The sequence below is a fragment of the Streptomyces sp. NPDC046716 genome (assembly GCF_040645755.1).
Taxonomy (GTDB): Bacteria; Actinomycetota; Actinomycetes; order Streptomycetales; family Streptomycetaceae; genus Streptomyces.
In genome coordinates this window covers 57,672-112,896 of the sequence record NZ_JBEYYU010000001.1, presented here as the reverse complement: position 1 = coordinate 112,896, position 55,225 = coordinate 57,672, and the positions used below count along the sequence as shown (strand labels likewise).

53 protein-coding genes (1 of these 53 running past the window's edge) are annotated in these 55,225 nt (G+C 72.4%); 26 read left to right on the top strand and 27 right to left on the bottom strand.

Going from position 1 to position 55,225, the window contains the following annotated elements:
* Positions 1-60: 60 nt before the first annotated feature.
* Complete coding sequence (gene wrbA / locus ABZ930_RS00475) at positions 61-663, top strand: NAD(P)H:quinone oxidoreductase (RefSeq protein WP_361539064.1); 603 nt, start codon at positions 61-63, stop codon at positions 661-663.
* Positions 664-685: 22 nt separating this feature from the next.
* Here the strand turns inward: wrbA and ABZ930_RS00470 are convergent, their stop codons facing one another.
* The 4 genes from ABZ930_RS00470 to ABZ930_RS00455 all read right to left on the bottom strand — a co-directional run bounded on the left by ABZ930_RS00470 (position 686) and on the right by ABZ930_RS00455 (position 5,869).
* Positions 686-1,096 (bottom strand): (4Fe-4S)-binding protein, encoded by a 411-nt coding sequence (locus ABZ930_RS00470; protein WP_361539061.1) that lies wholly within the window; start codon positions 1,094-1,096, stop codon positions 686-688.
* A gap of 88 nt (positions 1,097-1,184) precedes the next feature.
* A complete protein-coding gene (locus tag ABZ930_RS00465) occupies positions 1,185-2,687 on the bottom strand; it encodes an FGGY-family carbohydrate kinase (RefSeq protein WP_361539058.1) in 1,503 nt (500 codons plus the stop codon).
* 197 nt (positions 2,688-2,884) lie between these two features.
* Positions 2,885-3,946, bottom strand: coding sequence for a PP2C family protein-serine/threonine phosphatase (locus tag ABZ930_RS00460; protein ID WP_361539055.1), 1,062 nt, complete (start codon positions 3,944-3,946; stop codon positions 2,885-2,887).
* A 117-nt stretch (positions 3,947-4,063) separates the two neighbouring features.
* A complete protein-coding gene (locus ABZ930_RS00455; RefSeq protein WP_361539052.1) occupies positions 4,064-5,869 on the bottom strand; it encodes a TIM barrel protein in 1,806 nt (601 codons plus the stop codon).
* Between the two features lie 160 nt (positions 5,870-6,029).
* Between ABZ930_RS00455 and ABZ930_RS00450 the strand changes: the two genes are divergently transcribed.
* The gene (locus ABZ930_RS00450) at positions 6,030-6,683 is read left to right on the top strand and encodes a TetR/AcrR family transcriptional regulator (protein WP_361539049.1); all 654 of its coding nucleotides are present in this window, start codon (positions 6,030-6,032) and stop codon (positions 6,681-6,683) included.
* 146 nt (positions 6,684-6,829) lie between these two features.
* Positions 6,830-8,185 carry an MFS transporter gene (locus ABZ930_RS00445; protein WP_361539046.1) on the top strand — a complete coding sequence of 452 codons (1,356 nt, stop codon included), beginning with the start codon at positions 6,830-6,832 and terminating at the stop codon, positions 8,183-8,185.
* A 207-nt stretch (positions 8,186-8,392) separates the two neighbouring features.
* On the opposite strand, the gene ABZ930_RS00440 is transcribed toward ABZ930_RS00445, so the two are convergent.
* Positions 8,393-8,683 (bottom strand): YkvA family protein, encoded by a 291-nt coding sequence (locus ABZ930_RS00440; protein WP_361539043.1) that lies wholly within the window; start codon positions 8,681-8,683, stop codon positions 8,393-8,395.
* Positions 8,684-8,780: 97 nt separating this feature from the next.
* On the opposite strand from ABZ930_RS00440, the gene ABZ930_RS00435 reads away from it, so the two are divergent.
* The gene (locus ABZ930_RS00435; protein ID WP_361539040.1) at positions 8,781-8,951 is read left to right on the top strand and encodes a hypothetical protein; all 171 of its coding nucleotides are present in this window, start codon (positions 8,781-8,783) and stop codon (positions 8,949-8,951) included.
* On the opposite strand, the gene ABZ930_RS00430 is transcribed toward ABZ930_RS00435, so the two are convergent.
* Positions 8,952-9,461: a DUF5709 domain-containing protein gene (locus ABZ930_RS00430; RefSeq protein ID WP_361539037.1), complete on the bottom strand. Its 510-nt coding sequence runs from the start codon at positions 9,459-9,461 to the stop codon at positions 8,952-8,954.
* Positions 9,462-9,637: 176 nt separating this feature from the next.
* On the opposite strand from ABZ930_RS00430, the gene ABZ930_RS00425 reads away from it, so the two are divergent.
* Positions 9,638-11,029: an SLC13 family permease gene (locus ABZ930_RS00425; protein ID WP_361539034.1), complete on the top strand. Its 1,392-nt coding sequence runs from the start codon at positions 9,638-9,640 to the stop codon at positions 11,027-11,029.
* A gap of 201 nt (positions 11,030-11,230) precedes the next feature.
* The gene (locus ABZ930_RS00420; RefSeq protein WP_361539031.1) at positions 11,231-11,623 is read left to right on the top strand and encodes a Ser-Thr-rich GPI-anchored membrane family protein; all 393 of its coding nucleotides are present in this window, start codon (positions 11,231-11,233) and stop codon (positions 11,621-11,623) included.
* A 25-nt stretch (positions 11,624-11,648) separates the two neighbouring features.
* Here the strand turns inward: ABZ930_RS00420 and ABZ930_RS00415 are convergent, their stop codons facing one another.
* Both ABZ930_RS00415 and ABZ930_RS00410 read right to left on the bottom strand, forming a co-directional pair.
* Positions 11,649-14,276 carry an FUSC family protein gene (locus ABZ930_RS00415; RefSeq protein WP_361539028.1) on the bottom strand — a complete coding sequence of 876 codons (2,628 nt, stop codon included), beginning with the start codon at positions 14,274-14,276 and terminating at the stop codon, positions 11,649-11,651.
* Positions 14,273-14,806, bottom strand: coding sequence for a MarR family winged helix-turn-helix transcriptional regulator (locus ABZ930_RS00410; RefSeq protein WP_361539025.1), 534 nt, complete (start codon positions 14,804-14,806; stop codon positions 14,273-14,275). Before ABZ930_RS00410 ends, ABZ930_RS00415 begins: the two co-directional genes overlap by 4 nt.
* An 89-nt stretch (positions 14,807-14,895) precedes the next feature.
* Between ABZ930_RS00410 and ABZ930_RS00405 the strand changes: the two genes are divergently transcribed.
* On the top strand, positions 14,896-15,534 hold the full coding sequence (locus tag ABZ930_RS00405) for a DUF6629 family protein (RefSeq protein ID WP_361539022.1): 639 nt from the start codon (positions 14,896-14,898) through the stop codon (positions 15,532-15,534).
* Here ABZ930_RS00405 and ABZ930_RS00400 read toward each other — a convergent pair.
* Positions 15,527-16,465: a helix-turn-helix domain-containing protein gene (locus tag ABZ930_RS00400; RefSeq protein ID WP_361539019.1), complete on the bottom strand. Its 939-nt coding sequence runs from the start codon at positions 16,463-16,465 to the stop codon at positions 15,527-15,529. The two genes, ABZ930_RS00405 and ABZ930_RS00400, sit on opposite strands and share 8 nt — an antisense overlap.
* Positions 16,466-16,661: 196 nt before the next feature.
* Between ABZ930_RS00400 and ABZ930_RS00395 the strand changes: the two genes are divergently transcribed.
* The 5 genes from ABZ930_RS00395 to ABZ930_RS00375 all read left to right on the top strand — a co-directional run bounded on the left by ABZ930_RS00395 (position 16,662) and on the right by ABZ930_RS00375 (position 20,745).
* A complete protein-coding gene (locus tag ABZ930_RS00395) occupies positions 16,662-17,333 on the top strand; it encodes a DJ-1/PfpI family protein (RefSeq protein WP_361539017.1) in 672 nt (223 codons plus the stop codon).
* A 52-nt stretch (positions 17,334-17,385) separates the two neighbouring features.
* Positions 17,386-17,715: a hypothetical protein gene (locus ABZ930_RS00390; protein WP_361539014.1), complete on the top strand. Its 330-nt coding sequence runs from the start codon at positions 17,386-17,388 to the stop codon at positions 17,713-17,715.
* Positions 17,716-17,717: 2 nt separating this feature from the next.
* Positions 17,718-18,185 (top strand): hypothetical protein, encoded by a 468-nt coding sequence (locus ABZ930_RS00385; RefSeq protein ID WP_361539012.1) that lies wholly within the window; start codon positions 17,718-17,720, stop codon positions 18,183-18,185.
* A gap of 104 nt (positions 18,186-18,289) precedes the next feature.
* A complete protein-coding gene (locus ABZ930_RS00380) occupies positions 18,290-19,834 on the top strand; it encodes a substrate-binding domain-containing protein (RefSeq protein ID WP_361539010.1) in 1,545 nt (514 codons plus the stop codon).
* Between the two features lie 128 nt (positions 19,835-19,962).
* Positions 19,963-20,745 (top strand): hypothetical protein, encoded by a 783-nt coding sequence (locus ABZ930_RS00375; RefSeq protein ID WP_361539007.1) that lies wholly within the window; start codon positions 19,963-19,965, stop codon positions 20,743-20,745.
* A 14-nt stretch (positions 20,746-20,759) separates the two neighbouring features.
* Here the strand turns inward: ABZ930_RS00375 and ABZ930_RS00370 are convergent, their stop codons facing one another.
* On the bottom strand, positions 20,760-21,311 hold the full coding sequence (locus ABZ930_RS00370; protein WP_361539004.1) for a helix-turn-helix domain-containing protein: 552 nt from the start codon (positions 21,309-21,311) through the stop codon (positions 20,760-20,762).
* A 150-nt stretch (positions 21,312-21,461) separates the two neighbouring features.
* Here ABZ930_RS00370 and ABZ930_RS00365 point away from each other — a divergent pair, with 150 nt between their 5' ends.
* Positions 21,462-22,733 carry a benzoate/H(+) symporter BenE family transporter gene (locus ABZ930_RS00365; protein WP_361539001.1) on the top strand — a complete coding sequence of 424 codons (1,272 nt, stop codon included), beginning with the start codon at positions 21,462-21,464 and terminating at the stop codon, positions 22,731-22,733.
* Here the strand turns inward: ABZ930_RS00365 and ABZ930_RS00360 are convergent.
* A complete protein-coding gene (locus tag ABZ930_RS00360) occupies positions 22,699-23,412 on the bottom strand; it encodes a type 1 glutamine amidotransferase (protein ID WP_361538998.1) in 714 nt (237 codons plus the stop codon). The two genes, ABZ930_RS00365 and ABZ930_RS00360, sit on opposite strands and share 35 nt — an antisense overlap.
* A gap of 99 nt (positions 23,413-23,511) precedes the next feature.
* Here ABZ930_RS00360 and ABZ930_RS00355 point away from each other — a divergent pair, with 99 nt between their 5' ends.
* From ABZ930_RS00355 to ABZ930_RS00345, 3 genes are read left to right on the top strand one after another with little or no spacing between them, the layout of a single operon-like run.
* Positions 23,512-24,366 carry a fructosamine kinase family protein gene (locus ABZ930_RS00355; RefSeq protein ID WP_361538996.1) on the top strand — a complete coding sequence of 285 codons (855 nt, stop codon included), beginning with the start codon at positions 23,512-23,514 and terminating at the stop codon, positions 24,364-24,366.
* Between the two features lie 42 nt (positions 24,367-24,408).
* Positions 24,409-25,494 (top strand): dihydrodipicolinate reductase, encoded by a 1,086-nt coding sequence (locus tag ABZ930_RS00350; RefSeq protein WP_361538993.1) that lies wholly within the window; start codon positions 24,409-24,411, stop codon positions 25,492-25,494.
* On the top strand, positions 25,491-25,973 hold the full coding sequence (locus ABZ930_RS00345) for a carboxymuconolactone decarboxylase family protein (RefSeq protein ID WP_361538990.1): 483 nt from the start codon (positions 25,491-25,493) through the stop codon (positions 25,971-25,973). Before ABZ930_RS00350 ends, ABZ930_RS00345 begins: the two co-directional genes overlap by 4 nt.
* A 39-nt stretch (positions 25,974-26,012) precedes the next feature.
* Here ABZ930_RS00345 and ABZ930_RS00340 read toward each other — a convergent pair whose 3' ends face one another.
* The 7 genes from ABZ930_RS00340 to ABZ930_RS00310 form a co-directional block, all read right to left on the bottom strand.
* Positions 26,013-27,647: a GMC oxidoreductase gene (locus ABZ930_RS00340; RefSeq protein WP_361538988.1), complete on the bottom strand. Its 1,635-nt coding sequence runs from the start codon at positions 27,645-27,647 to the stop codon at positions 26,013-26,015.
* A 101-nt stretch (positions 27,648-27,748) separates the two neighbouring features.
* Complete coding sequence (locus ABZ930_RS00335) at positions 27,749-28,528, bottom strand: SAM-dependent methyltransferase (RefSeq protein WP_361538985.1); 780 nt, start codon at positions 28,526-28,528, stop codon at positions 27,749-27,751.
* Between the two features lie 93 nt (positions 28,529-28,621).
* Positions 28,622-29,653 carry a substrate-binding domain-containing protein gene (locus tag ABZ930_RS00330; RefSeq protein WP_361538982.1) on the bottom strand — a complete coding sequence of 344 codons (1,032 nt, stop codon included), beginning with the start codon at positions 29,651-29,653 and terminating at the stop codon, positions 28,622-28,624.
* Between the two features lie 61 nt (positions 29,654-29,714).
* Positions 29,715-31,397, bottom strand: coding sequence for a glycoside hydrolase family 43 protein (locus ABZ930_RS00325; protein WP_361538979.1), 1,683 nt, complete (start codon positions 31,395-31,397; stop codon positions 29,715-29,717).
* 52 nt (positions 31,398-31,449) lie between these two features.
* Entirely contained in the window at positions 31,450-32,325 is an 876-nt protein-coding gene (locus tag ABZ930_RS00320) for a carbohydrate ABC transporter permease (protein WP_361538976.1), read from the bottom strand.
* 26 nt (positions 32,326-32,351) lie between these two features.
* Positions 32,352-33,323, bottom strand: a complete 972-nt coding sequence (locus ABZ930_RS00315) for a sugar ABC transporter permease (RefSeq protein ID WP_361538973.1) — start codon at positions 33,321-33,323, stop codon at positions 32,352-32,354.
* A gap of 33 nt (positions 33,324-33,356) precedes the next feature.
* The gene (locus tag ABZ930_RS00310) at positions 33,357-34,640 is read right to left on the bottom strand and encodes an extracellular solute-binding protein (RefSeq protein ID WP_361538970.1); all 1,284 of its coding nucleotides are present in this window, start codon (positions 34,638-34,640) and stop codon (positions 33,357-33,359) included.
* A 323-nt stretch (positions 34,641-34,963) separates the two neighbouring features.
* Here ABZ930_RS00310 and ABZ930_RS00305 point away from each other — a divergent pair, with 323 nt between their 5' ends.
* The 4 genes from ABZ930_RS00305 (at position 34,964) to ABZ930_RS00290 (ending at position 41,285) form a co-directional block, all read left to right on the top strand.
* Positions 34,964-36,202 (top strand): endo-1,3-beta-xylanase, encoded by a 1,239-nt coding sequence (locus tag ABZ930_RS00305; RefSeq protein WP_361538967.1) that lies wholly within the window; start codon positions 34,964-34,966, stop codon positions 36,200-36,202.
* Between the two features lie 117 nt (positions 36,203-36,319).
* Positions 36,320-37,549 (top strand): hypothetical protein, encoded by a 1,230-nt coding sequence (locus ABZ930_RS00300; RefSeq protein WP_361538964.1) that lies wholly within the window; start codon positions 36,320-36,322, stop codon positions 37,547-37,549.
* A 176-nt stretch (positions 37,550-37,725) separates the two neighbouring features.
* Positions 37,726-38,508 carry a glycoside hydrolase gene (locus ABZ930_RS00295; protein ID WP_361538961.1) on the top strand — a complete coding sequence of 261 codons (783 nt, stop codon included), beginning with the start codon at positions 37,726-37,728 and terminating at the stop codon, positions 38,506-38,508.
* A gap of 68 nt (positions 38,509-38,576) precedes the next feature.
* Complete coding sequence (locus ABZ930_RS00290) at positions 38,577-41,285, top strand: glycoside hydrolase family 6 protein (RefSeq protein WP_361538958.1); 2,709 nt, start codon at positions 38,577-38,579, stop codon at positions 41,283-41,285.
* Between the two features lie 70 nt (positions 41,286-41,355).
* On the opposite strand, the gene ABZ930_RS00285 is transcribed toward ABZ930_RS00290, so the two are convergent.
* On the bottom strand, positions 41,356-42,318 hold the full coding sequence (locus tag ABZ930_RS00285) for a D-2-hydroxyacid dehydrogenase family protein (protein ID WP_361538955.1): 963 nt from the start codon (positions 42,316-42,318) through the stop codon (positions 41,356-41,358).
* Between the two features lie 225 nt (positions 42,319-42,543).
* On the opposite strand from ABZ930_RS00285, the gene ABZ930_RS00280 reads away from it, so the two are divergent.
* A complete protein-coding gene (locus ABZ930_RS00280) occupies positions 42,544-43,410 on the top strand; it encodes a glycoside hydrolase family 16 protein (RefSeq protein WP_361538952.1) in 867 nt (288 codons plus the stop codon).
* A gap of 46 nt (positions 43,411-43,456) precedes the next feature.
* On the opposite strand, the gene ABZ930_RS00275 is transcribed toward ABZ930_RS00280, so the two are convergent.
* Both ABZ930_RS00275 and ABZ930_RS00270 read right to left on the bottom strand, forming a co-directional pair.
* The gene (locus ABZ930_RS00275) at positions 43,457-44,149 is read right to left on the bottom strand and encodes a ribonuclease H (RefSeq protein ID WP_361538949.1); all 693 of its coding nucleotides are present in this window, start codon (positions 44,147-44,149) and stop codon (positions 43,457-43,459) included.
* A 74-nt stretch (positions 44,150-44,223) separates the two neighbouring features.
* A complete protein-coding gene (locus ABZ930_RS00270) occupies positions 44,224-44,616 on the bottom strand; it encodes a nitroreductase/quinone reductase family protein (RefSeq protein ID WP_361538946.1) in 393 nt (130 codons plus the stop codon).
* A 340-nt stretch (positions 44,617-44,956) separates the two neighbouring features.
* Between ABZ930_RS00270 and ABZ930_RS00265 the strand changes: the two genes are divergently transcribed.
* Entirely contained in the window at positions 44,957-45,805 is an 849-nt protein-coding gene (locus ABZ930_RS00265; protein WP_361538943.1) for an endo alpha-1,4 polygalactosaminidase, read from the top strand.
* A gap of 28 nt (positions 45,806-45,833) precedes the next feature.
* Here the strand turns inward: ABZ930_RS00265 and ABZ930_RS00260 are convergent, their stop codons facing one another.
* Positions 45,834-47,111, bottom strand: a complete 1,278-nt coding sequence (locus ABZ930_RS00260) for a hypothetical protein (protein ID WP_361538940.1) — start codon at positions 47,109-47,111, stop codon at positions 45,834-45,836.
* Between the two features lie 76 nt (positions 47,112-47,187).
* The gene (locus ABZ930_RS00255; RefSeq protein WP_361538937.1) at positions 47,188-48,513 is read right to left on the bottom strand and encodes an LCP family protein; all 1,326 of its coding nucleotides are present in this window, start codon (positions 48,511-48,513) and stop codon (positions 47,188-47,190) included.
* Between the two features lie 142 nt (positions 48,514-48,655).
* Between ABZ930_RS00255 and ABZ930_RS00250 the strand changes: the two genes are divergently transcribed.
* Positions 48,656-48,901: a hypothetical protein gene (locus tag ABZ930_RS00250; protein WP_361538934.1), complete on the top strand. Its 246-nt coding sequence runs from the start codon at positions 48,656-48,658 to the stop codon at positions 48,899-48,901.
* Positions 48,902-48,914: 13 nt separating this feature from the next.
* Here the strand turns inward: ABZ930_RS00250 and ABZ930_RS00245 are convergent, their stop codons facing one another.
* A complete protein-coding gene (locus tag ABZ930_RS00245; protein ID WP_361538931.1) occupies positions 48,915-49,862 on the bottom strand; it encodes an SDR family oxidoreductase in 948 nt (315 codons plus the stop codon).
* A 205-nt stretch (positions 49,863-50,067) separates the two neighbouring features.
* Here ABZ930_RS00245 and ABZ930_RS00240 point away from each other — a divergent pair, with 205 nt between their 5' ends.
* The 3 genes from ABZ930_RS00240 to ABZ930_RS00230 are packed head-to-tail and all read left to right on the top strand — an operon-like array spanning position 50,068 to position 52,553.
* The gene (locus tag ABZ930_RS00240; RefSeq protein ID WP_361538928.1) at positions 50,068-51,690 is read left to right on the top strand and encodes an FAD-dependent oxidoreductase; all 1,623 of its coding nucleotides are present in this window, start codon (positions 50,068-50,070) and stop codon (positions 51,688-51,690) included.
* 33 nt (positions 51,691-51,723) lie between these two features.
* A complete protein-coding gene (locus ABZ930_RS00235) occupies positions 51,724-52,290 on the top strand; it encodes a rhodanese-like domain-containing protein (RefSeq protein WP_361538925.1) in 567 nt (188 codons plus the stop codon).
* Positions 52,287-52,553, top strand: coding sequence for a metal-sensitive transcriptional regulator (locus ABZ930_RS00230; RefSeq protein WP_361538922.1), 267 nt, complete (start codon positions 52,287-52,289; stop codon positions 52,551-52,553). The genes ABZ930_RS00235 and ABZ930_RS00230 overlap by 4 nt, the downstream gene beginning before the upstream one ends.
* A 64-nt stretch (positions 52,554-52,617) precedes the next feature.
* Here the strand turns inward: ABZ930_RS00230 and ABZ930_RS00225 are convergent, their stop codons facing one another.
* The 3 genes in view from ABZ930_RS00225 to ABZ930_RS00215 are tightly spaced (at most 41 nt apart) and all read right to left on the bottom strand, a layout consistent with a single transcriptional unit that may run on beyond the window.
* Entirely contained in the window at positions 52,618-53,982 is a 1,365-nt protein-coding gene (locus tag ABZ930_RS00225) for a GH1 family beta-glucosidase (RefSeq protein WP_361538919.1), read from the bottom strand.
* Positions 53,983-54,023: 41 nt separating this feature from the next.
* A complete protein-coding gene (locus ABZ930_RS00220) occupies positions 54,024-54,920 on the bottom strand; it encodes a carbohydrate ABC transporter permease (RefSeq protein ID WP_361538916.1) in 897 nt (298 codons plus the stop codon).
* A protein-coding gene (locus ABZ930_RS00215; protein WP_361538913.1) for a sugar ABC transporter permease crosses the window boundary here: on the bottom strand, positions 54,913-55,225 show its 3' portion. The gene runs 701 nt beyond the window's last position; 313 of the gene's 1,014 nt are visible here — the last part of the coding sequence; its start codon lies off the right edge, out of view — the gene reads right to left on this strand; its stop codon occupies positions 54,913-54,915. The genes ABZ930_RS00220 and ABZ930_RS00215 overlap by 8 nt, the downstream gene beginning before the upstream one ends.

The window sequence follows — 55,225 nt, the reverse complement described above, 5'->3', positions numbered from 1 at the left end:
AGCCTCCGCACCGGGCGAGGATGTCCGTAACGCCTGAATTACCCGTGTGAGGAGAACCCGATGCAAGCACGCGTCGCCGTCGTCTACTACAGCGCCACCGGCAACGTCCACGCCCTCGCGGAAGCCGTCGCGGAAGGCGCCCGGAGCAGGAACGCGGAGGTGCGGCTGCGGCGGGTGCCCGAGCTGGCGCCGGATACCGCGATCGACGCCAACCCGGCCTGGCGCGCGCATGTCGACGCGACCAAGGACTCGGTGCCCGAGGCGACGCTGGAGGACCTGGAGTGGGCGACGGCGTACGCCTTCGGCACGCCCACCCGGTTCGGCACGCCGACCGCGCAGCTGAAGCAGTTCATCGACACGACCGGCGGGCTGTGGAACGCGGGCGTCTTCCACAACAAGCCGGCCACCAGCTTCACTTCGGCGATGAACCGGCACGGCGGCCAGGAGTCGACGATCCTCGCCCTCAACAACGTCTTCTACCACTGGGGCTGTGTCATCGTGCCGCCCGGCTACACCGACCCGCTGATCTTCAACGCGGGCGGCAACCCCTACGGCGTGAGCTGGCCGAGCGGCGGCGGCGAGGGCCCGGACGAGGCCGTTCTCGAGGCCGCCCGCTACCAGGGCCGCCATCTCGCGGACATCTCGCTGCGGCTGGAGTCCTGAGCGGCGGCGCCGGTCGCCGCCGTCAGCCGTCCTGTCCGCACGGCCCGGAGTGGTCGCAGTACGGCTGGTGGGCGCTGGCGCCGCACGCGCAGAACAGGGCGCGGGTCTCCCTCCGGAGGCCCGCGCCCGTCCGTGTCTCCAGGTCCCCGCGCACGGCGAGCTGGCCGGACGCGGTCCTCGCGACGGTCGTCGGCGTGTCCGGCTCCTCGGCGGTGCCGTCGGCGAGGCGGTAGGTGAGGGCTCCCGACGGGCAGCGACGGACGACCTCGGCGACGTGCGGCGCGTCCGCCGCGTCCGGCGTGATCCAGGGGCGGCGGGAGGTGTCGAAGACCTCCGGCAGACCGCCCACGCACTCGGCGGCGTGCAGACAGCGGCCCGGTTCGAAGGTGACCTCGATGTCCTCGCCGGAGTAGGTCTTCTGCTGGGCGGTCATCAGGCGGTCACCTCGTGCGGGTCGTCGGTTCGCGGAACGCCATTGTCGGCGCGGGCGCCGTCCGTCGCCCGTCGGGTGCGGTGGCGCGTCACTCCCTCGGTGGGTCCGGCCGCCCGCCGCTCCGGAGACCGGCGAGCGCGTGCACCAGGGGCGCGGACGCCGGGTACAGCTCGCGGTAGAGGCCGTACAGCGTGTCGTAGCGGGCCGTCGTCGCCGGGTCGGGGGCGGTCGTGCGGGCGACCGGGTTCCAGGCGTCGATGTCGGCGTCGGTCACCAGTCGGGCGGCCGACAGGGCGTTTCCGTAGCTCGCGCCCACCGTGGTCGTCCGTACCTCCTGTGTCCTGCCGGTGACGTCCGAGACGATCCGGGTCCACAGCCCGCCCCGGGTCCCGCCGCCGACGGCGACGACGCGCCGGATGTCGCCGCCGGCCGCCTCGATGGCCTCGATGTTGTGGCGGACGCCGAACGCGGTGCCCTCCAGGGCCGCGCGGTACAGATCGCCACGGGTTTGGGAGAGCGTCAGGCCCGCGATCACGCCCCGGGCGTCCGGATCCATGACGGGGCTGCGCTCCCCCGCGAAGTACGGCAGCATCAGCAGGCCGTTCGCGCCGGGCCCCGACGCCTCCGCGAGGCGCAGCAGCCCGGGGTGGTCGGCGTCGTCGAACAGGTCGCGGAGCCAGTCGGTGACGGCGCCCGACGTGGCCATGCCGCCGGCCAGGTTGTGGGTGCCGGGCAGCGCGCCGACGGTGGTCCACAGCGACGGGTCGCGCAGCGGGCGCGGCACGGTGTGCACCAGGAACATCGTGCTGCCGTACATGAGCATCAGGTCGCCGACGCGGTGCGCGCCGACGCTGAGCGCCTCCGCCCAGGCGTCGATGGTGCCGGTGCCGACGGGGATCCCCGCGGGCAGTCCGGTGAGCCGGGCGGCCTCGGCGGTCACGGTGCCGGCCCGCTCGCCGGACCAGGCCAGGGGCGGCAGTTCGATGCCGGGGGCGAGGGCGTCGGACCAGGGCCGGTACCAGCCGTGGGCCTCGATGTCGTACAACGGGGTGCATTGGCTCGCGGAGTGATGGTCGAGGACGTAGGCGCCGGTGAGCCGGCGGACGAGCCAGGAGGCGGGCATGTAGAGGCGGCGGGCGCGGGCGTAGCGCTCGGGTTCCTCGTCGGCGATCCAGGCCACCTTGGGGCCCGCGGCCTGGGAGGTGAGGCGGGAGCCGCAGCGGCGGACGATCGCCTCGGCGCCCAGCTCCCGCTCGATGCGGTCGATCTGGCGGACGGAGCGGGTGTCCACGCCGTACAGGATCGCGGGGCGCACCGGGATGTCGTCGGCGTCGGTGAGCAGGACGCACGGGCCCATCCCGCTGACGCCGACCGCCGTCACCACCGCGTCCGAGGCCGAGGTCAGTTCGCGGGCCAGCGCGATGAACTCGTCCCACCACACGGCGCCGTCCATCTCGACGTGGCCCGGCGCCGGGCGGTCGACGGTGTGGGCGCGCACGGCGGTGTGCAGCACGGTGCCGTCGAGGGCGACGAGGACGCCCTTGCTGCCGGAGGTGCCGATGTCCACGCCGATGACCGCTGATCGAGGCATGCGGGCACCGTAGTACGCGGCGCGGTGCGTTGCCGGGCATGGGTTTCGTCGTGGCTGGTCGCGCAGTTCCCCGCGCCCCTGAAGCGAGCTTCGCTCGCCCGGGGGAAGGCTGCGCGCAGCGCACGCCTTGGGGGCGCGGGGAACTGCGCGACCAGCCCCCACCGAAGCCGCACCCGACAACGAACCGACAAGAAGGCTCAGTCCTCGCGATGCCGCAGCAACAGCATCGCGGCGTCATCGTGCAACGGCCCCGCGGCATGCTCCACGAGATCGGTGCGCAGCCGCTCCAGCGCGGCCTGCGGATCGGTGTCCTTGAGGAAGGACACCCGGTCCTCCAGGGGATAGAAGGTGCCGTCCCCGTCGCGGGCCTCGCTCACCCCGTCCGTGTAGAGCAGCAGTTGGTCGCCGGGCGCGAAGGGGACGGCGTACGGCACGGGCTCGTCGCCGCCGTGCACGCCGAGGCCGAGGGGCAGGGCGAAGTGCGGTGGTTCGGGGAACTCGGTGGTGCCGTCGGCGCGGGCGAGCAGCGGGGCGGGGTGCCCGAAGTTGAGGAAGGTCGCCTCCCGGTCGCCCGCGGCCACCTCGACGAGGAGCGCGCTGACGAACCGCTCGCCGAGCAGTTCCCGCTCCAGGGCGCGCTCCAGTCGCTTGCCGAGCCCGGCCAGTTCGGCCTCGTCGTGCGCGGCCTCGCGGAACGCGCCGAGGACGAGGGCGGCGGTCTCCACGGCCTCGAGTCCCTTGCCCTGGACGTCGCCGATGATGACGCGGGTGCCGCCGGGGACGACCACGACCTCGTACAGGTCGCCGCCGATCCGCGCCTGCGCGACGGCCGACGTGTAGGAGACGGCGACGCGCAGCGCGCCGGCCACGCGCGGGACCGGGCGCAGCAGGACGCGCTGCGCGACCTCGGCGATGGAGCGGACGCTGGCGAGTTCGGCGTCGCGGCGCTCGCGCATCACGACCGCGCCGAGGGCGGCCGCGGTGACCCCGGCGACGCTGATGGACGCGATGTAGACGCGGCGCTTGCCGAGCGTTCCGTCGGACGCGGCGAGCAGCACGCACAGCAGCACGGCGAACGCGCCGATCCGCGCGGTGCGCCGCTTGCCGCCGCTCAGTCCGGCGAAGGCGGGGCCGAGCGCCATCAGGGACAGCAGCCCGAAGCCGGTCGGCGTCACCAGTTCGGCGAGGACCACCACGCCCATCACCGCGTACGGCAGGGCGACGAGGGCCCGGCCGGCCGGGAACTTCGCCTTCGTCATCGCACTCCCCGTCAGGACGGCCCGTCGGCGTTCGGATATGTGGCGCCTTGAGCGTATGCGGGGTTTCTTGGCAACGGATGAGATAAAGGCAAATCCGTGACCTGAGGTGACGTTCCGTCAGCGTGCGGCCGCATCGGCCGTGTCGTGCTGGGCGGCGAGCCGTACCGGAGTGTTCTGCGCGCCGTACCCGCGGTAGCCGCCGTCCCGCTGGACGAGTTCGAAGAAGACCCGGCCGACGGTGCGGGTGTAGCAGTGCCGGAAGGTGCCGTGGTCGTCCTCGTCGTAGAGGATGCCGAGTTCCCGGTAGGTCTCCAGCTCGCCGGGGGCGAACGCGTGGCGGGCGGCGAGGTCGTCGTAGTAGTTGCCGGGCAGGGCGAGCAGGTGACCGCCGGCCGCGCGGAAGCGGCGGGCGGCGGCGACCACGTCGTCGGTGGCGAGGGCGATGTGCTGGGCCCGGTCGCGGTCGTCGGCGGGGCCGGGGCCGACGCCGAGGGCGAACCGGACGGCGCCGTCGGCGGTGGAGAAGGCGCGGCTGCGCAGCAGTCCGTACGGGTCGGCGACGTCGACGCTGCCCTGCGCGTCGAGGCCGAGGACCCCGCGATGGAAGAGCGAGGCCTCGTCGAACTGGTGCCAGGGCTGGGTGAGCGCGAGGTGGTCGACACGGTGCACGGCGCCGCTCGCGGCCTCCTCGCAGGTGGGAGCGAAGTCCTTCTTCCAGTCGGGGAGTTCGGGCCGGTCGGTGGCGCAGAAGAAGAGTTCGGTGCCGTCGGGCGCGGCGACGGCGTCGAGGAGGACGTCGCCGGTGGCGCGGCGGCGCGGCAGGACGGGGGCGAGCAGCGCCTCGGCGCGCCGGGCGGCGCCCGCCGGGTCGGGGCTCTCCAGGCCGACGGCGGCGACGAAGGTGCCGTCGCGGCGGGCGGCGGGCCCGGTGTTCAGCAGGATGCGGGCCTCGCCCTGCTCCCACAGGTCGACGGGTTTGCCGCGGTGGCGGCCGGTGCGGGTGAAGCCGAGCGCGGTGAGCAGGTCCGTGGCGGGGGCGATGTCGGGGGTGACGAGTTCGGCGAAGGCGACGCCGGTGGGGACGACGGGGGCGGGCAGGTTCCCCTCCCCCACGGCCTCCCGCAGAGCGAGGAGCGAGCGCAGGGCGTCGACGGCGGCGGGCCCGGCCTCGGCCTGCCGGAACACGTCGTTGAAGACTTCCAGGGACAGCGGTCCGCGGTAGCCCGCGCGCAGCACGTGGCGCAGCAGTCCGGCGACGTCCAGGTCGCCCTGCCCGGGGAAGCAGCGGTAGTGGCGGCTCCACTGGAGCACGTCCATCGCGAGCCGTGGCGCGTCGGCCAGTTGCAGGAAGAAGATCTTGTCGCCGGGGATGTCCTCGATCCCCGCGAGGTCCTTGGGATCGGAGCCGCGGGCGAGGATGTGGAAGCTGTCGAGGCAGGTGCCGAGCGCGGGGTGGTCGGCGGCCTCGACGATGCGCCAGGCGTGGTCGTACGTGTTCACGTGGCGGCCCCAGGCGAGCGCCTCGTAGGCGATCCGGATCCCGGACTCGGCCGCCCGGTCCGCGAGCCGTCCGAGCTGCTCGGCGGCGAGGGCGTCGTCGTCCCGGGCGAGCGGGGAGACGCTGGAGCAGACGAGGAGGGTGTCGGCGCCGAGCCGGCGCATGACGCGGAACTTGTGCTCGGCGCGGCGCAGATTGCGGGCGAACACGTCGGCGGGCACCGCCTCGATGTCGCGCATCGGCTGGTACAGGTCGATGCTCAGGCCGAGGTCGGCGCAGAGGGCGCGGATCTCCTCGGGGCTCAGCGGGCTGGCGAGCAGGTCGTTCTCGAAGATCTCGACGCCGTCGAAACCGGCGCGGGCCGCGGCGGTGAGCTTCTCGGTGAGCGAGCCGCTGAGCGAGACGGTGGCGATCGAGGTGCGCACGACGGACTCCCGGTTAATGTACGAACTGGTTCGTTACTCATATCAAGCGCGACGCCTCCTGTGAAGGGACGCGGCGCCGCCGCGACGGAAACCCGGCTTCTACAATCACCAGCAGTACAGGCCACCGCACGTCCGCCCGCCGCCCGAAGGATCGATCCTGATGACCACCACGGAAGAACCGGCGCGGCGCGAGGGCCGCATCCGCGACGCGGCCCGCACCAGGGCCGAGATCCTCGCGGTGGCCACCGAGGAGTTCGCCCGCGCCGGGTACACGGGCGCCCGGGTCGACGAGATCGCGGCCCGCACCCGGACGACGAAGCGGATGATCTACTACTACTTCGGCGGCAAGGAGCAGCTGTTCACCGCGGTGCTGGAGCGCAGCTACACGGTGATCCGCGAGGCCGAGCAGGACGTGGACGTCGAGCACCTCGACCCGGCCGCCGCGATCCGCCGGCTCGCCGAGCTGACCTTCGACCACCACGAGGCGCACCCGGACTTCATCCGCCTGGTGAGCATCGAGAACATCCACGACGCCGAGCACATCACCGCGTCCGAGACGCTGAGCTCGCTCAACTCCCCCGCGATCGACGTGATCCGCCGGATCCTGGAGGCGGGCCGGGCCGAGGGCGTGTTCACGGCGGACGTGGACGCGGTCGATCTGCACGCGATGATCAGCTCGTTCTGCTTCTTCCGGGTCTCCAACCGGCATACGTTCGGCGCCCTGTTCGGTCGCGACCTGACCGCGGCCGACCGCCGTGAGCACTACCGGACCATGCTCGGCGACATGGTCATCGCGTATCTCACGGCCCGTTAGCCACGCGGTCGACGACCGGCCACGACACACCCCTTGACAGGCCGTTGACACCGGCGCAACATTCCTGGCCATCCACTACTAACTATCCAGTGGGTTAATTAACCGGATGCCGAGCCGAGTGCTTCCCGTCCCCCGAAGGAGCCCGTGTGTCCGTCCCCGCACCCCCGCCGCCGCAGGGCCAGCCGCGCAAGGCGGCTCTCGCCGCCTGGATCGGCAGCGCCCTGGAGTACTACGACTTCTTCATCTACGGCAGTGCCGCCGCGCTGGTCTTCCCGAAGGTCTTCTTCGACGAGTCCGATCCGGCGAACGCGGCACTCCTCTCCCTCGCCACGTTCGGTGTCGCCTACGCGGCCCGGCCCGTCGGCGCGCTCTTCCTCGGCCACGTCGGCGACCGGCTGGGCCGCCGCACGATCATGGTGTTCACGCTGGTCCTGATGGGCCTGTCGACGTTCCTCATCGGCTGTCTGCCGACCCGCGACCAGGTCGGCGGGCTCGCCCCCGTCCTGCTGGTCCTGTGCCGGGTGCTCCAGGGCATCTCCGCGGCCGGCGAGCAGGCCAGCGCGGGATCGATGTCCCTGGAGCACGCGCCGGGTCACCGACGCGCGTACTTCACGAGTTTCACGCTGAGCGGCACGCAGGCCGGACAGCTCCTGGCCACACTGGTGTTCCTGCCGATCGCGGCGCTCCCGGAGGACCAACTCCTGTCGTGGGGCTGGCGGATACCGTTCTGGCTGAGCCTGGTCGTCGCCGTCGTCGGCTATGTCATCCGGCGGACCCTGGAGGAGCCGCCGGAGTTCGCCCGGCAGGCGGCCGGCACCGGCAAGGCCGCGTCGCTGCCGCTCGTCGTGCTCCTCACCGAGCACTGGGCGGGGCTGCTCCGGGTCGTCGCGGGCGCGCTGGTCGCCTCGGTGAGCACGATCTTCACGGTGTGGGCCCTGTCCTACGCGACCAGCGACGCCGTCGGCATGGACCGCTCGGCCATGCTGTGGGTCGCCGCCCTGGCGAACCTGGTGGCGCTGGGCACCATCCCGCTGTGGGCCCGGCTCGCCGACCGGATCGGGCGCCGCCCGGTCTATCTGACGGGCGCCGCGGGCAGCATGCTGGCGATGTTCGGCTATCTGTGGGCGATCTCCACGGGTTCGTACGTCCTCACCTTCACCCTCGGGATCCTCGCCTTCGGCGTCGTCTACAGCGCGGCCAACGCGGTGTGGCCGGCCTTCTACGGCGAGATGTTCCCGACCCGGGTCCGGCTCTCCGGGATGGCGATCGGCACACAGATCGGCTTCGCGGTCGCCGGGTTCGCGGTGACGTTCGCCGCGCAGATCGCCGGACCGGACGGCGCCGACTGGTTCGCGGTGGCGCTGTTCACGGCGGCGCTGTGCGTACCGCCGGTGATCGCGGCGCTGACGGCGCGCGAGACGTACCGGGTGCCGACGCCGCAGCTGGGCGAACGGCCCGCGGACGGCGTGCCGGTCGAGGATGCGCGGGGCGCGACGGTCTGACGGAGCGCCGGGGGCGGCCGGGGGCACGGCGTAGGCTCGTGTCCGTGGCCGCCGCCGTGCCGTTTCTCGCCTTCGCCGCGGTGCTCGCCGCGTACGAGGAGGCGTACCGCATCTCGGCGCACGAGGCGCACACCGAGGTGCGGGCGCAGGCGGACCGCACGACCCCGGCCCCGTCTCACGACGGCCGGTTCCCGCGCCGATCGACCGTCACTCGTGCTCCGCGCGCTCCAGGCCCGCGCGCTGCGCCGCGGAATGAAGGGCCTTGAGGGCGATCAGCAGGACGCCGATGTCGTCCAGGTAGATGGGATCGGGCAGCAGGTCGACCGGCGAGATCGTGTAGATCACGGCGGTCCAGAACAGGGCCTTGTTGCGCAGCGGGATGCCCGCGTCGACGAGCAGCCGCCGGGCCTTGAACACCCGCACGAGCAGCACCAGCGCGGCCACCACCATGACCACGGTCACGATCGTCGCCAGTACGAGCCAGGTGTTTCCGTCCATCGGTCCCCTCCGTGCCCCGCGCGCGGTCCGGGTGCGCCGCGCCGTGCGTCACGCGATCATGGAGCCCGGATCCCGGCCCGCTCAAGGAGGACGGTTCGTGCTCATCTACGTGGCAATGATCCTGGGGGCGGTCAGCGTGGTCTGCATAGGTCTCACGGCGCGCCAGATAGCGGCGGACCGGGTCGCGCTCACGCCGCCGATCACCGCGCTGTGCACCGCCCTGCTGTCGGTGGCGCTGATGCTGGCGGCGGCCTACACCGGCCAGTGATCAGTCGGCCGTCCCCTCGTCCTCCTCCACCAGGTGCATGGCGGCCTCCTCGGCCGACGCCGCACCACCGCCGAATCCCACGTCCGTGGCGATCATGTCCTTCTCGGCGTCCTCGTGGGCGCCTTCGTCGGGAGCGACGAGCCGTCCCGCGCGCAGTGTTCCCACCTCGCCGTCGACGGGCTCTCCCTCACCCCCGGCCAGATCGCCGATGCCGTCCCCGGCCCCTTCGCCGGACTCCAGCGCCTCGTACTCCTCGACCACGGGATCCGGACGCTCCTCGGCCAGCCGCTCGTCGAGGCTCTCGCCGCGCAGTCGCTCGGCCGCGGTGATCCCGCTGTGCTCGACGCCCAGGGGCCGCTCCGGCGGCGACCAGCCCTCGTCGTACGGGTCGACCCCACGGTCGTAGAGGGTGTCCTCCACTTCCAGGATGCCCTCGTCCTCCCGGGCATCCGGATCACCCGGCTGGTACACCTCGTCACCCATGGCCGTGACATCACTCGGCTCGGTCATCCGGTGTCTCCTCCTTCCGGGCCCCGTTGCGTTCCGTCCCTGTCGCTTATCCAGTCTGCGCCCGATCACGCCCTTCGGCCGTGCGGAGCGCGGCAGGATCCGACCCGGTGAAAAATCTTGACAGGGCGCCGACAAGTGGGGAAATTGGCTGAGCCACTCGACCAATGGAGTCGCCTGTGTCCCCGGAACTGCTGTCCGTCCTCGTCCTCGCGGTGATCTTCGTGATCGCCACCACGCGCTCCGTCAACATGGGCGCCCTGGCGTTCGCCGCCGCCTTCGCCGTCGGCGGGCTCGCCGCCGATCTCGACGCCGACGCCGTGTTCGCGGGCTTCCCCGGCGATCTGTTCGTGGTCCTCGCCGGCGTCACCTATCTGTTCGCCATCGCCCGCGCCAACGGTACGACCGACTGGCTGGTGCACGCCTCGGTGCGCCTGGTGGGCGGGCGGGTCGGGCTCATCCCGTGGGTGATGTTCGCCGTCACGGCGGCGCTCACGGCGATCGGCGCGGTCAGCCCGGGGGCGGTCGCCATCGTGGCACCGCTGGCCCTCGGCTTCGCCGCCCAGTACGGGATCAGCCCCCTGCTGATGGGGATCATGGTCGTCCACGGCGCGCAGGCCGGCGGTTTCTCGCCGACGAGCGTGTACGGCTCGACGGTGAACAGCATCGTCGACCGTGAACATCTGCCCGGCAACGAGGGTGCGCTGTTCCTTGCCAGTCTCGTCGTGAACACGGTCATCGCGGGGATCGTCTACGTCGCGCTGCGGCGCCGCGGAGGGGTGCCGTCACGCGCTCCCGAAGGGGGCACGACGGAGGAGGCCGGTGTCGGCGGTCCGGCGGGGAGGCCGTCGCGGACGGCCGCGCCGGAGCCGGCGGAGGTCGCCACCGGCGACGGGACCGGCGCGAGCACTGGTACGGGTACGGGTACGGCCACCGAGACGGCCGCCGCCGCGCCGGTGCCGGCCGCCCCGCGCCTGGACGCGCCGATCGCCGTCACGCTCACCGGTCTGGTGGCGCTCGTCGTCTGCGCGCTCGTCTTCGACCTCGATGTGGGTCTGACGGCGATCACGATCGCGGTGCTGCTCAGCATCGTGTGGCCCGCGACCAGCAGGACGGCGGTCGCCGAGATCTCCTGGTCCACGGTCTTCCTCATCTGCGGGGTGCTCACCTACGTCGGGGTCCTGGACGAGATGGGCACGATCACGTGGGCGGGCGACGCCGTCGGCGGTATCGGCGTGCCCCTGCTGGCGGCCCTGCTGCTCTGCTACATCGGCGCGATCGTGTCGGCGTTCGCCTCGTCGGTCGGGATCATGGGTGCGCTGATCCCGCTCGCCGTGCCGTTCCTCGCGGCGGGCGAGGTGGGGGCCGTGGGCATGGTGGCGGCGCTGGCCGTGTCGGCGACGGTGGTCGACGTCAGCCCGTTCTCCACCAACGGCGCCCTGGTCCTCGCCAACGCCGAGGAGGTGGACAGGGACCGGTTCTTCCGGCAGCTGATGGTCTACGGAGCGGCGGTCGTGCTCGTCGCCCCGGCCGTGGTGTGGCTGGCCCTGGTGGTGCCGGGCGGCGTCTGACGCGGCTCGCTCGCGCACCGGTGCGCTCGGGCGCGCGTGCGCGAGGATGCGCGGGTGCGGCGGAGCTGTCCTGCCGAACCCGCCGGTTCGGGGACAGAGACGTACCCCATGGGGTGGGGCCGCGCCCCGAGCCCTTTCGTGATCTTGCCGGGGTGGAACGTGTGTCGGTGTCAGCCGACTCCAGCGGAACGAGGTCGTCGCATGCGCCGCACCGGATTCCTTTCCCTGTCCCTCTCTCTGGCCGCGCTCCCCGCGCTGGTCGTCGCGCCCGCGGGAACGGCGGCCGGGGACGACGCGCTCACCGTCACCGCCCCGGCCACGGGCTCCGTGCACCGGGCGGGCGCCAGCGTCTTCGTGACCTGGCGCAACACCACGGGGCAGGAGCTGGACATGTGGCTCGTGCACGGGAGCGACGGCCGGGTGATACGGCTCGCCGCCAAGCTGAGCGGCGCATCGGACGGCGAGACCGCCACGGTGCTGCCGACCGTCGTGAACGGCGAGGGCTACACGATCGAGCTGGCCGCCCGCGCGGGCGGCGCCCGCGCCTACAGCGGTTCCTTCGCCGTCGCCCCGCAGGTCCGCGCCGCACGCTGACCGGCCGGCCTGCCGACCGGCTGCTTCAGGGGGCCCGGGTGATGTCGTGCCGTACGGTCCCCGCGTCCGGGTCGATCGTGACCAGTTCGGCGCGGGGCGCGTGCCGCTCGCCGGAGACGACCAGCGTGTGGGTGCCGGCCGGGACGGTCTCCACCGTGTAGTCGCCGTGGTGCACCTGGGCCTTGGCGAGGCGTTTGCCGCGGGCGCTGATCACGGTGATCCAGGCGGGGCAGCCCTCGGGGTGCCTGTCGCAGCGCACGGTCCCGGTCAGCCGGGCGGGGGCGTGGGTGCGTGCCTGCGGTTCTCCCCAGGCGGCCATCAGCGCGCGGGTGGTGCGCTGCATCGGGGTGGTGGTGACGGGTGCCGTGCGTCCGGGCGCGGCCACCGGGAGGCCGACCTGCTCGGCGTAGGCGGCGAGCGCCTCGTCCAGCGCGGCGATCTCCCGCAGCGCCGTGCGCAGCCGGTCGGCGCGCGGTCCGGGCGCGGCGGGGGTCAGTTCCGTCTCCAGTTCGCGGACGAGCGGGCCGACCCGCCGCCAGGCTCCTTCCGGTTCGCCGGTCGCGTAGAACCGGTCGAGTTCCTTCAGGGACGCGATGAGGGTCTGGGTGACGAGGCGGGCCCGGTCGGTCAGGCGCGGGGGCAGGTCGACGTCGATGTCGGCGGCCGCCGCGAGGGAGCGGGCGTGTCCGGTCGCCGTCGCCAGGAGGGCGACCCGGTGGTCGGCGGACGGGCCGCGCACTCCGAGCGGCATCCGCACCAGTGGCTGGACGATGCCCTGCACCTGGAGCAGCGCGGCGTCGACGGTGCGGGCCGCGCCGCGCAGCCGTACCGGCGCCTCGGGCTCGTCCCAGCGCCGCTCGACCTGCTGGATCACCTGGGCGAGCGCGTCGACCCAGCCGCGCTCGGCCTCGCGGACGACGGTGCGGCGCGAGAGCGGGAAGATCAGCGCGGCGCAGGCGGTGGCGACGAGGACGCCGATGCCGTTGTCGAGGATCCGCTCCCCCATCAGGTGCTCCATGCCGCTGTCGGGGGTGGTCAGGGCGTAGAGCTGGGTGAGGGCGACGACGAGGCCGACGACCCAGAAGGCGTACGCGCGTTGTATGCCCCACGCGCCCAGCGAGAGTCCGGCGACGATGACGGCGAGGGTGGCGTAGACGTGGTCGCGGCCGATGAGGTGGAGCAGGACGATGCCGAGGACGGCGCCGACGGCGGTGCCGACCATGCGGTGGGCGAACTTGCGCAGGCGTTCGTGGGTGGTGTTGGTGCCGAACAGCGTGATCATCACGCCGACCAGGCCCCAGTAGAAGCGGCGCGGGTCGATGGCGTCGGCGATGGGGCAGACGATGGCGGCGGCGATCGCGGCGTGCACGGGGACGCGGATGTACGGGACGGCGCGCCGCCAGCCGGTCTCGGTGCCCGCGGCGAGGACCCGCCGGGCCGGCCCGGCGGAGCCCGGAAGGCGGTTGTTCTCGAGGGCGACGGTCGGCTGGAACGGGACGTCGGCCGGGTTCGCGCAGGTGCGCTGCCCGAGGGCGAGCCAGGCGCCGAGTGCGTCCGCGAGGGTGTTGAGGAGGTCGCCGGTGCGGCGGGCGAGGACGGCGGCCTCGACGTCGTCGGCGGAGGCGGTGGCGTCGCGCAGGATCGCCTCGGCCCGTTCCTGGATGTGGGCGGCGGCGGGGCGCAGCCCCTCGGCGCGGCCGAGCGGGGTGTCGCGGGCCAGCACGAGGCCGACGGCGAGGGCTTCGCGCAGCGGTCCCGGCACGGGCAGGCGGGTCAGGTCGGCGGCGGCCTGCCCGATGCCGCGCAGGGCGAGTTCGGCGTCGAAGAGGTGGCGGTGCAGGAGTTCGGCGGCGGCCGGGTCGGCGGCGACCTCGGGCTGGGCGAGGCGGCCGTCGATGGTGACGGTGGTGATGTTGAGGCGGCGCAGGGCGCGGGTCATCCGGCGTACGGCGCGCTGCTGGTCGGCGTCCGGGTCCAGGGCGTCGACGGCGGCGTCGGCGACCCGGCGGGCCTCGACGACGAAGGCGCGCTGGGTGCGCAGCAGGTCCTCGCGGGGCATCGGGAAGCAGAGCAGCAGCCGGGTCGCGAGCACGGCGGCCGCGGCGACCAGGGCGACGGCGAAGGCCTTGCCGACGAGGGAGGCGGGGATCCCGGCGAGCATGCCGACCATCAGGCCGTTGAACAGCATCATGCCGGTGATCAGCGCGAACGGACCGAACCTGGCGAGGAGGAAGGTGAGGGCGAGCGCGGCGACCATGAGGCTCATCTGGGCCAGGCGCCGCCCGTCGAGGCTCGCGCACACCCAGAGCACCACGCTGTAGGGGAACGGCATCCACAGGATGGCGCGGGCCAGCCGGTCCCAGGTGTTCTCGGCGACCGCGAAGGCGCTCATCAGGCCCATCATCCCGGCGACCATCATGCCGATCATGGCGGGGATGTTCAGCGCCTCGGCCATCCAGTAGCCGACGGCGAGGGAGGTGACCATGGCGACCAACGACCGCCAGCCCGACTGCAGTTGGCCGAGTCCGGGGTCGGCGGCGAGTACCCAGTCCCACCATCTGCGGGGTCCGGCGACCCGGTGCGGGGCGAGGCCCGCCGCGGCGGTGCCCTCAGCGGTGGCGGACAGGTCAGGCAGGGTGCCCGGGGTGGTCAACTGGCCTCCGATTCAACGGTGTTCGCGGGTGCGTTCTGGGCGATCAGGGCATCCACCAAGGGGGTGATCGCGGTCCGGGCGGCGGCGACGGCACGCTCGGACTCCTCGACGCTCTCGGCGCCGCCCTCGAGGGCGGTGAGGAGGGCGGCGGCCATGCGCTGCCGGCCCCGCTCCAGCAGGCCGCGGCCCGCGGCGCTGAGCGAGGTCTCCACGGCCCGCCGGTCGTCCTCGCAGCGGCGCCGCTCGACGAGGCCGGCCTCCTGCAGCTGTTGCAGGATGACGGTGACCCGGGGCTGCGCCATGCCGGTGCGCGCGGCGAGCGCGGTCACCCGGCTCGGCCCCTGCTCCAGGGCGTCGAGCACCGCGACCTGACTGCGGGTGAGGCCGAATTCACCGGCCCTGAAGAGGATCTGGGACAGCTGCGCGATCCCGCGCAGGAGCCCTCGGGCGGCGCCTTCGATGCGCCGCGCTCCGACGGCGTCGACCGAGTCACCGACCGGACCGTCGGCCGACCTCTCAGATAGATGCATATAGAAAGAATATACATGCCCTCTACATTCACTGGCGCGGGGGTGCACCCCGATGTCGCGCCGGGCCGGGGCGACGTAGCGTGACCGGCATGTGCTGGAGTGCGACGGCGGATCTGGTGGCGGGCAGTGCGATCACCGCGGTGGGGGTCGCCTGTGTGGTCCGCGCGGCCCGCACCCGGCGCGGCGCCCTGCCTTTGGCGGCCCTCCCGCTGCTCCTCGGGGCGCACCAGATCATCGAGGCGCTGATCTGGAACGACGGCGGCGGCAGCGGGCCCGCCACCGTGGCGTGGGCGGTGATCGCCCTGCCGCTGCTCCCGCTGTGGGTGCCGGTGGGCGTGCTGTGCGCCGCCCCGCGCCACGCACGCCGCCGACTGGTGCTGCCCCTCGCGTCCGGAGTCGTCACGTCGGCGGCCCTCGCCCACACCCTGGCGACGAGCACGGTCACGGCCGAGGTGCGCGGGCACACGATGGGCTACGCCATCGGACTGCCGCACGCCGCGTGGCTGCTCGCCGGCTATCTGCTCGCGACGATCGGCTCGCTGCTGCTGTCCGGCGAGGCGGGGCTCGTCCTGCTCGGCGTCCTGGCCGGGATCGGCGCGGCGGTGTGCGCGGCGCTGTGGCGCTGGGAGTTCATCTCGACGTGGTGCGCCTGCGCCGCCGTCTGCTCGGTGGTGCTGTACGGATGGCTGCGCGGGGCGACCCCCACGCGACGGCCCGCCGTCAGCTGAAGCTGCGCCGGTACGCCTGCGGGCTGACGCCGGTGGTGCGCTTGAAGCGGTCGCGGAAGGCCGTCGGGGAGCCGAATCCGACCTGTGCGGCGATCCGCTCCACGGGGTGCGCGGTGGTCTCCAGGAGGTGCTGGGCACGGCGGATGCGCGCGCGGTGCAGCCACTGCAGCGGTGTGGTGCCGGTCTGTTCGCGGAACCGGCGCATCAGGGTGCGGGTGCTGACCCCGGCGCGGTCGGCGATGTCGGCCAGGGCGAGATCGCGGCCCAGGTTGTCCTGGAGCCAGCTGAGCAGCGGCTCGAACGAGGAGCCCTGCGGGGCGGGCGGCCGGGCGTGGACGATGAACTGGGCCTGTCCGCCCTCGCGCTCCAGCGGCATGACGGAGAGCCGGGCGGCGTCGGCCGCCACCGCCGAGCCGTAGTCGCGCCGGATCATGTGCAGACACAGGTCGAGTCCGGCGGCGGCGCCCGCTGAGGTGAGGATCTGCCCATTGTCGACGTAGAGGACGTCCGGGTCGACCTCGATGAGCGGATACGCGGCGGCGAGCGCGTCGGCGCCGATCCAGTGGGTGGTGGCCCGCAGCCCGTCGAGCAGCCCGGTCGCCGCGAGCGGGAACGTGCCCGAGCAGATCGAGGCGATCCGGGTGCCGTCCGCCGCGGCCGCGCGCAGCGCGTCGCGCACGGCCGGCGCGAGCGGCGCGAGGGGCTCGGCCGTTCCGGGCACGATGACCGTGTCCGCCCCGCGCAGCCCGTCGAGCCCCCACGGCGCCCGGATCCGGAAGGCACCGGCGTCGACCTCGGGCGCCTCGCCGCAGACCCGCACCTGGTAGCCGGGACGCCCGTCGGGCAGCCGGGTCCGCGCGAACACCTCGATGGGGGTGGACAGGTCGAAGGGGATCACCTGGTCCAGGGCGAGCAGCGCGACGGTGTGCATGGCGTGAATGTATCCCGGCGACGGAAAGACGCCATGGATGTGGCACAGCACCTTGTCGGCACTTCCCCTGCTCCCTCGCCTGTCGCTTTCCCGTTGGAAGGTGTCATTAATGCCACTGGGACGGAGATCATTCGCTGTCTAGCGTCGGAGCCGTCCCCGATCAGGGACCGCGAAGAACCACGAAGGACTCGCCCCCATGCACGTACAGATCGTCCTGTTCGACGGCTTCGACCCGCTCGACGTCATCGGCCCCTATGAGGTGCTGCACGCAGGAGGGACCGCCTCGGGCGGTGCGGTGAGCGTCGTGCTCGTCTCGGCCGAAGGTCCCCGTGAGGTGGTCGGCGGCACCGGCGGGCTCGCGCTGCGGGCCACCGCCGCCCTCGATCCGGCGCGGCCCGGTGTCGTCCTGGTGCCCGGCGCCGCCGGCCGCGTCGGCGCCCCGGACGAGGAGCCGGACCCGGACGCGGCCGAGCCGTCGATCCCGGTGCTCCTCGGCCGCACGCTCACCACCGGGCTGCCCGCGCTGCTGAAGGCCGCCCTGGACCGTCCCGGCACGACGCTCGCGACGGTGTGCGGCGGGGCGCTCGTCCCAGCCATGGCGGGGCTTCTCGAAGGACGCCACGTCACCACCCATCACCTGGGCCTCGACCTGCTGGACGCCACCGGGGCGCACGCGGTGCGCGCCCGGCTCGTCGACGACGGGGACCTCGTCTCCGCCGGCGCCGTCACGTCGGGGCTCGACCTCGGCCTCTATCTGCTGGAGCGCGAGGTGGGCCCGCGGATCGCCCACGCGGTCGAGGAACTGTTCGCGTACGAGCGGCGCGGCACGGTGTGGACCCCGCACGGCCCGCTCCCCGCCGCCTTCTGAGCCTCCGCCCCTCCCCCGCAGCGCAAGGAATCATCACGTGAGGAACGACCCCATGGACCGCACGACCGTCACAGGCATCTGGGACCTGGCCGTCTCCACCCCGATCGGCACCCTGCACGCCGTCGTCGAACTCCATGACACGGCAGGCGAGTTGACAGGGACGGCCCGCGGGGCCGGTGAGGAGGTGCCGCTCGCCGAGGTACTGCTCGACGGCGACCGGCTCTCCTGGCGGCAGGCCGTGACCAGGCCGCTGCGGCTGAACCTCGCCTTCGCCGTGACGGTCGACGGCGACACCCTCTCCGGAACGTCGAGGGCCGGACGACTGCCCGCGTCCAAGGTCACCGGCAGCCGCCGGACGGCCGCCCCGGCGGACGGCTCCTGATCATGACGAAGCTGCTGCTCATCCTGCATGTGCTCGCCGCCGTCCTGGCCGTGGGACCGGTCGCCGTGGCCGCGAGCATGTTCCCCGCGTCGCTGCGGGCGGCGCCCGGTGCGCCGGACGCCGCCGGTGCCGCCGCGCCCCTGCGCGTCCTGCACCGCATCTGCCGGGTGTACGCGGGGGTCGGGCTCGCGGTGCCGCTGTTCGGGTTCGCCACGGCGAGCAGTCTCGGCGTTCTCGGCAGCGCGTGGCTGATCGCCTCCATCGCGCTGACGGCCGCGGCCGCCGTGGTGCTCATCGTGGGGATCCTGCCCGGCCAGGAGGCGGCCCTCGCCGCCGTCGAGGAGCCGGGAGCCGGAGCGCCGGGGCCGCCCGCGGGACGCCTCGCCATGGTCACCGGAGTCTTCAATCTGCTGTGGGCCACGGTCACGGTCCTGATGATCGTCCGCCCCGGATCCACCACCGGAGGATGACCCAACCGGCTTTCCTCACACCGTAGTTGAACAGGTGTAGAACACTGGGCGAAGGGCGGCGCCGGGCTCCCCCGGGCCGCCCGGAGAGTCCGTACCGTCATCGCATGGGACGGCTCGACATCACCTTCACGATCGCGGGCCTGGCGCTCGGCGTCTTCTCCATCGCCACGCCGTTCATCGCAGACCTGCGCGCGCGGCGCAGCAGACGCATCGGCTTCCGCAAGCAGATGGACATGGCCATAGGGCACAACGGCCCGCCGCACGCGTCGGATCCGCGGCTCGGGCTCTTCAACGATCTGCCCGCGATGCGCGACGCGACGCTCGTACTGCTGCGCATCGAGAACGACGGCACCCGGCACGTCGAGGAGTCCGACTACATCCACTCCCCGCGGGAGTACGGGCTGACCGCCGAGTTCACCGGGCGGCGCATCGAGGCGCAGGACGTCACGCTGCCGCCCGAACACACCAACCTGATGGGCTACTTCGAGAACGAACCGGGCCTGCGCGTGGTCGGCTCCAGCACCCTGCTCATCCCCCGGGTGCCGCTGCGGCCGGGCGCGTTCTACAAGATCCTCGTGCTGCTCACGGGCGGCGAGGAGGGCGGCCCGGTCACGGTCACCGGCGATGTGCGCGACGGCAGCCTGCACGAGAACCACAGCCTCACCCCGGACGAGAAGCCGCCGGTGTACAGCAAGCGGGCCCGCTGGACCACCGTCGTGCTCGGCCTCTGCCTGATCGCGGCGGTCACCTTCCCGCTGCTGCTGCCGCCGGCGCTGCCCGGCGACTGTGAGACCGGCTCCCTCCGGCTCACGGGTTCCACCGCGTTCGAACCGGTCATGAACGAACTCGCGCGGCAGTACCGGGACCACTGCCAGGACAGGCCGACCATCACGGTCGCCGCGTACGGCAGCCGCACCGGGGTGCGCGAACTCGCCCTGTCCGGCGGCGAGCCGCAGGAGGGCGCGAGCGTCGTCGCGTTCTCGGACGGCCCACGCCCGACGAGCTACACGGGGCTCAGCGAGAGCCGCATCGCGGTCTCGCTGTTCACCCTCGTCGTGCACGACGACGTCCGCCTGAAGAATCTGTCCGTCGCCGACGTCCGCCGCCTCTACCGCGGCGAGATCCGCGACTGGTCACAGCTGGGCGGCCCCGATCTGCCGGTCGTGCTCGTCAGCCGCAGCTCGGGGTCCGGCACCCGCTCCGCGCTGACCAGCCGGGTCCTCGGCGGCACCGACGAGCCGCCGGCCACGTCGGACGACTGCGTCAACCGCACCGTGCGCTCCCCCTCGTCCGTGCTCCGCTGCGAACTCGACTCCACCGAGCAGGTGCTCCAGGCCGTGGCGCGCACCCCGGGCGCCCTCGGCTACAGCGAGCTGCGCGCCGCGTCGCCGCCGGACGCGCCGCACGGACTGCACACGGTGACGCTGGACGGCCGGGCCCCCGATCCGGACCGGCTCGACCAGGACGGCTATCCGTACCGCGAGATCGAGTACGCCTACACGTACGGCCGCCCGCCCGCCGACTCCCTGGCCTCCAGCTTCCTGTCGTACGCGGTCGACAACGGCACCGGCAAGGGCGTGGTCGCCGCCCACGGGCATCTGCCGTGCGGGACGCCGGTGGGGCTGCGGGTGTGCGGCGGGGCCGACTGACCGCACCCGGTCCCGACCCACCTTTCCACCAGGACACCTCCCAGGGAACGAACGTACAATTTACGGGTATTTCGGTCGCCCGGAAGCATCCGTCCCGATGCGGGCGTCCTGGACGGCGAGGTGACGTCATGACCCGAACGACAGTGGCGGCCGTGTGCGTGTGCGCGAGCGTGTTCGCCGCGACTCCGGCACTCGCCGACGACGGCGGAGCCTCGGATCTCTCCGCGCGGCAGTTGGCCGACGAGGCGAAGAGGGAACTCCTGGACGCCACGTCCCTGCACATCACGGTGGCGAACCGGTCGGACACCGAGCGGGACGTCCGCACCCCGGCGATGTTCGATCTGCGGCTCGACGAGGACGGCAACTGCGCCGGTTCGCTGCGCATGGGCGTCGGCGGCGCGGACGGCGGCACGGTCGATCTCGTCAAGCGCGGCGACGAGGTCTGGATGAAGCCGGACACCACCTTCTGGAAGACGCAGGTCGGCGGCGGTTCGGGCGAGTTGGCGGCCCAGCTGTTCGACGGCAAGTACGTGCACGGCACGACGGACGACGAGATGCTCAAGGGGTTCGCCGACACGTGCGACCTCGACGCGTTCCGCGCCCAGCTCGACGACGGATCGGCTCACGCCGCCCAGCAGAAGCTGTCCAAGGGGGACGAGACGACGGTCGACGGCACCGGCGCCGTCCCGCTGACCGGCAGCGACAAGGGCAGCACGATCACGATGTACATCACCGCGGACGCCCCGCACCGCCTGGTGAGGGCGACGGAGAAGGGCTCCGACGAGAACCTGACGATGACGCTGACCGACTACGACAAGCCGGTCCCGTCGGCGACCCCGCCCGCGGACGAGTCCGTCGACGTCTCCAAGCTGCACGACATGAACCCGAACCAGACGCCGCCGCAGGCCTAGTTCGAAGACAGGCCCTAGACCGTGGCCGCGGCGCCCGACGGCTCCTTCGGGTACCGGACGAAGAGGATGCCGTGCACCACTCCCTCGGGCGCGGCGTAGAGGTGGGGCACGTCGGCGGGCCAGTGGGCGTGGCCTCCCGGGCCCGCCGTCTGCGGCGCCCGCGGCAGTCCGACGACCGCCGTGCCGGAGAGCACCATCAGGCTCTCGGTGGTGCGCGGGGCGTGCGCGGCCGACTCCTGGGTCGCGCCGTCGGCGATGGTCACGCGGAAGACGTCGGTGGCGGCCTCCGCGTCCTCGTACCGCTCGACGAGGACCGCGGTGACGGCGCTGCCGGAGACGCCCTCGTGGGCGCCGGGCCCGGGGTCGTCGAGGACCGCGCTGAGCGGGCGGCCGAGCACGGTGGTCAGCGCGTACAGGGTCTCCAGGGTGGGGTTGCGGCGACCGCTCTCCAGCTCGGAGAGGGTGCCCTTGCCGACGCCCGAGCGCCGGGCGAGCTCGGACAGGGACAGGCCGGCGTCCTGGCGCAGCCCCTTCAGCCTGCGCCCCACTTCGTCGTTCAGACCCATCGCCCCGGCTCCGTCCGTAGCTGATCTCCGCGGCCGATCCGCCCTTGGTTGACGGGCCGCCGTCCGCTTCCCTAGTGTTCCATAAACGGAACGTTCTGTTTATGGAACACCTGACACCTGCCCTCCGCACGCACCGGAAGTGATGCCCGCATGGCCGCGCCACCGTCGCCCTCCCCCTCCCCGCTCGCCCGCATACGCGCGGCCGCTCCGCCGTCGGCCGTGGCGGCGGGCCTCATCGCCGTCCTGGTCGGCGTCACGAGTTCGGCGGCGCTCGTGTTCACCGCCGCGCGGGCCGCCGGGGCGGACGCGCGGGAGACGTCGTCGTGGATGCTGGCGATCGGCGTCGGCGTGGCCGTGTCGTCCATCGGGCTCTCGCTGCGGTTCCGGGCGCCGGTGGTCACCGCCTGGTCGACGCCGGGCGCGGCGCTCCTCGCGACCAGCCTGGCGGGGGTGTCGATGGCGCAGGCCGTGGGGGCGTTCGTCCTCAGCGCTGTCCTGATGGTCGTGAGCGGGCTGACGGGGTGGTTCGCCAAGGCCATGGACCGCATTCCGGTGCCGCTCGCGTCGGCGCTGCTCGCCGGGGTGCTGCTGCACTTCGGCACCGGGCTCTTCGCCTCGATGGACGGCAGTTTCGCGATCGCGTTCCCCGTGTTCGTGCTGTACCTGCTGGCCCGTGGGCTGCTGCCCCGGTACGCGGTGCTCGTCGCGCTCGGCGGCGGCGTCGTGGCGTCGGTCCTGGCGGGCGGCTGGCATCTGGAGCGGATCCGGCTGTCGCTGGCCGAGCCGGTGTTCACGGCGCCGTCCTTCGACTGGAAGGCGCTGATCAGCGTCGGCGTACCGCTGTTCGTCGTGACGATGGCCTCGCAGAACCTGCCCGGTGTCGCGGTGCTGCGCGGCTCCGGCTACGAGGTGCCGGTGTCGCCGATGATGACGTGGATCGGCGCCGTCACGGCGGTGCTCGCGCCGTTCGGCGCGTTCGGGCTGAACCTGGCGGCCATCACCGCCGCGATCTGCACCGGGGAGGAGGCGCACCCCGACCGGGAGCGGCGCTATCTCGCGGCCGTGTGGTCGGGCGTCTTCTATCTGTGCGTGGGGCTGCTGGGGGCGACCGTGGTCTCGCTGCTGGCGGCGATGCCGCACGCGCTGGTCATGGCGGTCGCGGGCGTCGGCCTGCTGGCCACGATCGAGGCGTCCCTGGCCGCGGCGCTCGCCGATCCGTCGGCGCGCGAGGCGGCGGCGGTGACGTTCCTCGCCACGGCGTCCGGCGTCACGCTCCTGGGGATCGGTTCGACGTTCTGGGGGCTGCTCGCGGGAGCGCTGACCAGCCTGATCACCTCGGCGCGGCGCGGCAGGACGGCCTCCGCGCCGGCGCCGGCGCAGGCCGCCGTCACTCCAGGCACACCGCGGCGAACCGCGCGGTGAAGACCGACCACGCCGCGACCGCCGCGTCCTCGGCGGCCAGCGCGCGGGCGTGCAGCCGGTCGCGGTCGACGCCCCGGCCGGCGAGCTGATCGCGGTCCCAGGCGGCGATCCGCGCGGCGTCGGCCTCGGGGTGGAACTGCACGCCCCATGCCCGCTCCCCCACCCGGAACGCCTGATACGGGCACGCCTCGCTGGACGCCAACCAGGTGGCCCCCGGGGGCAGTTCAGTGATCGCGTCGACGTGCCGCTCGATCGCGGGCACCACCGGGCCGAGCCCGTGCAGCAGCGGGTCGGCGGCCGCCTCCGGGCGCAGCCGCACGGGCGTGCTGCCGTACTCGGGAGTGCCGTGCTCGGCCTCGACCGTGCCGCCCGCCACCTGGGCGAGCAACTGCCCGCCGAGGCAGATCCCGAGCACCGGGCTGCCGTCGTCGAGCGCCTGGGCGGCCAGCCGCCGGGTCGCCGGGAGCCAGGGGGCGCGCGCGTCGTCGTCGGGGAGGTAGCCGCCCCCGAGCACGAGCAGCGGGCGCCCGCCGAGCGTCGCGGGCAGCGCCTCACCCGCGTACGCCCGCACGACCCGGACATCGAGTCCGGCCTCGGCCAGCCAGGCGCCGACCCGGCGCGGACCGCCGCTCGGGGTGTGCTGCACCGCGAGGACGGCGGTGCCCCTCTCCCTCGCCATGCGCGCCTCCCCGGCTCCGTCGTTCGATCGGCCAGGAGGCAGCAGATCAGGGCGTGGCGGCGCGCGTCAACGGCGGGGGCGCCCCTCTACGCTGCCCCCATGCCCGCCACGCCCTCCGCCGTCGCCGCCCGTTTCACCGGCTCCGCCGCCGCCGGGGAGCGCCGGCTGTCCCGTCGTCTCACGGAGGTCACGCTCGCCGACGGGCGGGTGGTCGTGGTCAAGTACGCGGACGACCCCGGGGCCGCGCGGGCGGAGGCGGCCGGGCTGCGCTGGCTGGCCGCCGCGGACGCGGTGCGGGTGCCCACGGTGCACGGCCACGACGACACCTGGCTGGTCATCGACCGGGTGGCCGACGGGCGGGCGAGCGCCGAGGGCGCCGAGCGGTTCGGCCGGGAGCTGGCCGCGCTGCACGCCGCGGGAGCCCCGGCCTTCGGCGCCCCGCCGCCGGACGGGCCCGCCGAGGCGTACATCGGGCTCGCGCCGATGCGCAATGTACCGGGCGAGGACTGGCCCGGCTGGTTCGCCGAGCAGCGGGTGCTGCCCTATGTGCGCATGGCCGTGGACGACGGCACGCTGCGCGCCGACGAGGCCCGGACCATCGAGCGGGTCTGCGCACTGCTGCCGGGTCTCGCGGGCCCCGCCGAGCCGCCCGCCCGGCTGCACGGCGACCTGTGGAACGGCAACGTGCTGTGGGACGGCGACGGCGCCGCCCACCTGATCGACCCGGCGGCGCACGGCGGGCACCGCGAGAGCGATCTCGCGATGCTGGACCTCTTCGGCGCACCGCACCTCGACCGGATCCTGGCCGGCTACCGGCGGGCGGCGCCGCTCGCCGACGGCTGGCGCGAGCGCGTCGCGCTGCACCAGCTCTTCCCGCTCCTGGTGCACACCGTGCTCTTCGGGCGCGGCTACGCCGAGCAGGCCGTGGCCGCCGCCCGCAGCCAACTCACGTGACGACTCTATGAACTGACACTCCATCAGGTTACGCTCCGGCGCATGACATCCACGGTGGTCTGGGGCACCGGCAACGTGGGCCGCGCGGCGATCAGGGCCGTCTCCGCTCACCCCGCGCTCGCCCTGTCAGGTGTACTCGTGCACGATCCCGCGAAGGCCGGCCGCGACGCGGGCGACCTCGCCGGACTCGACCGCGCCCTCGGGGTCGCGGCCACGACCGACGTCGAGGCGGTGCTCGCGGCCCGCCCCGGTGCGGTCGTGTACGCGGCCTCCGGCGATCTGCGTCCCGACGAGGCGCTCGACGACATCTGCCGGGCGATCCGCGCCGGTGCCGTCGTCGTCACGCCCGCCCTGTACCCGCTCTACGACCCGGCGAGCGCGCCGCCCGACTTCACGGATCCGGTGCGCGCGGCGATCGCCGAGGGCGGCGGTTCCCTGTTCGTGTCGGGCGTCGACCCGGGCTGGGCCAACGACGTGCTGCCGCTCCTGGTCAGCGGCCTCGGCACGCACATCGACACGGTCCGCTGCCAGGAGATCTTCGACTACTCGACGTACGACCAGCCGGACGCGGTCCGGGACCTGATCGGCATGGGGCATCCCATGGACTACGAGCCGCTGATGCTCGCCGAGTCGATCCCGACGATGGTGTGGGGCGGCCAGATCCGGCTGCTCGCCCGCGCGCTCGGCGTGCAACTCGACGAGATACGCGAGTCGTTGGAGCGTCGCGCGCTGGAGAGCGACGTGACGACGGAGATCATGGGCGACTTCGCGGCGGGCACCCAGGGCGCGGTCCGCTTCGAGGTGCAGGGGGTCGTCGACGGCGAGGTGCGGCTCGTCGTCGAGCACGTCACCCGGATCCACCCGTCCTGCGCGCCCGACTGGCCGTCGCCGCCCGGCGGCGGGGCCGGTGCGCACCGGGTCGTCATCGAGGGCCGCCCGCACATCGAGGTCACCGTGCAGGCGACCGACGAGGGCGGCAACCACTCCGCCGGGGGCAACGCGACCGCCGTCGGCCGGCTCGTCGGGGCCGTCGAGTGGCTGGTGGCGGCGGAGCCCGGCCTCTACGACGCACTCGACGTGCCCGTCCTCCCCGCCGCCGGCCGCCTCGGAAGGAAACCGCAGTCATGATGATCGACGTACCCGACGACAAGGACCCGATCGCGTACGTGTGGGGCGAGATGGTGCCCGGCATCGGCGTGGCGGCGGCGCAGTTCTCGATGTCCGTCTACGACCATTCGACGCTGGGGCTGCGGGAGTTCGAGGCGGCACGGCTGCGAATCGCGCAGATCAACGGGTGTCTGTTCTGCCTGGACTGGCGCACCGAGCGCGACGGCGAGGAGAAGGTCGAGGAGTCCTTCGCCGACGCGGTGACCGAGTGGCGCACCACGGACGCCTTCGACGAGCGGACCCGGCTCGCCGCCGAGTACGCGGAGCGGTACGCGCTCGACCACCACGGCCTGGACGAGGAGTTCTGGCAGCGGATGACCGCGCACTACAGCCAGACCGAGATCGTGGAGCTGAGCATGGGCATCGGCTCCTGGCTGGCGTTCGGCCGCCTCAACCACGTCCTCGGCCTCGACGCCGTGTGCGTCCTGCCCAAGCCCTGAACCACCGCACGGCTCGGGGCCGGGACAGGACGCGTCCGGTCACAGATCAGTGGCGACGATCTGTGCGATGTTCCGCTCGGCCAGAGCCGTGATGGTGACGAACGGGTTGACGCTGGTGTTCCCCGGGATCAGCGCCCCGTCGATCACGTACAGACCCGCATGGCCGCGCAGGCGGCCGTAGTTGTCGGTCGCCTTGTTCAGCACGGCGCCGCCCAGCGGGTGGTAGGTCAGGTGGTCGCCCCAGATCTTGTACGTGCCGAAGAGATCGGTGCGGTAGATCGTGCCCTCCTTGGCGTTGATCTTGTCGAAGATGGTCTTCGCCGCGTCGATCGACGTCTGCTTCCACGCCTTCTGCCAGCTCAGGTCGACCCCGCCGGTCGTCGGGTTGTACGTGAACCGGGCGCGCTGCGGGGTCTTGGTGATGGACAGGTAGAACGAGGCGAACGTCTCGATGCCGGTCGGCAGCGGGGCGACCTCGGCGAAGGCGCCGCCCGCCGCCCAGTTGTCGATGCCGCCCGTCGGGATCGACGCCTGGAGAGCGCCGGTGGGGTCCCAGAGGTGGTTGGCGCGGCCGCACATGACGTTGCCGTTGTCGCCCCAGCCCTGGCCGATCTCGTCGTTGAGCCCGGGCAGCGCTCCGGTGGCCTTGAGGCGGGTGAGGAGCTTGCTGGTGCCGACGCTCCCGGCGGCGAAGAAGACGCGGTCGGCGGTGATCTCCTTGGTGGCGGTGGTGGCGCCGCCGGTGTCGAGCACGTCGATACGGACCGTGTAGCCGCCGCCTGCGGCCGGGACCACCGACGTCACCTTGTGCTGCGGCGAGATGGACACCCGCCCGGTCGCCCTGGCGCGGGCCAGGTAGGTCTTCTGCAGGGACTTCTTGCCGTAGTTGTTGCCGTACAGGATCTCGCCCGCGAGCGCCGACTTGGGGGCGGTACCGGCCGCCTCCTGCTTCATGTAGTCCCAGTCGTACACGTCGGGCACGAACACGAACGGGAACCCGGAGCGCTGGGCGTGCTTGCGGCCGACGCGCGCGTACTGGTAGCACTCGGCGGTCTCGAACCAGTTCGGGTCGATGGTGGCGACGCCGAGGCCCGCGTTGGCGCGCGGGTAGTAGGTGCCGTACATCTCGTTCGGGTCGACGGACGGCAGGATCGCCGCGAAGTTCTCCCGCTTGGGCGTGACGGCCATGCCGCCGTTGACCAGGGAGCCGCCGCCGACGCCGCGGCCCTGGTAGACGATGATCCCGGCGAACTCCTCGGCGTCGAGGATGCCGGTGTAGCGCGGGATGTCCTTGTCGATCGGGAAGCCGAGGAAGTTGCTCAGGGGCTGCTTCGTTCTGGTTCTGAGCCAGAACGATCTGTTGTCGGGGGTGGTCGTGTTGGCGAAGATCTTGCCGTCGGATCCGGGGGTGTCCCAGGCCATGCCCATCTCGACCATCTGTACGTCGACGCCTGCCTCGGCGAGGCGCAGCGCGGCCACCGAGCCGCCGTAGCCGGTGCCGATGACGAGCGCGGGGAGGTGCGCGCCGTCGGCCACGGCGGCGGTGGTGCGGGGCTGGGCCGCGGCGGCGTGACCGGTCAGGGTCACGGCGCCAATAAGAGAACCTGTTCCTGCGAGGAAGCCACGGCGGCTCAGTCCGTTGCGTACGACTTCAGGGCGGGTTGCTTCGGTCACGTCCGTTCCTCACTCTCGATGGAATGGGAACGAGTTCTACTGCTGTTCGCGTGACAAGTGAATGCAAACCGGCCGGTAATCAACGACAGCGGACGAAACGATCACCGCACGCGCGCCACTGCCCCGTAGATCCCGCTCTCCTCGGGCGCGGGCGCGCTGTCGCCCTGGTACCAGTCGGTGACCGCGACCAGGCCCGGCGCGAGGAGGTCGAGGCCGTCGAAGAAGCGGGCGACCTCGGCCCGGGTGCGGAAGGCGAGCCGGATGCCCGCCCGTTCGTACTCGTCGACGACCTGCGCGGCAAGGTCGGGCCGCCAGTCCGATGAGGCGTTGGTGAGGACGAGATGGCTGCCCGGCGGGAGCGCGGAGACGAGCCGGGCGACGATGCCGTACGGGTCCTGGTCCTCGGTGACGAAGTGGAGCAGCGCGATCAGCGACAGCGCGATGGGCCGCTCGAAGTCGAGGACCGTGCGGGCGTGTTCGAGGATGGCGTCCGGCTCGCGCACATCGCCCATGATGTAGTCGGTGGCGCCCTCGGGGCTGCCCGTCAGGAGGGCCTGGGCGTGCCGCAGCACGAGGGGGTCGTTGTCGGTGTAGAGGACCCGCGCCGACGGCAGGGCGCGCTGGGCGACCTGGTGCAGGTTGGGCGCGGTGGGGATGCCGGAGCCGATGTCGAGGAACTGGTCGACGCCCTGTCCGGCGAGATGGGACACCGCCCGGTGCATGAACTCCCGGTTCTGCCGGGCCGCGTCCCGCGCCTGCGCGGGCAGCTTGCCGCCGACCGCCTCGTCGACGGGGTAGTTGTCCTTGCCGCCGAGCAGCCAGTCGTAGACCCGGGCGGGGTGGGCCCGGGTGGTGTCGATCGGAGGTACGGATGCGGTCATGGCGGGCTCCATCGTCGCGAGAGGTGGTCCTGTCGGGATGATCAGCCCGCAGTGTGCCACGTCAACTTCCCGCCACGATGGGCGCGTTGAGGGTCAGCCGGCGCCGGGGGCCGCGGTGCTCGCGCGGACCACGAGACGGGTGGCCAGCTCGACCCGGGGCAGGTCGACCTCCTCGCCGTCGATCACCCGCAGCAGCGTCCGGGCGGCCATCGCCGCCATGTCCTGGAGCGGCTGGCGGACCGTGGTGAGGGTCGGATCGCTCCACCGGGTCACCGGCAGATCGTCGAACCCGACCACGCTGATGTCCTGCGGCACCCGCAGCCCGCGCTCGCGCAGCGCCGTGTACGCGCCGAACGCCTGGAGGTCGCTGGCGGCGAACAGCGCGGTGGGGCGCGGCAGTCGGCGTTCCCCGACCTCGTCGAGGAGGGCGATCGTCTCGGCGCGCCCGGAGGGGTCGGTGAACGCGCCGTGGCGCACCGAGCCCTCCGGGATGTCGAGGCCCGCCGCCTCCATGGCCGCCCGGAACCCGTCGGCGCGCGCCCGGCTGCACAACAGCTGGCGCGGGCCCGCGAGATGGGCGATGTGCCGGTGGCCGAGGCCGATCAGGTGCTCGGTGGCGGCGACCGCGCCCGCCCAGTTGGTGGCGCCGATGGTCGGCACGCCGGCCTCCACGTTGCCGACGGGGTCGACGAGGACGAACGGGACGCCCAGCGAGGCCAGGCGGTTGCGCTGGCCCAGCGTCAGATCGGAGACGACCAGGATCGCGCCGTCGGAGCGCCGCGCCGCCAGCTGGTCGAGCCAGGCGCTGGTCTGCGAGCTGCTGCCGTGCGCCGCGGACAGGACCATGCTCACGCCCGCCTCGCGCAGCGTCTCCTCGGCGCCGCGGATGATCTCGACAGACCACAGGCTGTCGAGTTCGTTGAGGACCAGGTCGACGATGCCGCCGCGGCGCCGGGGACGGCGCGGGTGGTAGTGGAGGCGCGCCATGATCTCCTGCACCCGTTCCCGGGTCGCCGCGGAGACGTCGCTGCGGCCGTTGAGCACCTTGGACACGGTGGCCGTCGACACTCCGGCCTCGGCCGCGATCGTGCCGATGGTGGCGCGGGGACGGGACTGTGCGGTCATGCGGCGGAGGACTCCCGTGAGACGGCGGCGTGCGGCGTGGTGGGGTGAAGCCTAAAGCCCGTCACCGGTCGTCCATGCCCTGGTAGCCGAGCGAGGTGAAGTCGGCGGGGCGGCCGCCGCCGGTGAGGTCCTGGGCGCACACGCCGATGAAGGCTCCGGTGAAACCCCAGTCGCTGAAGTGGCCCCCGTCGCCGACCGTCGCGTACTCGTCGGAGAGCCGGGTCGCGTCGAGCGGCGGGCCGAGGGGGCGGTCGTCGGCGCCCGCAGACCAGGTGAAGGCGGCCTCGGCGCCGCGTGCGGTCAGCCGCAGCCGGACGGGTCCGCTCGGTGGCAGGGGCACGGGCGGTACGGGTTCGGAGTACCGTCCGCGGTCGCAGACGGCGAGGCGCAGCACTCTGCCGTGCTCCTCGTCCCGGGTGATGTGGGCGTAGTGCCAGATCGCGGTGTTGTAGAAGTGGACAAGGCCCGCCATGTGCTGGGGCGAGGACGGGTCGAAGTCGACCGTCGCCTCGGCCGTGCAGCGCAGGTGCTGCTGGCGGCGGGCGACCAGGCTCTGGGCGTGCAGCGAGGAGAGCGATTCGCCGCCGCGCAGCCGCAGGGTGTCGCCGTGCGGTCCTGTGCGGGTGAGCCAGGACGGGTCGGGGTGGCGGCGCAGGGTCATCCACTCGGGGCCGAGGACGCCGGTCGACGGCGCGGCGGCGGGCCGCCGGGACGTGTGCCGCGCACCGGCCGGGGCGGGGACGCGCACGGAGGGGCGCCCGGGGCCCGCGTCGCCGTCGACGCGCGGCCAGCCGTCGGGTGTCCAGTGCACGCGTTGCAGGGCGGTCTCGCGGCCGAGCACGCAGGCGCCGCGCGCGGTCAGCGGGCGGGCCGTGAGGTGGGCCAGGTACCAGGCGCCGTCGGGCGTCTCGACGAGGCTGCCGTGTCCGGCCTTCTGGAGTTCCAGGGCGTCGTCGCCGTACGCGGTGAGCAGCGGTCCGGCCGGATCGGGTGTGTAGGGGCCGGTGATGTCGCGGGCGCGCGCCACGGTCACCGCGTGCTCCCACGAGGTGCCGCCCTCGGCGGTGAACAGGTAGTACCAGCCGTCCTTGCGGTACACATGGGGGCCTTCGGTGCGGCCGAGGCGGGTGCCGGTGAAGATCCGCCGCACGGCTCCGACGGGGCGGCGCGCGGTCCGGTCCCACTCCTGGAGCAGGATGCCGCCGAACGGATCGTGGCCCGGCCGGTGGTCCCAGGTCAGCCACAGCAGCCAACTGCGGCCGCTGCCGCCGGGGCCGGTGTCGTGGAACAGGGACGGATCGAAGCCGCCGCCGGGCGCGGGAGCGGGTTCGGACCAGGGGCCGGTGGGGGTGGGCGAGGTGGTGACCCAGTTGCGTACGTCCTTGTAGGCGCCGGCCAGGCTCCTGACGTTGGAGTAGACGAGGTGGAACAGTCCGTCGGCGTAGGACAGGCAGGGCGCCCAGACCCCGCCGGAGTCCGGGACGCCGGCGAGGTCGACGAGGCGTTCCTCGGTCAGCGCGCCGCCCAGGGGGCGCCAGTTCACGAGGTCGCGGGAGTGGTGCAGCGTCACGCCCGGCAGCCACTCGAAGGTGGAGGTGGCGAGGTAGTAGTCCTGGCCGACCCGGAGCAGGGAGGGGTCCGGGTGGAATCCGGCGAGCACGGGGTTGCGGATCGTCGGGGGCCGCCCGGTGGCGGGCTGCGGGGCGGCGGGGGTCGGCCCGGTCGCGGGCGCGGCGGCAGTCATACGGTTCCTCGGGGATCGGTGCGGTCGGGGAGGCGGGGCGCGGTGGCGCGGCTCACCCCTTCACGGCGCCGGCCATGACTCCGGAGACGATGCGCCGGGCCAGTACGGCGAAGAGCGCGAGCACGGGGACGACGGAGACGACGACGCCGGCCAGCATCAGGGTGTAGTCGGTGTAGTAACCGGCGGCGAGCTGGTTGAGGGCGATCTGCACGGTGCCGTTCTCGGGCGGCAGGGCGATCAGCGGCCAGAAGTAGTCGTTCCAGGCGAACATGAAGGTGAACATGCCGAGCACCGCGGCGACCGAGCGGACGCCGGGCCAGGCGACGTACCAGAAGGTGCGCAGCTGGCCCGCGCCGTCCATCCGGGCCGCCTCGATCAGCTCGTCGGGGATGTTCTCCTCCATGGCCTGCCGCATCCAGAACACGCCGATCGCGGAGACCAGCGCGGGCACGATGAGCGAGCTGAGCTTTCCGTACAGGCCCATGTCGGTGACGAGGAGGTACAGCGGGATGATGCCGAGCTGCGTCGGCACCATCACCGTGGTGATCACCACGACGAGGAGGGCGTCGCGGCCGGGGAAGCGGAGTTTGGCGAAGGCGTACCCGGCGAGCGAGGAGAGCAGGACGTTGCTGACGGCGGTGGTGCCCGCGACGGTGAAGGAGTTGCCGAGGGCCTTCCAGAAGTCGACGGTGTCGAAGACGCGCCGGATGTTCTCCAGCAGGTGGCCGCCGGGCACCAGGGACGGGGTCGAGCCGCCGAGAACGGAGTTGTCGCTGTGCGAGGCGACGACGAACGTCCAGTACAGGGGGAAGATCGAGGCCAGGACCACGGCGGCGAGCAGGGCGTAGGCCAGCGGACCGGCGCTGTCGTGGCGCCGGGGGCCCGTGACACGGGTGCGCGGTCGCTTGTCGGAGAGGGAGGTGGCCATGCGGGGGCTTCCTTCGGGGGCGGGGGTCATCGGTCGGAGCCGCCGAGGCGTCGGGTGAGGAAGAAGTTGAGCGCGGCGACGGCGGCGATGACGAGGAACAGCACCCAGGAGATGGCGGACGCGTATCCGGCGTCGTTGTTGATGAACCCGTACTTGTAGAGCATCAGCGTCAGCGTCTGGAACTGGTGCTCCGTGCCGCCCTCGGCGTTGGCCTGGGAGTCGAACAGCAGTGGCTCGGCGAAGAGTTGGAGGCCGCCGATGGTGGAGATGACGACCGTGAACAGCAGGGTCGGCCGGATCGCGGGCAGGGTGATGCGGCGGAAGGTGAGGAAGGGGCCGGCGCCGTCGACCATCGCCGACTCGTACAGGTCGCGCGGGACGGCCTGCATCGCGGCGAGATAGATCAGGGCGTTGTAGCCGGTCCAGCGCCACATCACCATGAAGCTGATGGCGAGGTGCGAACTCCAGGTGTCCGCCGTCCAGTCGACGGGGGCGCTGATCAGGCCGAGCTGTTCCAGGATCCAGTTGACGACGCCGAAGTCGCGGCCGAAGAGCTGCGAGAAGACGAGGGCGACGGCGACCACGGACACGTACTGCGGCACCAGGACCAGCGCCCGCCAGGTCGTCCTGGCGCGCAGCCGGCGGTCGAGCAGCCAGGCGACGGCCAGGGCGAGCAGCAGTTGGGGGACGGTGGAGAGCAGGTAGATGCTGAAGGTGTTGTAGGTGGCGTTGTAGAAGTCGGGGTCGGCGAACAGGTCGCGGAAGTTTGCGAGGCCCGTGAATCCGCCGTCGCCGGTGAGCCGGTCCCAGCGGTGCAGGGACACCCAGAACGTGTAGAGCAGCGGGTAGAGCCCGAACACCCCGAAGACGACGAAGAACGGTGCGATGAAGGTGTACGGCGTGACGCGGCTCTGCCGGGTCGGCCGCCTGCGGGCACGGCGGCCCGGTGGTGCGTCGGTGCCGAGGGTGCGCTCGGCACCGGCGGTGTGGACCGCCATGGAGGCCTCCTTACGGGCTGGGGTGTCGGGCGGTCAGTGCTTGAGGTTCTTCGCCGCGTCGGTCAGGGCCTTGTTCCAGGCCTCGGCGGGCGAGGCCTTGCGCTGCTCGACGAGTTGCAGGGCGTTGGCGAACGGGATGCGCACCTGCTGGTCCTTGGTGCCGCGGTAACTGGGCTTCAGGCCCTGCGCGGAGGCGGCGAAGATCTTGCCGGTCGGGGCGTCGCCGAAGTACTTCTGCCGGGTGTTCTGCACCGCCGGGTCCGAGAGCGCGCCGGTCAGGGAGGGGAGCGAGCCGGTGGGCCCCTGGAAGATCTTCTTCTCCGAGTCCGCCGAGGTCAGGAACGCGGCGAGGTCGGCGGCCTCCTTGGTGTGCTTGCCCTGCTTGGGCACCGTCAGGAAGGAGCCGCCCCAGTTGCCGCCGCCTCCGGGCACGGCGGCGATGTCCCACTTCCCCTCGCCCTCCTTGCCGGCCGCGGTCTGGATGAGGCCGGTCATCCAGGCGGGGCAGGTCATGGTCGCCATCCGGCCCTGCTTGATGCCGGCGTTCCACTGCTGGCTGAACGGGACGAGGTTGGCGGACATGCCGTCGGCCGCGGCGTCGGCGGCGGCGGAGAAGGACCGCTTCACGTCGGGGTTCTCGGCGGCGATGTAGGAGTCGCGGGCGTCGAAGAACCCGTACTCGGTCTGGTTCATCATCGCGCTGAACACGTTGCCCGCCGAGTCGAACCACGTGTGGTCCTTCACCTTGGCGCGGAAGGTGTCACCGGTCTTGAAGTACGCGTCCCAGGTGGGCCACAGCTTGCCCACCGCCTCCCGGTCCGTGGGCAGTCCGGCCTGCTGGAACAGGTCCTTGCGGTAGCAGATGGCGAGGCCGCCGACGTCGGTGCCGTACCCCATCACGAACTTGCCGCCGTCGGCGGTGCCCTGCGCCCACTTGTAGGGCAGGTACTCGTCCTTGCGCTTGAGCCCGCCGAAGTCGGCGAGGTTCACGAACTTGTCCCGCACCGTGCGGAACTTGGGCAGGTACCCCTCCTCGACGGCGACGACGTCGGCGGCGCCGCTGCCCGAGGACAGCTGGGTGGAGAGGCTGTTGTGGTGCTGGTCGAGCTGGGAGATCCGCTCCTTCACCACGATGTCGGGGTGCGCCTTCTCGTACTCCTTGATCAGCGGCTTGTACCCGAAGTCGCTGAAGGTGGCGACGGTCAGCGTGATCTTGCCGTCGGACTCCACCGAGCCGGAGGAACAGCCGGACAGAACGAGCAGGGTGGCGAGTCCGGCCGCCGCGGCGACAGATCTGCGGGCATGCGAGGAGCCCATGAGGGACCTCCGGGGATCGTGAGTGAGTGGGAGACCGAGGGACGCGAAGGCGTTTCGATGCGCACAACCTGACGGTTGTCGAAACTTAATGTCAAGAGTTTCGGAAAACATTCGATGCCGACGCGAGCGTCACCGGCACGGGAACCTTGCCTGATCGCAGGGCATTTGAGGACTGAAGACATTCCTACAGCCACAGCACTCGTTTCGGAGGCAAGGCTGCAACCAGCGAAGTTCTACGAAACTTACGTGATTCATTGACGTAACGCGGAGCGGTCCTCACGATGCGGGGCGGAACCCATCCCCCCACTCCGAGGAGTTGACCCGTGAACCGCCTCAGAAAACTGGGAGTCATGACGGTGGCGGCGGCCGTGCTCGGTCTGCTCGGCACGCTGCCCGCCGCCGCGGACTCCGCCGGCACCGCCCGCAACCTCCCACCGGACGGCACGACGCTGTCCCTCATGGGCCAGGACAGCGACACGCTCGCCGACTACAAGCGCGACGTCCTCGACCGGTCCGCGCTCGGCGCGCCCGCTCCCGGCGGCGTCACGCTCTACACCAACCTGGTGCTCGGCGGTAACCCGGAGCCGCTCGCCGGGATGACCGGGCCCGCGAACTGGGGTGCGGGCACCGTCGACTTCGACAGCACCCTCGCCCAGTACCCGGGTGCGGCCGTCGCCGTCGGCCTCTACCTCTCCGACGCCACCAGCGGCTGCAACAACCAGCCGCTGCGCGCCATCATCGGCACGAACGACAGCGACGTGACCTCGGGCAGCCCGAACCTCATCACGCGCTACCGCGACAAGGTCGACGAGATGGTGAACCGGCTCAAGGGCTACGACCGCCAGGTGTTCCTGCGGATCGGCTACGAGTTCGACGGCCCCTGGAACTGCTACAACGCCGACTTCTACAAGCAGGCGTTCGCCTACATCAAGGGCCGCATCGACGCCCTCGGCGCCACGAAGGTCGCGACGGTCTGGCAGACCGCCGCCTGGCCGCTGAACACCAGCACCGACCACCCCGAGTGGAACTACGTCGTCACCGACCCGCACCACTTCGACGCCTGGTACCCCGGAGACCAGTACGTCGACTGGGTGGGCATGTCCTCGTTCTACTCCGGCGGATCCGTGGCCACCCAGTGGGGATGCAGCGCCACCGACACCGCGCCGGGAGCCCTCCAGGGCCGCGTGCTCGACTTCGCCCGCGGGCACGGCAAACCGGTGATGGTCGCCGAGTCCGCGCCGCAGGGCTACGACAACGGCGCGGGCACCAAGAGCTGCATCATGCGCAAGAGCCCGTCGGCCACCGACGCGGACACCATCTGGAACGAGTGGTACCAGCCCTACTTCGACTGGATCGCCGCCAACCGGGACGTGGTGCGCGCCGCCGCCTACATCAACACCGACTGGGACAGCCAGACCCAGTGGCAGTGCGCCGACGGCGCCCAGGCCGGCGGCCCCGGCTGCGCCAACGGCTACTGGGGCGACTCCCGCATCCAGGCGAATCCCACGATCCGCGACCGCTTCCTCGCCCAACTGCGCGGCCCGGGCTGGACGAACGGCTGACCCCGAACCACCCCTCCCCGCGGCGGGACGGCCGCTCCCCCTGCCGTCCCGCCGCCCCCTTCCCCCACCGCGCCGGGCCGACCCCACCTCGGCGGCCCGGCAGTCAGGAGCGACCTCATGCGCACCGCAGACCTGAGCGGCAGAGCCCGTCCCCACCTCCTGCTCCTCACCGTGCTCCTCGCCCTCGCGTGGCTGCTCCCCTGGAGCACGAGCGCCTCCGCGGCGCCGTCCACCCCACGGTCGCTGCTCATCGGGCAGTCCACCCGCGCCGCCTGGGACGACTACACGTCCTTCGGGCAGGCCCCGGACGGCGGCTCCGTCTACTACGAACTCGCCTCCGGCACCTGGGTCGGCCCCGGCCACGCCGACTACGCGTCCTTCCTCGCCGGCCAGGGCAAGACGGTCCAGGTCGGCATCAGCTGGAAGGACAACCCGCCCGGCTTCGAGGGCGGTGACGAGAACGCCAAGGCCGCCCGGTCCCGCGCCGTCACGCAGGAACTCGCCGACGGCAAGTACGCCGACCGGTTCGCGACGCTGATCGACTTCGTCGACGCCCATCCGTCGGCCACGTTCCTGCTGCGCCTCGACTACGAGGTGAGCTCCTTCTACCACTGCACCGACGACACCTGCGCCTCGTACAAGAACGCCTTCGCCCGCATCCGCTCGCTCATCGAGGGGCGGATCCACCAGAACAACGTCCGGTTCGTCTTCCACCCGGTACGCGGCGAGTTCGAGAAGCTCTACCCCGGGGACGCGGCCGTGGACCAGGTCGGTGTCTCGATCTTCGCCCACGAACTGTGCATGCCCCTCCACGACCTGGGCGGCTATCTCTACAACGGCACCCCGCCGGACAACTACGACACGTCCGCGCTGCAGTGCCGCAACGCCTACCTCGCCACCGACTCCTCGGGCCATCCGAGCGCCGTCTGGAAGAACTGGGACTACGACGCGAACGTCCTGAAGATGATGAAGTTCGCGCAGGACCACGGGAAGAAGATGATCGTCTCCGAGTCCGGGATGATGAACTTCACCGCCGACGCCGGTGACACCAGCGGCGCCGAACCGGTCCGCGGCGCGATGTGGACGAAGCGGCTCTTCGGTCTCCTCGACTACCGCGGCCCCATCCCGAACATGGCGGGCACCTACGACCTGTCCGACGTCATCAGCACGGTCACGTACATCAACCTCGACTTCCGCTACGGCTGGGACGGGCAGGACGACGGCTCGTTCGACTTCCCGCCCGACTCGACCTGGTTCGCGGACGGACGGCTGTCGCGGAACACGGACGCGCGGGGGGCCTTCTGCTCGGGTCTCGCCGCCACCGGTTTCCGTACCGGATGCGCCTGAGCGACGCTCCCGCACCGGTGACGGGTTTCGACGGCGCGGTGCCGACCTGCGCCGTCGTCCGAAACTCGCGCGATTGATTGACGCGGGCCCCGGAGTTCCCCACGATTCCGGTCGGGCCTCCCCGCACTGGAATGGGAGCGCTCCCATGATCGTGAACCCATCGAAAGGAAAGAGACGTGAAGCGTCCCCCCACCGCCGCCCGTCGAGCCAGGACGGCGGCAGCCGTGCTCGCCGCGGCAGGCTTCCTGCTCGCCTCCGCGTCCGCCTCCCCCGCGACGGCCTCGGCCCGCTCCACCGAACTCTGCGGCGCGTTCGACACGTTGAGCGTGGAAGGCGGCAGGTACACCGTCCAGAACAACGTCTGGGGAGCGTCGACGGCCCAGTGCCTCTCGGTCGACGGCACCTCGTTCGAGGTCACCCGCGCCGACCACGCCAATCCGACGAGCGGCGCCCCCGCCTCGTACCCGTCCATCTACGCGGGCTGCCACTACGGCGCCTGCACCACCGGCAGCGGTCTGCCGCTGCGCGTCGACGCGATGAACCGGGTGACCAGCAGCTGGTCCACGCACTCCCCCACCAGCGGCGTCTACGACGTAGCCTACGACCTCTGGTTCGACCCCGATGCCCAGGTCACCGGCCAGAACGCCGGCGAGCTGATGATCTGGAACAAGTACCAGGGGCCGGTCCAGCCCGTCGGCCAGAAGACCGGCAACGTCACCGTCGGCGGCGCGAACTACGACGTGTGGACGGGCAACATCGGCTGGAACGTCATCAGTTACGTCCGCACGAGCCCCACGGACGCGGTCACCGACCTTGATCTGAGGGCGTTCGCCGACGACGCGACCGCGCGCGGCAGCGTGCGCGCCGACTGGTATCTCACCAGCGTCCAGGCCGGGTTCGAGCCGTGGCAGGGCGGTACCGGACTGCGCACCGACTCCTTCTCCCTCAGCGTCTCCTGACCGGGCGTCACGCCCGCTTTCCCCTCCCAGTGTCCACCCCTGTGTCCACCCCACGAAGGGACAGAAGAGTGCACCGGAATCCATTGCGCGGCCATCGCCCGCACCGCAGACGCCTGACCCGTCCGTCCGGCGCGGCGGCCCTCACGGCCACGGCGCTCGCCGCGGCCCTGCTCACCCCCTGGTCCGCGACGGCGGGCACCGCCCGCGCCGCCGAGCACGTCGACAACCCGTTCCAGGGCGCCGACGCCTACGTCAACCCGGACTACACGTCCCGCGTCGAGCAGTCCGCCGACAAGGAGGACGACGCGGACCTGGCGGCCCGGATGCGCAGCGTCGGCGGGCAGTCCACCGCCGTCTGGCTGGACCGGATCGCCGCCATCGAGGGCGGCGCCGCCAACGACGGCCGCCTCGGCCTGACCGGCCACCTCGACAAGGCCCTCGCCCAGAAGCAGCCGGGCACCCCCATGACCGCGACGTTCGTCGTCTACGACCTCCCCGGGCGCGACTGTTCCGCCCTCGCCTCCAACGGCGAACTCCCGCTCACGGAGGCCGGGTTGGAGCGCTACGAGAAGGAGTACATCGACCCCATTGCCGACGCGCTGGCCGACCCGAAGTACGCCGACCTGCGCATCACCACCGTCATCGAACCCGACGGGCTGCCCAACCTGGTCACCAACCTCTCCGACCCCGAGTGCGCCCAGGCCAAGGCCAGTGGCCTCCAGGTCAAGGCGGTCCAGTACGCCCTCGACAAACTCCACGCCCTCCCGAACGTCTACACGTACCTGGACGCGGCACACTCCGGCTGGCTCGGCTGGGACGACAACCTCAAGGGCGTCGTCGACCTCTACACCGAGACGGCGCGCGGCACGAAGGCCGGGCTCGACAGCGTCGACGGAGTCGTCACCAACGTCTCCAACTACACGCCCACCACCGAACCCCACCTCGACGACCCCGATCTGACGGTGGGCGGCCAGGCGCTGAAGTCGGCAAAGTTCTACGAGTGGAACCCGAACTTCGACGAGGCGGACTACGCCGACGCGCTGCGCACCTCGTTCGCGGCGGCCGGCTGGTCCGACGGGCTCGGTGTCCTCGTGGACACCTCGCGCAACGGCTGGGGCGGCGCCGACCGGCCCGGCGGCGCGAGCGGCGACACGGCCGACGCCTACGTCACCTCCGGACGCGTGGACCGGCGTACCGACCGCGGCAACTGGTGCAACCAGCAGGGCGCGGGCCTCGGCGCACGGCCGCAGGGAGCGCCCGCCGACGCGCCCGGCGTCGACGCCTACCTGTGGGTGAAGCCGCCCGGTGAGTCCGACGGCTCCGGCGAGGACATCGACAACGGCGAGGGCAAGCGCCCCGACCCGAACTGCGACCCCGACTTCACCACTCCGAAAGGCGTCAAGACGGGCGCCCTGCCCGACGCACCGCTCGCGGGGCACTGGTTCGACGCCCAGTTCGCGATGCTGGTGAAGAACGCGTACCCGGCGGTGAGCACGGCGCCGTCGACGAAGGCGACGCAGGCGTCGTACTCCACGAAGACCGCGGCCGCGGACGGCGACGACTGGCTGCACACCGACGGCGCCCAGGTCGTCGACGAGCAGGGCGATCCGGTGTGGATGACCGGCACGAACTGGTTCGGGTTCAACACCACCGAACGCGTCTTCCACGGACTGTGGTCGGCGAACCTGGAGACCATCACCCGCCAGATGGCCGAGCGCGGCCTCAACACCATCCGCGTCCCCCTCAGCACCCAGCTCGTCCTGGAGTGGCAGGCGGGCAGGGCCGCGGTGTCCAGCGCGGTCAACACCTACGAGAACCCGGACCTCAAGGACAAGACCACCCTTGAGGTGTTCGACCGCTTCCTGGAGCTGTGCAAGACGTACGGGATCAAGGTCATGCTCGACGTGCACAGCGCGGAGGCCGACAACTCGGGCCACATGTACCCGGTGTGGTGGAAGGGCGCCATCACCAGTGAGGACTTCTACCGGGCCTGGGAGTGGCTTGCCGACCGGTACAAGAACGACGACACGGTGATCGCGGCCGACGTGAAGAACGAGCCGCACGGCAAGCAGACCGAGAGTCCCCGCGCCAAGTGGGACGACTCCACCGACGAGGACAACTGGAAGAACGCCTGCCAGACGGCCGGCCGGCGGATCCTCGCCATCAACCCGCACCTGCTCGTGCTCTGCGAGGGGATCGAGATCTACCCGCGCGACGGCGAGAACTGGCAGTCGACGAACGAGGCCGACTACCACTTCAATTGGTGGGGCGGAAACCTGCGGGGCGCCGCCGACCACCCCGTCGACCTCGGCAAGGACCAGGACCAGCTCGTCTACTCACCGCACGACTACGGTCCGGCCGTCTTCCGGCAGCCCTGGTTCGAGGGCGACTGGAACAAGGACACCCTGACCGAGGACGTGTGGCAGCCCAACTGGTACTACCTTCAGGACCGGGGCACCGCGCCGCTGCTCATCGGTGAATGGGGCGGCCGCCTCGACGGAGCCGACAACCAGAAGTGGATGACCGCGCTGAGGGACTTCATCACCGAACACCGGATCAACCAGACGTTCTGGTGCCTCAACCCCAACTCCGGTGACACGGGCGGATTGTTGAAGGACGACTGGAAAACGTGGGACGAGGAGAAGTACGCCTTCCTCGAGCCCGCCCTCTGGCAGAGTGACGGCCGGTTCGTGGGCCTCGACCACGCGGTGCCCATCGGGGGCGTCGGCAGCCGCACCGGGCTGACGCCGCGGCAGGTCTCCGGGCGGAGCGACTGACCATGGGCGCCGGACCGTCGCGGGAGGCGGCCCGGCGCCCCGTCCACCGGTGCGGGCGGGGCCGGGAGCCTCAGCCCAGCGTGCGGACGGGGTTCCCGGACAGGTACGCCTCGATGTCCTCGACGGCGCCCCGGAAGTAGCCCTCGTAGTTGCGCCGTGTCACATAGCCGAGGTGCGGCAGGCCGAGGAAGTTCGGGGCGGTGCGCAGCGGGTGGTCGAGCGGGAGCGGTTCGGTCTCGAAGACGTCGCTGCCCGCTCCGGCGATCCAGCCCTCGCGCAGCGCCCGGACGAGGGCGTCCTGGTCGACGATCGCGGCCCGCGAGGTGTTGACGAGATAGGCGGTGCGCCGCATCCGCCGCAGTTCGTCGGCGCCGATCAGTCCGCGGGTGCGGTCGCCGAGGACGAGGTGCACGGAGACGAAGTCACTGGTCTCCAGGAGTTCTTCCCTGGACGCGGCGAGGGTGACGCCCGCCGCGGCGGCGCGCTCCTCGGTGAGGTTCTGGCTCCACGCGGCGACGTCCATGCCGAAGGCGGCGCCGACCCGGGCCACGCGGGTGCCGATCTTGCCGAGGCCGAGCAGTCCGAGGCGGCTCCCGTGCAGGTCGGCCCCGAGCGTGGACTGCCAGGGGCCGCCCTCGCGGAGGCTGACGCTCTCCGTCACGACACCGCGCGCGAGGCCGAGCAGCAGCGCCCAGGTCAGCTCGACCGGGGGCTCGGAGCCGCTGGGTGTGCCGCAGACGGTGACGCCGTGCGCGGTCGCGGCGGCGAGGTCGATGGAGGCGTTGCGCAGACCCGAGGTGATCAGCAGCCGCAGCCGGGGCAGCCGCTCGATGAGCCCGGCCGGGAAGGGGGTGCGTTCGCGCATCACGACGACGATCTCGCAGTCGGCGAGTTCGGTGGCGAGCGCGTCGTGGTCCGTGAGGTGCCGGTCGAGGAAGCGCACGTCGACGCGGCCGGCGAGGCGGTCCCAGTCGGCCAGTTCGCGGGCGACGCCCTGGTAGTCGTCGAGTACGGCACAGCGCAGCGTGGTCACCCGGGCTCCCTGTTCGATCGGCTGGCGTGATCACGAAGCACCCTAGTACGGGCCTCGCGCGGGGGCCGCGGCGGAAGTTGGTACGGACGAATCCCTTGACGTGTCTTCCGGGCGCCCCTTAAATCAACCCTTGAACTCATCGCACCATGCGCACCTCCCTTGTCTTCACTTTCTGGCGTGTCCGAGACAGACACGATCCCCCTACCCGAAGTGACGTGATGCTCCATGCGCAGTTCACACCGCTCCCGCACGTTCCTGCGGCGCCGCCTCCCGCTGGGCGCGGCCGCGCTCCTGTGCCTCGGCGCGGGACTCGTGCCCGTCGCCAACGCCGCGGGCACGGACGACGCCCGGGCCGCCGCGGTCACCTTCTCCGACGATTTCGACGGGCCCGCGGGTTCGGCGGTCGACGGCTCGAAGTGGCAGACCGAGACGGGCGACAACGTCAACAACCACGAACGGCAGTACTACACGGGCGGCAACAGCAACGCCGCACTCGACGGCCAGGGCCATCTGGTCATCACGGCCCGCAAGGAGAACCCGTCCAACTACCAGTGCTGGTACGGCACGTGCGAGTACACCTCGGCGCGGCTCAACACGTCGGGCAAGTTCTCGACGACGCACGGGCACGTCGAGGCGCGGATGAAGATACCGCGCGGCCAGGGCATCTGGCCCGCGTTCTGGATGCTCGGCGACGACATCGGCTCGGTCGGCTGGCCGAACTCCGGTGAGATCGACATCATGGAGAACGTCGGCTTCGAGCCGTCCACCGTGCACGGCACGATCCACGGTCCCGGCTACTCGGGTTCGGGCGGGATCGGCGCGGGGTACTCGCTGCCGAACGGTCAGGCGTTCGCGGACGACTTCCACACCTTCGCGGTGGACTGGTCGCCGAACGAGATCAAGTGGTCGGTGGACGGCACCGTGTACCAGACCCGCACGCCCGCCGACGTGGGCGGCAACCAGTGGGTCTTCGAGAAGCCGTTCTTCGTGATCCTGAATCTGGCGGTGGGCGGCTACTGGCCGGGCGACCCGGACGGCAGCACCCAGCTCCCGCAGCAGCTCGTCGTCGACTACGTCCGCGTCTCCGACTGACCGCAGCGCGTCGCGGGCGAGGGGCCGGTGCCCCTCGCCCGTGCCGTCAGGCCGACTCGCGGCACTCCGGGTGGCCCCACCCGTCGGGGTTCTTGGCGATGTCCTCACCGGCGGCGTACGAGCGGCCGCAGCGGCAGCGCCCGGGGAACTTCGCCTTGAGGGTGCGCGAGGAGGACCCGGTCGATCCGGTCGCACCGCCGCTCTTGCGCCGGGGCGTCCTGGCGCGGGCCGGGGCGGCCGACGACGGCGACGAGGGCGGCGGCTCCGGGGAACCGAGCGCACTGCCCGCGTCCTGCTGCGCGACGGCGGCCTGGCTGGCGGCGCGGTCCGCGAAGTCGTTGAGCGGGTCGCCGTCGACCTGGTGCGCCGGGACGTACTTGAACTCGACGGAGCGGCCCTCCAGCAGGGCGTCGATGCGGGCGACCAGCTCCTGATTGGCGACCGGCTTGCCGGCCGCGGTCTTCCAGCCCTTGCGCTTCCAGCCGGGCAGCCAGGTCGTGACGGCCTTCATCGCGTACTGGGAGTCCATCCGGACCTCCAGGGCGACATCGGCCGCGACCGTGCTCAGCAGGCGCTCCAGAGCCGTCAGTTCCGCGACGTTGTTCGTCGCCGTGCCCAGTGCACCGGCCTCCCACTGGACGACCTTCTCGTCGCCGTCGGCGACCACCCAGGCCCAGGCGGCCGGTCCGGGGTTTCCTTTGGACGCGCCGTCACACGCGGCGATCACACGTTCTGCCATGCCCCGATCATGCCAGGGCCGGACCCCGTCCGAAGAACGCTGACGTGTCCACGCCCTCCCGGGCCGTTCCGCGGTCAGGCCAAGTCGACGCGGATCGTGAGGAGTTCGTCGCCGAACGCGCGGACCGCGGTGCTGTTGAGCAGCGGCAGCCTCCTGAGCCGGGCCCGGGCGTCGTCCTCGGGCACAAGATGGGCCACCCCGTGGTACCAGCGGCCGCGGATCCTGACCCGCACATCGGGACTGACCTGGATGTTCCGCACGTACTGGGATTTGAGCCCGAACTCCGAGACGAGCCAGAAGGTGTCGCCGATCCGCCGTCCGCCGACGGGCGTGCGCCGCGGCTGCCCCGAGACCCGGCCGGTCGTCTCGATGATCATCTGCCCCGGCAGCCGTCTGGTCACCGGATTGACGATCTTGCGCTGGAACGCGGTGACGAGCCGGTGCCGAGTGTCCTGATCACGCGCCATGCCCCCGAACTGTAGTCGCAGACGCCCGGACTGGACATGGATCGATCAAGAACGGGTCGATCGGCGACACCGGTCCCCGGACAGCGGGAAGCCCCGACCGTGACGGGGGATCACGGCCGGGGCGGCTCTGGGTGGGCACGGATGGCGGTCGCCTCTCGGCGGGGGGCTCCGCAGGGCTTCAGCCGAACGATCTTCCCTGCGGGCTATGGGTAGGGCCCGGGGACACTGCTCCATCCATGTCCACGGTGGGTTCAACGGGCAGGGGGGGCCTGTTGTTCCCGGCCTCCTGCGAGGGGTGCGTGAGGTGGGTCACGGCGCGGTGGCCGCTTAAGGTTCTGTGGTGATCTTCGTTCCGTCCTCGCGTCGTTCCGCCCGCCCGTCGGCCGTCGGGCTCGTCCTCGCCTCCGTACTGCTGTTGACCGCCTGCTCGTCGACGTCCTCGCCGTCCGGTTCCGGCACGGACACCCCGGAGGTGGTCAGGCCGACGCCGCACGTCGGTTTCGACTACCAGATCGGCGGGCCGTACAAGCCGCCGTCCGGGGTGCGGGCCGTCTCCCGCGACCGGAGCGCCGAGCCCGCGAAGGGCATGTACAACGTCTGCTACGTCAACGCGTTCCAGGCGCAGCCGGACGCGCTGCGCCGGTGGGAGCGCGACGATCCGGATCTGCTGCTGCGGGACGACGAGGACGACGTGGTGATCGACGAGGACTGGGACGAGGCCCTGTTCGACATCTCCACGGCCGCCAAGCGGGCGCGTCTGGCGAAGATCGTCGGCCGCTGGGTCGAGGGCTGCGGCGCCGACGGTTTCCAGGCCGTCGAGCTGGACAACCTGGACTCCTACTCGCGCTCGGACGGTCTGCTCGACGCCGCGGACGCGGTCGCCTTCGCACGACTGCTGGCGGACCGGGCGCACGCGGCCGGGCTGGCTGTCGGTCAGAAGAACACCGCCGAACTGCTTCCGAAGCGGTCCGCCGTCGGCTTCGACTTCGCCGTCTCGGAGGAGTGCGGGAGCTACGACGAGTGCGGTGCGTACGCGAAGGCGTACGCCGACCGGGTCTTCGCCGTCGAGTACCGCGCCGCCGATTTCGACCGGGCCTGCCGCGCCTACGGCAAGAAGCTGTCCCTTGTACTGCGGGACGTCGACGTGCGGCCCGCCGGGACGAAGGGGTACGTGCGGCGCACGTGCTGACGGTGTCCGGGACCCGTCACCGCACGGCCTAACCCAGCGGGGACGGTGTGCCCAGTACCTCCAGGCGGCGGTGGATCGCCTCCAGGGCGCCCGGGCGGCGGCCCGGTACCTGCCGGCGCAGCGTGGTGAGGAGATCGGCGAGGGCGCGGGCCCGGTCCGGGTCCCCCAGCTGCTCCCACTGGTGGTGGGCGCGGTCGACGGCCGCCGTCACGTCCTCGTCGGCGGGCGTCTCCCCGCGGGCCAGCCTGGTCTGTGCCACCTCGGCCCACAGTGCGCAGCTGCGTCCGGGATCCTGGGCCAGCCGCGCGAGATCCGCCCGCACCTCGAGCCAGTGCACGGCCTGTGCCGACCCGGCCCCGTGCGTCCGCAGCGCCTCGCTCTCCCAGCGCGCCGCGATGGCGGCGGCCTCCGCGTGCCGGCCCGCCCGCGCGGCGGCGAGCAGGGCCGGGTGCGGGTCCGCGGCGGGCTCGGGCTGCGCAGGAGCCGGGGGCGGCACGGGGGCCGGCCGGGCGGGCGCCGGGACCAGGACCGCCGGCACCGGGGGCAGGTGTGTCGCGGGGGCGGACGTCGGCATCGGCGCCACGACGGCGGGGGCCACGCCCGCCGGCGGCGCCGCCTGTCCCGTCGGGAAGGCCCGCACCGGCGTGTCCATCGCCACGAAGAGCGCCTCGGCCGGGCCCGAGCGGCCGGCGGCGGTCTCGTGGAGGTGCGCGAGGGGCGGGCGGACGCCGGTGCGCCAGATGTCGGCGTAGACCCTGAGGTAGTCGGGGGTCAGGAGCGTCCGGCGGGGCGGGGGCGGGCTGACCCGGCCGAAGACGCGGATGCCGTGACCGAGACCGACGCCGCCTGCGCGCACGTGCGGCCAGGCGTCGGTGTCGGCGACCAGGTCGAGGACGACGGTGGTGGTGTGCGGGCGGCGCAGGGCGAGTTCACCGGTGAGCCAGTGCCAGGGCAGCGCCGTGTAGCGCAGCGTCGACGCGGTGGTGCGGGCCAGGGCCAGGTGGAGGAGGTGCTGGCGGTGATCGAGGTGGAGCTGCCCGGTGACGTACACGTGCAGTTGTCCGGGCAGGGCGGCGGCGGTCCGTATCCGGGTGAGGACGGCCTGCGGGTCGAGCGGGTCGGCGAGTTCGACGACGGTGGCCGCCGCCGTCCCGGTGAGCGCGCTCGGCGGGACCGCGGCGAGCGCGGGCAGCACGGCCGCCGCGTCGATGAGGCATCCCTTGCCGACGGGGGCCGCCGCGAGCAGCAGCGCCGTCCCGGGGTCGGCGGGTTGTGCCTGGTCGTTGCCTTGCGCGTTGATCACCACCAGAGCACCGTAACCGGAATACCGAGGGTCGGCCGACCGCTCCGGCAAACCCAACTGGTCCGGCTACGGGTGGCTTTCAGCCCGTTTCGGCCACCGGACGCGGACAGCGCAGCGTGTCCCCGGTGACGGGAGCGCCCTCCACCATGCTCCGGTCGTACGTCACGGGTCGCACTTCCTGGTCCGCGCTGCCGACGGCGACGTGGAAGACGGGGCCCGATCCGGCCACGGCACGCAGCCGCGCACCGGGCAGCGCGGTGGTCAACGAGGGCGCGTAGCGGATCTGTTCGGGGTCGTACGTGACGACGGTCGGGCCGTCCGGCCGCACGCGCGGCACCGAGGTGGCCGTCACGGCGAAGCCGCTGGCGCGCAGGCCGTCGGCGACGCGCGGGTCGTCGACCGTCACCCGGGTCTCGGCCGGCGCCATCCCGACGGGCGCGGGTCCGCCGGAGGGGAACTCGGCGGTGAGGGGCCGGTCCGCGCGCAGCGCGCCGAACATCCGCTGCGCGCGGGGCTCGTCCCAGCGCAGCGCGGAGCCCCATTCCGGGACGCGGTAGTCGAAGTCGGCGATCGGGACGGTGGCGAACTCGGCGTCGCGCGGGCCGATGTCGCGCAGCGACCAGGCCAGGGAGAGCAGGGTGCCGACGTCGGTGTGGTCGTCGGTGCGGACGTGCGCGAGGAGGGCCCGGGCGGTGCGGACGGTGGCGGCCGGATCGCGGAAGATTCGGGCGTCGGTCAGCCGGGCGACCATGCCGAGCAGCAGCCGCTGTTGTCTGCGGACGCGGCCGAGGTCGCCCGGCGGGAAGACGTGCCGGGCGCGGACGTAGCGCAGGGCGCCGCGGCCGTCGAGGGCGTGGGTGCCCGCTGGCAGGTCGAGGCCGGAGTTCTCGTCCTTGAGGGGGACGTCGGAGCAGACCTCGGCGCCGCCCAGTTCGTCGACCGCCTCCGTGAACCGGCGGAAGTCGGTCTCCAGGTAGTGGTCGATGCGCAGTCCGGTGGCCTGTTCGACGGTGCGCACGGTGAGGTCGGCGCCGCCGTGCGCGTGGGCGCCGTTGATCTTCCCGCTGTGCGCGGGGTGGTCGTGCGGGGCGAACGGGACGTAGGAGTCGCGGGGCAGCGAGACGACGCTGAGACGGTGGCCGTCGGCGGCGACGTGGACCAGCATCAGGACGTCGGTGCAGCCGCACTCCTCGCCGCCGACGTGCAGGCGGTCGATCTCCTGGCGGGTCAGACCGCCGCGCACGTCGAGACCCGCGACGAGGAGATTGGTGCCCTTGCCGGGGAGGGCCGCGGGGCCGGACGCGGGTCCGGGGCCGTCGGCGCCGGCGGCCCCGCCGTGGACGAGCGAGACGGTCAGCAGGGTCGCCGCGAGGGCGTGACGGCGGCGGAGGGGGTGAAGACGCATGGGCACTTCCGCGGAGGGAGACGGCTGGGGGCGCGGGAGACTGTGTGCCCCGTCGGAGCTCTCCCGTACCGCCCGCGCCGCCCGATTCACCGTCCTGCCGCCGCGAGGTGCGGCCGGGCGCCGCCGGAAGGAAGCTGAGTCCATGATCGAAGACGCAGGACGTGACGGTTACCCCTCGGTCGTGGTGCACGCGGCCCAGCCCGGCGGGCGCAGGGTCTACATCCGGGGCGAGGACGCGGGCCTCGCCCGGTCGAAGGCGGACGTGGTGGCGTTCCTGCGCCGGGCCGGTCTCGAGGACGCGCCGCTCGACGATCCGGACGTCGTCGAGTGGCGCGGCGGCGGCAGCGGGATCTGGCCCGCGCGCATCGACGATCCGGACGACGTCTGACCGGCCGCCGGTTCTAGCGGTATCCGGTGACGTCGGCGGGCTTGCCCGCGTCCTGCACCTCCACCAGGTACCGCCAGGCGTCCGGCCTGCTGCCGTCGAGGTCGGTGAAGCCGTAGGTCCCGGCGAGGCCCCCGCTGGACTGCGAGGTGCCGTTGAACCGGGCGACGTCCGGGTCGGCGGCGAGCGCGGCGACGGCACGCCCGGTGTAGCTTGGGGTCTCCGAGATCGCGAAGTGCGGCTCGGCGGCGAGTGCGTCGCGCCAGGTCTCCTCGGTGACCTTGAACGCGTCGAGCATGATCTCCGAGCGCATCCAGCCGGGTGTGAGGGCGACGGCGGTCGCGCCGCGCGGGCCCAGTTCGTGGCCGAGGGAGAACGCCATGCGCAGCACGGCGCTCTTGGCGAGGTCGTAGAAGAAGGAGTTGCGGTAGTTCGCGGCGTTGTAGTCGGCGGTGCCGTCGGTCATCTCGACGACCAGTCCGCCGGGGGTGCGCAGCAGCATCGGCAGCGCGAAGTGGCTGGTGATGGCGTGCGTCTCGACGGCGAGGCGGTGCAGCCGCAGTCCCTTGTCGAGGTCGTGCTCCCAGACGGGCGCGTCCCAGGCGAAGAGGTGCTCGCCGCCCCAGATGTCGTTGACGAGGACGTCGAGGCGTCCCTGTTCGGCGTCGACGCGCTCGACGAGGGTGCGCACCTGGTCCGGTTCCAGATGATCGGTGGGGACGGCGATGCCGTGGCCGCCCGCCGCGCTCACCAGGTCGGCGGTGTCCTCGATGGTCTCGGGCCGGTCGTACTCGGAGCGCCGCTCGCGGGTGGTGCGGCCGGTGACGTAGACGGTGGCGCCCGCCGCGCCGAGTTCCACGGCGATGCCGCGGCCCGCGCCGCGGGTCGCGCCCGCGACGAGGGCCACCCTGCCGCGCAACGGCCGGTCGTCCGAGGTGCTGCCCGGCTCTGCTGTGTCCGTCATGACCTGCTCTTTCGTGTCGGTCCACCCGGCCGGACCGGCCGGACGCACCGAGCATCCCCGTAAATCCCGACACCTTCTGTCCGACTTTCCGCGCCTCTGCCGCGCGGCGGTGCGTGATCACCCTCACCTCGGCCGCATCGATACCCCCTGGGGTATGATTGATACCCTCGGGGGTATAGATTCACCAGTGACGGAGGAGGTTCCCGTGAAGGTCGTGATCGTCGGAGGAGTGGCGGGCGGCATGTCCGCGGCGACGCGTCTGCGCCGCCTCGACGAGCAGGCGCAGATCGTCGTGCTGGAGCGCGGCGCCCATGTCAGCTATGCGAACTGTGGGCTGCCGTACTTCCTGGGCGGCGTGATCGAGGAGCGCGACGCCCTGCTCGTCCAGACTCCCGAGGCGCTGCGTGCCCGGTTCCGGATCGATGTGCGGGTGCGCAGCGAGGCCGTCGCCGTGGACACGGAGGCCCGGACCGTGACGGTGCGCGACCTGACGGGCGGAACCGAGTACACCGAGTCGTACGACCGGCTGGTCCTCAGCCCGGGCGCCCGGCCCTTCGTGCCGGAACTGCCGGGCGTGGAGCGGGCGTTCACGCTGCGGGACGTCTCGGACACCGACCGGATCGCGGACGAACTGGCGGCGGGCGCGCGCTCGGCCGTGGTCGTCGGCGCCGGGTTCATCGGCGTGGAGGCCGCGGAGAATCTGCGCCGGCGCGGCCTCGACGTGACGCTCGTGGAGCTGGCCGGGCAGGTGCTGCCGCCGCTCGACGCGGAGATGGCCGCACCGCTCGCCGCCGAGCTGCGGGCGGGCGGTGTCGACCTGGCGCTCGGTACGCAGCTGACGGCGGTCCGGGACCACGAGGTCGTCCTCGACGACGGCCGGAGCGTCCCCGCCGATCTCGTCCTCATGGCGATCGGGGTCCGCCCCGACGTCGAGCTGGCCCGCGCCGCCGGCCTCGCGATCGGCCCGCGCGGCGGCATCGCCGTCGACGAGCGCGGCCGCACCAGCGACGAGGCCGTCTACGCGGTGGGCGACGCGGCGGAGAAGCGGGACGCGCTGAGCGGCGAGAGCACCCTGGTGCCGCTGGCGAACCTGGCCAACCGGCACGGCCGGCTCGTCGCCGACGCGATCGCCGGACGCCCGGTGTCGGCCCGGCCCGCCACCGGCACCGCGGTCGTCCAGGTCTTCGGGCTGACCGCGGCGGCCACCGGGTGGAACGAGAAGCGGCTGCGCGCCGCGGGCCGCCGGTACCAGGCGCTGCACCTGCACCCCGGTTCGCACGCGGGCTACTACCCCGGCGCCTCCCCCATCGCGCTCAAGGTCCTGTTCGACCCGGACGACCTGAGCATCCTCGGCGCGCAGGCGGTCGGCGCGGACGGTGTCGACAAGCGCGTCGACGTGCTCGCCACCGCGATCGCGGGCGGGCTGACCGCGCCCGAGCTCGCCGATCTGGAGCTGGCGTACGCCCCGCCGTACGGCTCGGCGAAGGACCCGGTCAACATGGCGGGGATGATCGCCGAGAACCTCGTGACCCGTACCGACCGCACCGTCCAGTGGCACGAGCTGGACGCGGCGCGGGCCGCGGGTGCCTCGCTCGTCGACGTACGGACGGCGGCCGAGCACGCCCGGGGCGCCATCCCGGGCGCGGTGAACATCCCGCTCGACGAGCTGCGCGAGCGCGCCGCCGAACTGCCCGACGGCGACCTCCTCGTGCACTGCCAGGTCGGCCTGCGCGGCCACACCGCGCTGCGCCTGCTCGCCGGACTCGGCCGCGACGCCGCCAATCTCGACGGCGGCTACGCCACCTGGTCCGCGGGCCGGGCCGCCTGATCCCCCCCTATCCCCCACACATCAGGGAGAACCATGAGCACCACCCTCGCCCCGGCGGAGCTGCACGCCCGCCCCGCCGACGACACCCTCGTCATCGACGTACGGGCACCCGGCGAGTTCGCGTCCGGTCACGTGCCCGGCGCGGTGAACGTGCCGGCCGACCACCTCGACGCGCTCCTGCCCGACCTGCGGACCGCCGCCGAGCGGCGCCGCATCGTCGTGGTCTGCGCCGCCGGACAGCGCTCCGCGACCGCCTGCGCCAAGCTGGCCGACGCGGGCGTGGACGCGGTCGGCCTCGACGGCGGCACCCGGGCCTGGACGGCCGAGGGCCTGCCCGTCGACACGGCGGCCCACGAGGGCCGCGCGGTCTGGGCGATGGACCGGCAGGTGCGGTTCACCGCCGGCTCCCTGGTCCTGGCCGGGCTCGCGCTCGGCCGCCGCGCGCCGAAGGGCCGTCTGCTGGCCGCCGGCGTCGCGGCCGGCCTGGTCTACTCGGCCGTGAGCAACTCCTGCGCCATGGCGGCGATGCTCGGCAAGCTGCCCTTCAACCGCCCGGCGCCCGACGCCCTGGACGCGGCCCGCGCCGCGCTGCGCGCATGAGCGGCACCCCGGTGGCCACGGACGCCGTTCTCAAGCGACTGCGCCGCGCGCAGGGCCAGCTCGCCGGCGTGATCGCCATGATCGAGGCGGGCCGCGACTGCAAGGACGTGGTGACCCAGCTGGCCGCCGTGTCCCGGGCCCTCGACCGGGCCGGCTTCAAGATCATCGCCTCGGGCATGCGGGACTGCATGAACGCGGCGGAGGGCGAACAGCCGCCGCTGACCGAGGAAGAGCTGGAGAAACTGTTCCTCTCGCTCGCCTGACCCCCGTACAGGCGGGACCGTCCCGGTGGGACCGCTTCCGGTCGGCCCCACCGGGACGGCGTTCTCAGGCGGCGCGCCGCACCCGCGCACCGTGCCGGCGCACGATGTCCGCGTAGCGGTGGCCGCTTCCCTTGATGGTGCGCACCTGGGTCTGGTAGTCGACGTGCACGAGGCCGAACCGCTTGTCGTAGCCGTAGGCCCACTCGAAGTTGTCGAGCAGCGACCAGGCGAAGTACCCGGCGAGCGGGGCGCCCTTGCGCACCGCTCGGGCACAGGCCGCGAGGTGGTCCACGAGGTACTGCTCGCGCTCGGGGTCGTCGACCGTGCCGTCGGGGCGGACCACGTCCGGGTACGCGGAGCCGTTCTCGGTGATGTACAGCTTCCGCGCGCCGTACTCGCCGGTCAGACGCATCAGCAGGGTCTCGATGCCGTTCGCGTCGACCTCCCAGTCCATGCCGGTGCGCGGCACGCCGAGCCGGCGCACGGAGTCGGCGTACGGTGCCGGGCCCGCCGGGTGGTCGGCGATCGCGGACGGGAAGTAGTAGTTCAGGCCCAGCCAGTCCAGCGGCGCGGCGATCGTGTCCAGGTCGCCCGGCTGCTCGGGCAGGTCGACGCCGTAGACCTCGACCATGTCCTCGGGGAAGCCGCGGCCGTGCACCGGGTCGAGCCACCAGCGGTTGGAGTGGCCGTCCATGCGGCGGGCGGCGGCGATGTCCTCGGGCCGGTCGGTGGCGGGCTCCACCTGGGCGAGGTTGAGGACGATGCCGACCTCGGCGTCGGGGACGGCCGCGCGGATCGCCTGTGTGGCCAGACCGTGGCCGAGCAGCAGGTGGTAGGAGGCGGGGACGGCGGCGTTCAGGTCGGCGAGGCCGGGCGCCATCCGGCCCTCCAGGTGACCGATCCACGCCGAGCAGAGCGGCTCGTTCAGCGGCGTCCAGTGCTTCACCCGGTCACCGAGCCGCTCCGCGACCACGGACGCGTACTCCCCGAACGCGAGAGCGGTCTCGCGCGCGGGCCAGCCGCCGCGGTCCTGCAGCGCCTGGGGCAGGTCCCAGTGGTAGAGGGTGACCATCGGCGTGATGCCGTCGGCGAGCAGCGCGTCGGTCAGCCGGTCGTAGAAGTCGAGGCCCTTGGCGTTCACCGGGCCGTCGCCGTCGGGCACGATGCGCGGCCAGGCGACGGAGAAGCGGTAGGCGTTGGTGCCCAGACGCTTGAGCAGGTCGAAGTCCTCGCGCCAGCGGTGGTAGTGGTCGCAGGCCACGTCACCGGTGTCGCCGTTGTCGACCTTGCCGGGCGTGTGCGAGAACGTGTCCCAGATCGAGGGCGCGCGGCCGTCCTCCGCGACCGCTCCTTCGATCTGGTACGCGGCGGTGGCCGTGCCCCACAGGAAGTCGTTCGGGAAGGCTGCGAGGTCTAGGGGCTCGGACACAGGGTTCCTTTCACAGGTACGAACTGCGGTATTGGGGTCGGTCACTTGACCGCACCGGCGGTGAGGCCGGTGACGAGATAGCGCTGCAGCAGCAGGAAGCCGGCGACGACGGGCACGCTGACGACGAGCGAGGCGGCCATGATCTGGTTCCAGTACACGTCGTTGAGGTTGGCGTAGGCGCCCAGACCCACCGAGAGGGTGCGGGTGTCGTCGTTGGTCATGACCGAGGCGAACAGCACCTCGCCCCACGCGGTCATGAACGCGTAGACGGCGACGGCGACGATGCCGGGGATCGCGGCCGGCACGATGATCCGGAACAGCGCGCCGAGCGGTCCGCAGCCGTCGACCATGGCGGCCTCGTCCAGGTCGCGCGGCACCGACTCGAAGTACCCGATGAGCATCCAGATCGCGAACGGCAGCGTGAACGTCATGTAGGTGAGGATCAGTCCGCCGCGCGAGCCGAACAGGGCGATCCCGGTGGCGTTGCCGATGTTGACGTAGATGAGGAACAGCGGCAGCAGGAAGAGGATGCCGGGGAACATCTGCGTCGACAGGACGGTCACCGTGAAGACGCGCTTGCCCTTGAAGCGGTAGCGGCTGACCGCGTACGCGGCGAAGACCGCGACGATCACCGAGCAGACCGTCGCCGCGCCCGCCACGATCAGCGAGTTCACGAAGTACTTGGCGAGCGGGACCGTCGACCAGATGTCGATGTACGGGCGGATGGTCAGTCCGCTGGGGATCCACCGGAACTTGCCCTGGACGTCCTCGAGCGGCTTGAGCGAGCTGGAGACCATGACGAACACGGGCAGCAGCACGAAAGCGGTGAGCAGCGTCAGGAAGATCCGGCGGGACCACAGGAAGGACTGCGGCGACGCCATCGGCGAGCGGTGCCGCACCGGTGTGTCCACGGTCTTGGCCACGGCAGTGTCAGACATCGGAAGTCTTCCTTCCGCGCGAGGTGAGCGCCAGGTAGACGCCCGTCACGACGAGCAGGAACAGCAGGAGCAGCACGGACATGGCGGATCCGCTGCCGAAGTTCCAGGTGACGAACGAGGACTGGTAGATGTGCACGGAGATGATGTCGGCCGCCTCGGGCGCCGCCTTGCCGAACATCACGTAGGGCGTGTTGAAGTCGTTGAACGTCCACAGGAACAGGACGAGGACGAGGACCTGGTTGACCGGGCGCAGCGAGGGCAGCGTGATGCGGCGCAGCTGCTGCCACAGGCCGGCGCCGTCCAGC

Bases quoted from the DNA above. Each gene is read 5' to 3' on its own strand.
- ABZ930_RS00470 (WP_361539061.1), bottom strand. From the start codon at position 1,096: ATGACCGCCCAGCAGAAGACCTACTCCGGCGAGGACATCGAGGTCACC.
- ABZ930_RS00255 (WP_361538937.1), bottom strand. From the start codon at position 48,513: ATGCGTCTTCACCCCCTCCGCCGCCGTCACGCCCTCGCGGCGACCCTG.
- ABZ930_RS00230 (WP_361538922.1), top strand. From the start codon at position 52,287: ATGAGCGGCACCCCGGTGGCCACGGACGCCGTTCTCAAGCGACTGCGC.
- ABZ930_RS00380 (WP_361539010.1), top strand. From the start codon at position 18,290: ATGGGACGGCTCGACATCACCTTCACGATCGCGGGCCTGGCGCTCGGC.
- ABZ930_RS00275 (WP_361538949.1), bottom strand. From the start codon at position 44,149: ATGGCAGAACGTGTGATCGCCGCGTGTGACGGCGCGTCCAAAGGAAAC.
- ABZ930_RS00370 (WP_361539004.1), bottom strand. From the start codon at position 21,311: ATGGGTCTGAACGACGAAGTGGGGCGCAGGCTGAAGGGGCTGCGCCAG.
- ABZ930_RS00410 (WP_361539025.1), bottom strand. From the start codon at position 14,806: ATGCATCTATCTGAGAGGTCGGCCGACGGTCCGGTCGGTGACTCGGTC.
- ABZ930_RS00385 (WP_361539012.1), top strand. From the start codon at position 17,718: ATGACGAAGCTGCTGCTCATCCTGCATGTGCTCGCCGCCGTCCTGGCC.
- ABZ930_RS00405 (WP_361539022.1), top strand. From the start codon at position 14,896: ATGTGCTGGAGTGCGACGGCGGATCTGGTGGCGGGCAGTGCGATCACC.
- ABZ930_RS00465 (WP_361539058.1), bottom strand. From the start codon at position 2,687: ATGCCTCGATCAGCGGTCATCGGCGTGGACATCGGCACCTCCGGCAGC.
- ABZ930_RS00320 (WP_361538976.1), bottom strand. From the start codon at position 32,325: ATGGCCACCTCCCTCTCCGACAAGCGACCGCGCACCCGTGTCACGGGC.
- ABZ930_RS00345 (WP_361538990.1), top strand. From the start codon at position 25,491: ATGATGATCGACGTACCCGACGACAAGGACCCGATCGCGTACGTGTGG.
- ABZ930_RS00420 (WP_361539031.1), top strand. From the start codon at position 11,231: ATGCGCCGCACCGGATTCCTTTCCCTGTCCCTCTCTCTGGCCGCGCTC.
- ABZ930_RS00335 (WP_361538985.1), bottom strand. From the start codon at position 28,528: ATGACCGCATCCGTACCTCCGATCGACACCACCCGGGCCCACCCCGCC.
- ABZ930_RS00270 (WP_361538946.1), bottom strand. From the start codon at position 44,616: ATGGCGCGTGATCAGGACACTCGGCACCGGCTCGTCACCGCGTTCCAG.
- ABZ930_RS00460 (WP_361539055.1), bottom strand. From the start codon at position 3,946: ATGACGAAGGCGAAGTTCCCGGCCGGCCGGGCCCTCGTCGCCCTGCCG.
- ABZ930_RS00400 (WP_361539019.1), bottom strand. From the start codon at position 16,465: ATGCACACCGTCGCGCTGCTCGCCCTGGACCAGGTGATCCCCTTCGAC.
- ABZ930_RS00220 (WP_361538916.1), bottom strand. From the start codon at position 54,920: ATGTCTGACACTGCCGTGGCCAAGACCGTGGACACACCGGTGCGGCAC.
- ABZ930_RS00350 (WP_361538993.1), top strand. From the start codon at position 24,409: ATGACATCCACGGTGGTCTGGGGCACCGGCAACGTGGGCCGCGCGGCG.
- wrbA (WP_361539064.1), top strand. From the start codon at position 61: ATGCAAGCACGCGTCGCCGTCGTCTACTACAGCGCCACCGGCAACGTC.
- ABZ930_RS00355 (WP_361538996.1), top strand. From the start codon at position 23,512: ATGCCCGCCACGCCCTCCGCCGTCGCCGCCCGTTTCACCGGCTCCGCC.
- ABZ930_RS00360 (WP_361538998.1), bottom strand. From the start codon at position 23,412: ATGGCGAGGGAGAGGGGCACCGCCGTCCTCGCGGTGCAGCACACCCCG.
- ABZ930_RS00440 (WP_361539043.1), bottom strand. From the start codon at position 8,683: ATGGACGGAAACACCTGGCTCGTACTGGCGACGATCGTGACCGTGGTC.
- ABZ930_RS00280 (WP_361538952.1), top strand. From the start codon at position 42,544: ATGCGCAGTTCACACCGCTCCCGCACGTTCCTGCGGCGCCGCCTCCCG.
- ABZ930_RS00395 (WP_361539017.1), top strand. From the start codon at position 16,662: ATGCACGTACAGATCGTCCTGTTCGACGGCTTCGACCCGCTCGACGTC.
- ABZ930_RS00300 (WP_361538964.1), top strand. From the start codon at position 36,320: ATGCGCACCGCAGACCTGAGCGGCAGAGCCCGTCCCCACCTCCTGCTC.
- ABZ930_RS00245 (WP_361538931.1), bottom strand. From the start codon at position 49,862: ATGACGGACACAGCAGAGCCGGGCAGCACCTCGGACGACCGGCCGTTG.
- ABZ930_RS00330 (WP_361538982.1), bottom strand. From the start codon at position 29,653: ATGACCGCACAGTCCCGTCCCCGCGCCACCATCGGCACGATCGCGGCC.
- ABZ930_RS00390 (WP_361539014.1), top strand. From the start codon at position 17,386: ATGGACCGCACGACCGTCACAGGCATCTGGGACCTGGCCGTCTCCACC.
- ABZ930_RS00450 (WP_361539049.1), top strand. From the start codon at position 6,030: ATGACCACCACGGAAGAACCGGCGCGGCGCGAGGGCCGCATCCGCGAC.
- ABZ930_RS00235 (WP_361538925.1), top strand. From the start codon at position 51,724: ATGAGCACCACCCTCGCCCCGGCGGAGCTGCACGCCCGCCCCGCCGAC.
- ABZ930_RS00325 (WP_361538979.1), bottom strand. From the start codon at position 31,397: ATGACTGCCGCCGCGCCCGCGACCGGGCCGACCCCCGCCGCCCCGCAG.
- ABZ930_RS00365 (WP_361539001.1), top strand. From the start codon at position 21,462: ATGGCCGCGCCACCGTCGCCCTCCCCCTCCCCGCTCGCCCGCATACGC.
- ABZ930_RS00315 (WP_361538973.1), bottom strand. From the start codon at position 33,323: ATGGCGGTCCACACCGCCGGTGCCGAGCGCACCCTCGGCACCGACGCA.
- ABZ930_RS00430 (WP_361539037.1), bottom strand. From the start codon at position 9,461: ATGACCGAGCCGAGTGATGTCACGGCCATGGGTGACGAGGTGTACCAG.
- ABZ930_RS00310 (WP_361538970.1), bottom strand. From the start codon at position 34,640: ATGGGCTCCTCGCATGCCCGCAGATCTGTCGCCGCGGCGGCCGGACTC.
- ABZ930_RS00375 (WP_361539007.1), top strand. From the start codon at position 19,963: ATGACCCGAACGACAGTGGCGGCCGTGTGCGTGTGCGCGAGCGTGTTC.
- ABZ930_RS00250 (WP_361538934.1), top strand. From the start codon at position 48,656: ATGATCGAAGACGCAGGACGTGACGGTTACCCCTCGGTCGTGGTGCAC.